The 54,853-nt window shown below is 67.3% G+C and carries 57 protein-coding genes and 1 tRNA gene (1 of these 58 running past the window's edge); 27 read left to right on the top strand and 31 right to left on the bottom strand.

The features are described from left to right. Nucleotides 1–1,059 carry the 5' portion of a Ppx/GppA phosphatase family protein gene (locus JHC99_RS01850; protein WP_292151769.1) on the bottom strand. Its footprint begins 123 nt before the window's first position, so only the first 1,059 of its 1,182 coding nucleotides appear in the window; the start codon lies at nt 1,057–1,059; the stop codon falls past the left edge of the window. A 149-nt stretch (nt 1,060–1,208) separates the two neighbouring features. Here JHC99_RS01850 and hspQ point away from each other — a divergent pair, with 149 nt between their 5' ends. Next, a complete protein-coding gene (gene hspQ, locus JHC99_RS01845) occupies nt 1,209–1,538 on the top strand; it encodes a heat shock protein HspQ (RefSeq protein ID WP_292151768.1) in 330 nt (109 codons plus the stop codon). Between the two features lie 81 nt (nt 1,539–1,619). Then, on the top strand, nt 1,620–2,495 hold the full coding sequence (gene phhA / locus JHC99_RS01840; protein WP_292151767.1) for a phenylalanine 4-monooxygenase: 876 nt from the start codon (nt 1,620–1,622) through the stop codon (nt 2,493–2,495). 151 nt (nt 2,496–2,646) lie between these two features. On the opposite strand, the gene JHC99_RS01835 is transcribed toward phhA, so the two are convergent. From JHC99_RS01835 to JHC99_RS01810, 6 genes are all read right to left on the bottom strand, one after another. Next, complete coding sequence (locus tag JHC99_RS01835) at nt 2,647–3,921, bottom strand: MFS transporter (RefSeq protein ID WP_292151772.1); 1,275 nt, start codon at nt 3,919–3,921, stop codon at nt 2,647–2,649. A 593-nt stretch (nt 3,922–4,514) separates the two neighbouring features. Beyond that, entirely contained in the window at nt 4,515–4,949 is a 435-nt protein-coding gene (locus JHC99_RS01830) for a hypothetical protein (protein WP_292151766.1), read from the bottom strand. A gap of 4 nt (nt 4,950–4,953) precedes the next feature. Beyond that, nucleotides 4,954–6,285: an N-succinylarginine dihydrolase gene (gene astB / locus JHC99_RS01825; RefSeq protein WP_292151765.1), complete on the bottom strand. Its 1,332-nt coding sequence runs from the start codon at nt 6,283–6,285 to the stop codon at nt 4,954–4,956. Beyond that, a complete protein-coding gene (gene astD / locus JHC99_RS01820) occupies nt 6,282–7,697 on the bottom strand; it encodes a succinylglutamate-semialdehyde dehydrogenase (protein ID WP_292151764.1) in 1,416 nt (471 codons plus the stop codon). Before astD ends, astB begins: the two co-directional genes overlap by 4 nt. A 199-nt stretch (nt 7,698–7,896) precedes the next feature. Next, nucleotides 7,897–8,904 (bottom strand): arginine N-succinyltransferase, encoded by a 1,008-nt coding sequence (locus JHC99_RS01815; RefSeq protein WP_292151763.1) that lies wholly within the window; start codon nt 8,902–8,904, stop codon nt 7,897–7,899. Continuing rightward, entirely contained in the window at nt 8,905–10,155 is a 1,251-nt protein-coding gene (locus JHC99_RS01810) for a hydrolase (RefSeq protein WP_292151762.1), read from the bottom strand. A 119-nt stretch (nt 10,156–10,274) separates the two neighbouring features. Here JHC99_RS01810 and JHC99_RS01805 point away from each other — a divergent pair, with 119 nt between their 5' ends. Further along, nucleotides 10,275–10,781 carry a hypothetical protein gene (locus JHC99_RS01805; RefSeq protein ID WP_292151761.1) on the top strand — a complete coding sequence of 169 codons (507 nt, stop codon included), beginning with the start codon at nt 10,275–10,277 and terminating at the stop codon, nt 10,779–10,781. A 2-nt stretch (nt 10,782–10,783) separates the two neighbouring features. Further along, complete coding sequence (locus tag JHC99_RS01800) at nt 10,784–11,125, top strand: ArsC/Spx/MgsR family protein (protein ID WP_292151760.1); 342 nt, start codon at nt 10,784–10,786, stop codon at nt 11,123–11,125. 209 nt (nt 11,126–11,334) lie between these two features. On the opposite strand, the gene JHC99_RS01795 is transcribed toward JHC99_RS01800, so the two are convergent. The 3 genes from JHC99_RS01795 to JHC99_RS01785 all read right to left on the bottom strand — a co-directional run bounded on the left by JHC99_RS01795 (nt 11,335) and on the right by JHC99_RS01785 (nt 17,752). Beyond that, nucleotides 11,335–15,549, bottom strand: a complete 4,215-nt coding sequence (locus JHC99_RS01795) for a translocation/assembly module TamB domain-containing protein (RefSeq protein WP_292151759.1) — start codon at nt 15,547–15,549, stop codon at nt 11,335–11,337. Then, nucleotides 15,546–17,417 carry an autotransporter assembly complex family protein gene (locus JHC99_RS01790; RefSeq protein WP_366927697.1) on the bottom strand — a complete coding sequence of 624 codons (1,872 nt, stop codon included), beginning with the start codon at nt 17,415–17,417 and terminating at the stop codon, nt 15,546–15,548. The genes JHC99_RS01795 and JHC99_RS01790 overlap by 4 nt, the downstream gene beginning before the upstream one ends. A gap of 92 nt (nt 17,418–17,509) precedes the next feature. Further along, nucleotides 17,510–17,752 (bottom strand): hypothetical protein, encoded by a 243-nt coding sequence (locus JHC99_RS01785; protein WP_292151758.1) that lies wholly within the window; start codon nt 17,750–17,752, stop codon nt 17,510–17,512. Nucleotides 17,753–17,880: 128 nt separating this feature from the next. On the opposite strand from JHC99_RS01785, the gene JHC99_RS01780 reads away from it, so the two are divergent. Together JHC99_RS01780 and JHC99_RS01775 are read left to right on the top strand one after the other, a co-directional pair. Next, a complete protein-coding gene (locus JHC99_RS01780) occupies nt 17,881–19,626 on the top strand; it encodes an ATP-binding protein (protein ID WP_292151757.1) in 1,746 nt (581 codons plus the stop codon). Nucleotides 19,627–19,678: 52 nt separating this feature from the next. Continuing rightward, a tRNA-Lys gene (locus tag JHC99_RS01775) sits at nt 19,679–19,755 on the top strand. On the opposite strand, the gene JHC99_RS01770 is transcribed toward JHC99_RS01775, so the two are convergent. Beyond that, nucleotides 19,718–20,953, bottom strand: a complete 1,236-nt coding sequence (locus JHC99_RS01770; protein WP_292151756.1) for an NAD(P)/FAD-dependent oxidoreductase — start codon at nt 20,951–20,953, stop codon at nt 19,718–19,720. The two genes, JHC99_RS01775 and JHC99_RS01770, sit on opposite strands and share 38 nt — an antisense overlap. A 379-nt stretch (nt 20,954–21,332) precedes the next feature. On the opposite strand from JHC99_RS01770, the gene JHC99_RS01765 reads away from it, so the two are divergent. Both JHC99_RS01765 and JHC99_RS01760 read left to right on the top strand, forming a co-directional pair. After that, on the top strand, nt 21,333–21,677 hold the full coding sequence (locus JHC99_RS01765; protein WP_292151755.1) for a TetR-like C-terminal domain-containing protein: 345 nt from the start codon (nt 21,333–21,335) through the stop codon (nt 21,675–21,677). Nucleotides 21,678–21,784: 107 nt separating this feature from the next. Beyond that, nucleotides 21,785–22,930, top strand: a complete 1,146-nt coding sequence (locus tag JHC99_RS01760) for an iron-containing alcohol dehydrogenase (protein ID WP_292151754.1) — start codon at nt 21,785–21,787, stop codon at nt 22,928–22,930. A gap of 3 nt (nt 22,931–22,933) precedes the next feature. Here JHC99_RS01760 and JHC99_RS01755 read toward each other — a convergent pair whose 3' ends face one another. From JHC99_RS01755 to queA, 4 genes are all read right to left on the bottom strand, one after another. Next, nucleotides 22,934–25,303, bottom strand: coding sequence for a TonB-dependent receptor (locus JHC99_RS01755; RefSeq protein ID WP_292151753.1), 2,370 nt, complete (start codon nt 25,301–25,303; stop codon nt 22,934–22,936). A 112-nt stretch (nt 25,304–25,415) separates the two neighbouring features. Continuing rightward, entirely contained in the window at nt 25,416–25,889 is a 474-nt protein-coding gene (locus JHC99_RS01750; RefSeq protein WP_292151752.1) for a nuclear transport factor 2 family protein, read from the bottom strand. A gap of 8 nt (nt 25,890–25,897) precedes the next feature. Beyond that, nucleotides 25,898–27,007 carry a tRNA guanosine(34) transglycosylase Tgt gene (gene tgt / locus JHC99_RS01745; protein WP_292151751.1) on the bottom strand — a complete coding sequence of 370 codons (1,110 nt, stop codon included), beginning with the start codon at nt 27,005–27,007 and terminating at the stop codon, nt 25,898–25,900. A gap of 44 nt (nt 27,008–27,051) precedes the next feature. Then, nucleotides 27,052–28,107: a tRNA preQ1(34) S-adenosylmethionine ribosyltransferase-isomerase QueA gene (gene queA / locus JHC99_RS01740; protein WP_292151750.1), complete on the bottom strand. Its 1,056-nt coding sequence runs from the start codon at nt 28,105–28,107 to the stop codon at nt 27,052–27,054. Nucleotides 28,108–28,207: 100 nt separating this feature from the next. On the opposite strand from queA, the gene JHC99_RS01735 reads away from it, so the two are divergent. Beyond that, complete coding sequence (locus tag JHC99_RS01735; RefSeq protein WP_292151749.1) at nt 28,208–28,708, top strand: hypothetical protein; 501 nt, start codon at nt 28,208–28,210, stop codon at nt 28,706–28,708. Here the strand turns inward: JHC99_RS01735 and JHC99_RS01730 are convergent. After that, nucleotides 28,705–29,895 carry an acyltransferase gene (locus tag JHC99_RS01730; protein WP_292151748.1) on the bottom strand — a complete coding sequence of 397 codons (1,191 nt, stop codon included), beginning with the start codon at nt 29,893–29,895 and terminating at the stop codon, nt 28,705–28,707. The genes JHC99_RS01735 and JHC99_RS01730 overlap by 4 nt on opposite strands. A gap of 90 nt (nt 29,896–29,985) precedes the next feature. Here JHC99_RS01730 and JHC99_RS01725 point away from each other — a divergent pair, with 90 nt between their 5' ends. Continuing rightward, the gene (locus tag JHC99_RS01725) at nt 29,986–31,662 is read left to right on the top strand and encodes a lysine--tRNA ligase (protein WP_292151747.1); all 1,677 of its coding nucleotides are present in this window, start codon (nt 29,986–29,988) and stop codon (nt 31,660–31,662) included. Nucleotides 31,663–31,782: 120 nt separating this feature from the next. Continuing rightward, nucleotides 31,783–32,253, top strand: coding sequence for an SH3 domain-containing protein (locus JHC99_RS01720; protein WP_292151746.1), 471 nt, complete (start codon nt 31,783–31,785; stop codon nt 32,251–32,253). 60 nt (nt 32,254–32,313) lie between these two features. Here the strand turns inward: JHC99_RS01720 and JHC99_RS01715 are convergent, their stop codons facing one another. The 6 genes from JHC99_RS01715 to JHC99_RS01690 all read right to left on the bottom strand — a co-directional run bounded on the left by JHC99_RS01715 (nt 32,314) and on the right by JHC99_RS01690 (nt 35,288). Next, nucleotides 32,314–32,946 carry a helix-turn-helix transcriptional regulator gene (locus JHC99_RS01715; RefSeq protein WP_292151745.1) on the bottom strand — a complete coding sequence of 211 codons (633 nt, stop codon included), beginning with the start codon at nt 32,944–32,946 and terminating at the stop codon, nt 32,314–32,316. A 71-nt stretch (nt 32,947–33,017) separates the two neighbouring features. Next, nucleotides 33,018–33,446 (bottom strand): hypothetical protein, encoded by a 429-nt coding sequence (locus tag JHC99_RS01710; protein WP_292151744.1) that lies wholly within the window; start codon nt 33,444–33,446, stop codon nt 33,018–33,020. Nucleotides 33,447–33,535: 89 nt separating this feature from the next. Next, on the bottom strand, nt 33,536–33,904 hold the full coding sequence (locus JHC99_RS01705; protein WP_292151743.1) for a hypothetical protein: 369 nt from the start codon (nt 33,902–33,904) through the stop codon (nt 33,536–33,538). Nucleotides 33,905–33,941: 37 nt separating this feature from the next. Continuing rightward, nucleotides 33,942–34,322 (bottom strand): hypothetical protein, encoded by a 381-nt coding sequence (locus JHC99_RS01700; RefSeq protein WP_292151742.1) that lies wholly within the window; start codon nt 34,320–34,322, stop codon nt 33,942–33,944. Nucleotides 34,323–34,389: 67 nt separating this feature from the next. Further along, nucleotides 34,390–34,785, bottom strand: a complete 396-nt coding sequence (locus JHC99_RS01695) for a PaaI family thioesterase (protein ID WP_292151741.1) — start codon at nt 34,783–34,785, stop codon at nt 34,390–34,392. Then, nucleotides 34,782–35,288 carry a PaaI family thioesterase gene (locus JHC99_RS01690; RefSeq protein WP_292151740.1) on the bottom strand — a complete coding sequence of 169 codons (507 nt, stop codon included), beginning with the start codon at nt 35,286–35,288 and terminating at the stop codon, nt 34,782–34,784. The genes JHC99_RS01695 and JHC99_RS01690 overlap by 4 nt, the downstream gene beginning before the upstream one ends. Nucleotides 35,289–35,348: 60 nt before the next feature. Here JHC99_RS01690 and JHC99_RS01685 point away from each other — a divergent pair, with 60 nt between their 5' ends. Further along, the gene (locus JHC99_RS01685) at nt 35,349–36,380 is read left to right on the top strand and encodes a ligase-associated DNA damage response exonuclease (protein WP_292151739.1); all 1,032 of its coding nucleotides are present in this window, start codon (nt 35,349–35,351) and stop codon (nt 36,378–36,380) included. Between the two features lie 434 nt (nt 36,381–36,814). Here JHC99_RS01685 and JHC99_RS01680 read toward each other — a convergent pair whose 3' ends face one another. After that, nucleotides 36,815–38,437, bottom strand: a complete 1,623-nt coding sequence (locus JHC99_RS01680) for a response regulator (protein WP_292151738.1) — start codon at nt 38,435–38,437, stop codon at nt 36,815–36,817. Nucleotides 38,438–38,651: 214 nt separating this feature from the next. Here JHC99_RS01680 and queC point away from each other — a divergent pair, with 214 nt between their 5' ends. From queC to JHC99_RS01655, 5 genes are all read left to right on the top strand, one after another. Continuing rightward, on the top strand, nt 38,652–39,383 hold the full coding sequence (gene queC / locus JHC99_RS01675; RefSeq protein WP_292151737.1) for a 7-cyano-7-deazaguanine synthase QueC: 732 nt from the start codon (nt 38,652–38,654) through the stop codon (nt 39,381–39,383). Continuing rightward, nucleotides 39,380–40,015 carry a 7-carboxy-7-deazaguanine synthase gene (gene queE / locus JHC99_RS01670; RefSeq protein ID WP_292151736.1) on the top strand — a complete coding sequence of 212 codons (636 nt, stop codon included), beginning with the start codon at nt 39,380–39,382 and terminating at the stop codon, nt 40,013–40,015. The genes queC and queE overlap by 4 nt, the downstream gene beginning before the upstream one ends. Beyond that, nucleotides 40,015–40,398 carry a 6-carboxytetrahydropterin synthase gene (locus JHC99_RS01665; protein ID WP_292151735.1) on the top strand — a complete coding sequence of 128 codons (384 nt, stop codon included), beginning with the start codon at nt 40,015–40,017 and terminating at the stop codon, nt 40,396–40,398. Before queE ends, JHC99_RS01665 begins: the two co-directional genes overlap by 1 nt. 96 nt (nt 40,399–40,494) lie before the next feature. After that, the gene (locus JHC99_RS01660) at nt 40,495–40,698 is read left to right on the top strand and encodes a hypothetical protein (protein ID WP_292151734.1); all 204 of its coding nucleotides are present in this window, start codon (nt 40,495–40,497) and stop codon (nt 40,696–40,698) included. Further along, a complete protein-coding gene (locus JHC99_RS01655; protein WP_292151733.1) occupies nt 40,688–41,047 on the top strand; it encodes a type II toxin-antitoxin system PemK/MazF family toxin in 360 nt (119 codons plus the stop codon). Before JHC99_RS01660 ends, JHC99_RS01655 begins: the two co-directional genes overlap by 11 nt. 75 nt (nt 41,048–41,122) lie before the next feature. On the opposite strand, the gene JHC99_RS01650 is transcribed toward JHC99_RS01655, so the two are convergent. Beyond that, a complete protein-coding gene (locus JHC99_RS01650) occupies nt 41,123–41,392 on the bottom strand; it encodes a hypothetical protein (protein WP_292151732.1) in 270 nt (89 codons plus the stop codon). Nucleotides 41,393–41,519: 127 nt separating this feature from the next. Continuing rightward, nucleotides 41,520–43,157 (bottom strand): long-chain-fatty-acid--CoA ligase, encoded by a 1,638-nt coding sequence (locus JHC99_RS01645; RefSeq protein WP_292151731.1) that lies wholly within the window; start codon nt 43,155–43,157, stop codon nt 41,520–41,522. A gap of 263 nt (nt 43,158–43,420) precedes the next feature. On the opposite strand from JHC99_RS01645, the gene udk reads away from it, so the two are divergent. Further along, entirely contained in the window at nt 43,421–44,068 is a 648-nt protein-coding gene (gene udk, locus JHC99_RS01640; RefSeq protein ID WP_292151730.1) for a uridine kinase, read from the top strand. Nucleotides 44,069–44,139: 71 nt separating this feature from the next. After that, on the top strand, nt 44,140–44,775 hold the full coding sequence (locus tag JHC99_RS01635) for a TetR/AcrR family transcriptional regulator (protein WP_292151729.1): 636 nt from the start codon (nt 44,140–44,142) through the stop codon (nt 44,773–44,775). Here the strand turns inward: JHC99_RS01635 and rffA are convergent. Together rffA and JHC99_RS01625 are read right to left on the bottom strand one after the other, a co-directional pair. Then, nucleotides 44,772–45,974: a dTDP-4-amino-4,6-dideoxygalactose transaminase gene (gene rffA, locus JHC99_RS01630; RefSeq protein ID WP_292151728.1), complete on the bottom strand. Its 1,203-nt coding sequence runs from the start codon at nt 45,972–45,974 to the stop codon at nt 44,772–44,774. The genes JHC99_RS01635 and rffA overlap by 4 nt on opposite strands. Before the next feature lie 3 nt (nt 45,975–45,977). Beyond that, on the bottom strand, nt 45,978–47,039 hold the full coding sequence (locus JHC99_RS01625) for a class I SAM-dependent methyltransferase (protein ID WP_292151727.1): 1,062 nt from the start codon (nt 47,037–47,039) through the stop codon (nt 45,978–45,980). Here JHC99_RS01625 and JHC99_RS01620 point away from each other — a divergent pair. After that, on the top strand, nt 46,998–48,020 hold the full coding sequence (locus JHC99_RS01620) for a glycosyltransferase family 61 protein (RefSeq protein WP_292151726.1): 1,023 nt from the start codon (nt 46,998–47,000) through the stop codon (nt 48,018–48,020). The genes JHC99_RS01625 and JHC99_RS01620 overlap by 42 nt on opposite strands. A gap of 12 nt (nt 48,021–48,032) precedes the next feature. Here the strand turns inward: JHC99_RS01620 and pdxH are convergent, their stop codons facing one another. Next, the gene (pdxH, locus tag JHC99_RS01615) at nt 48,033–48,707 is read right to left on the bottom strand and encodes a pyridoxamine 5'-phosphate oxidase (RefSeq protein ID WP_292151725.1); all 675 of its coding nucleotides are present in this window, start codon (nt 48,705–48,707) and stop codon (nt 48,033–48,035) included. Between the two features lie 93 nt (nt 48,708–48,800). On the opposite strand from pdxH, the gene JHC99_RS01610 reads away from it, so the two are divergent. From JHC99_RS01610 to JHC99_RS01590, 5 genes are read left to right on the top strand one after another with little or no spacing between them, the layout of a single operon-like run. Continuing rightward, entirely contained in the window at nt 48,801–49,514 is a 714-nt protein-coding gene (locus JHC99_RS01610) for a DnaJ C-terminal domain-containing protein (RefSeq protein WP_292151724.1), read from the top strand. Between the two features lie 59 nt (nt 49,515–49,573). Continuing rightward, nucleotides 49,574–49,780, top strand: coding sequence for a type II toxin-antitoxin system VapB family antitoxin (locus JHC99_RS01605; protein ID WP_292151723.1), 207 nt, complete (start codon nt 49,574–49,576; stop codon nt 49,778–49,780). Beyond that, nucleotides 49,777–50,154 (top strand): PIN domain-containing protein, encoded by a 378-nt coding sequence (locus tag JHC99_RS01600; protein WP_292151722.1) that lies wholly within the window; start codon nt 49,777–49,779, stop codon nt 50,152–50,154. The genes JHC99_RS01605 and JHC99_RS01600 overlap by 4 nt, the downstream gene beginning before the upstream one ends. Nucleotides 50,155–50,161: 7 nt before the next feature. Beyond that, entirely contained in the window at nt 50,162–51,247 is a 1,086-nt protein-coding gene (gene aroC / locus JHC99_RS01595; RefSeq protein ID WP_292151721.1) for a chorismate synthase, read from the top strand. Nucleotides 51,248–51,281: 34 nt separating this feature from the next. Further along, nucleotides 51,282–52,031 (top strand): hypothetical protein, encoded by a 750-nt coding sequence (locus tag JHC99_RS01590; RefSeq protein WP_292151720.1) that lies wholly within the window; start codon nt 51,282–51,284, stop codon nt 52,029–52,031. Here JHC99_RS01590 and JHC99_RS01585 read toward each other — a convergent pair. Next, nucleotides 52,016–52,918: an MBL fold metallo-hydrolase gene (locus tag JHC99_RS01585; RefSeq protein WP_292151719.1), complete on the bottom strand. Its 903-nt coding sequence runs from the start codon at nt 52,916–52,918 to the stop codon at nt 52,016–52,018. The two genes, JHC99_RS01590 and JHC99_RS01585, sit on opposite strands and share 16 nt — an antisense overlap. 69 nt (nt 52,919–52,987) lie before the next feature. Here JHC99_RS01585 and JHC99_RS01580 point away from each other — a divergent pair, with 69 nt between their 5' ends. After that, nucleotides 52,988–53,134 carry a hypothetical protein gene (locus JHC99_RS01580; protein ID WP_271144761.1) on the top strand — a complete coding sequence of 49 codons (147 nt, stop codon included), beginning with the start codon at nt 52,988–52,990 and terminating at the stop codon, nt 53,132–53,134. Here the strand turns inward: JHC99_RS01580 and JHC99_RS01575 are convergent. Continuing rightward, nucleotides 53,131–53,532 (bottom strand): TIGR01244 family sulfur transferase, encoded by a 402-nt coding sequence (locus JHC99_RS01575; protein WP_271144760.1) that lies wholly within the window; start codon nt 53,530–53,532, stop codon nt 53,131–53,133. The genes JHC99_RS01580 and JHC99_RS01575 overlap by 4 nt on opposite strands. After that, entirely contained in the window at nt 53,532–54,062 is a 531-nt protein-coding gene (locus JHC99_RS01570) for a hypothetical protein (protein WP_292151718.1), read from the bottom strand. The genes JHC99_RS01575 and JHC99_RS01570 overlap by 1 nt, the downstream gene beginning before the upstream one ends. Before the next feature lie 283 nt (nt 54,063–54,345). Between JHC99_RS01570 and JHC99_RS01565 the strand changes: the two genes are divergently transcribed. Next, nucleotides 54,346–54,853: TonB-dependent receptor plug domain-containing protein (locus JHC99_RS01565; protein WP_292151717.1), on the top strand; the 508-nt coding region annotated here is incomplete at its 3' end.

Here is a 54,853-nt window from a genome sequence, read left to right as displayed (position 1 = left end):
CAACAAACCCTCGCGCAGGCCCCGGTCGGCGACCCGCACCCGCTCACAGGGCCAGGCCCGCTGCACGGCCTCCAGGATCGCCGCACCCGCCAGCACCAGATCGGCCCGGTCCGGCCCGATACAGGCCTCTGCTGCCCGTCCGATCGGCCCAAGGGCCTGAAGTCGCGCCGTCGCCGCATCGCACTGGCCCCGCGTCATCCACAGGCCGTCGATCCGGTCGCGCTGATAGCGGCGCAGGTTCAGATGGATGCCGGCCAGGCTGGTGATCGCCCCCGACGTCCCGACAATATGCCCACGCCCGGCGGCGAACAGCCTGGTGATCTCCGGGTCCGCGAAGCCGCCTGCTGCCAGCGCGGTCTCGACGTCCGCGACCATGGCCTCGTACCAGTCGGCGCCCGATCCGATCGGCTCGGGGTGACGTTCGGCCAGGGTGACAACCCCGATCGGGGCCGACATCCAGCCCACGGTCTCCATCTCGCGCCCGACCTTCTTGAGCCAGGACAGCTCGGTCGAACCGCCGCCGACGTCGATCACCAGCACCGCCTCGGCCCGGGGATCGAACAGGTTCAGACAGCCTCGCACCGACAGCCGGGCTTCCTCGGCCGGGTCGATGATCCGCAGGCGCAGGCCGGTGCCCAGCCGGACCCGCTCGATGAAGGCCTCGCCGTTCTCGGCCTGGCGACAGGCCTGGGTGGCCACGGCGGTCAGGCGGTGCGAGTCCAGTCCCTTGCGCACCACTCGCTCGGCGCAGGCGGCCAGGGCGTCATAGGCCCGGTCCATGGCGGCGGGTTCCAGCCTGCCGGATTGCGACAGGCCCTCGCCCAGCCTCACGATTCGGCTGAAGCTGTCGACGACCCGAAAGCCGTCGCGCATCGGCCGCGCGATCAGCAGCCGGCAATTATTGGTCCCCAGGTCGAGCGCGCCATAGAGGGGCGCGTCGCGACCGGAGCCGCCGAAGCCTGTCGCCACGCCGCCGGGCTCTGCCGGAGGCGCGTTTCGAGGCCGTCGGCGCGGGGACCGATCGCCACGCCCCCGGGGCGCGTCGTCGGATTCCGGCATGGGCCGAGCTTTCAAGTGGGCGCAACCGTTGAGGGCACCCGTCCCGCGCAACCTAGACCCGGCCTGCCTCTCGTCACAAGCCGATATGACAGCCAGATGAACAGGGAGGCGGGCATCCCGCTCAGGCTGGGTCACGTAGTTTTCCCGTCATGACCCAGTCCTCCACAGAGATGACCCGTACCGCCCGGTTCGGCCTCGGCCAGATCGTCCGCCACAAGGAGGCGGTTTTCAGGGGCGTGATCGTCGACGTCGACGCCGTCTATGGCGGTCCCGACGGCCAACCCGGCCCCGACCTGCGCGACCAGCCCTTCTACCGGGTGCTGGCCATGGGCGAGGACGCGGGCTTCCTCGTCTATGCCGCCGAGGACGTGCTGGAGCACGAGACCGAACTGGCCGAACTGTCGCCGGCGGATCAGGCCAAATGGTTCACCCTGGACGATCAGGGCCATCGCGCGCCCCGGATGCAGCCCATTCACTGAACAGGGCGCTGAAGTCGAACTGACGCTCTGGCGAGGCGTTCGCGCTGGGCCTAGATTGACCGGCCAAGGAGCGTGATCCCCATGTCCGATTTCGAGCACGTCTTCGCCGAACCCCCGCCGGGTGCCGCCGCTGACTGGACCATCAGCCAGAACTGGTGCGCCTATACCCAGGTCGAGCACGACACCTGGGACACCCTGTACGCCCGCCAGATGAAGATCCTGCCGGGGCGGGCGTCCGACGCCTTCCTGAACGGACTCAGGGCGCTGGATCTGAACACCGGCGGCATCCCCGACTTCGCGGTGATCAACCCCAAGCTCGAGGCCCTGACCGGGTGGACCGTGCATTGCGTGCCGGGCCTAGTGCCGGACGACGTCTTCTTCGATCACCTGGCCAACAGGCGATTCGTATCCGGTCAGTTCATCCGCAAGCCCGACCAGCTGGACTACCTCCAGGAGCCGGACATCTTCCACGACGTCTTCGGCCATGTGCCGATGCTGACAGACCCCGATTTCGCTGACTACATGCAGGCTTACGGCCTCGGTGGTCAGAGGGCGGCCGGTCTGGGCGTGCTGGACCAGTTGGCGCGGCTGTACTGGTACACGGTCGAGTTCGGCCTGATGGAAAGCCCTGATGGCCTGCGCATCTATGGTGCCGGCATCGTGTCGTCGGCGACCGAAAGCGTGTTCGCGCTGGAAGATGGCTCGCCGAACCGGATCGCGTTCGACCTGGAGCGGGTGATGCGGACGCTCTATCGGATCGACGACTTCCAGCAGGTCTATTTCGTCGTACCCTCCATCGAGGCGCTGAAGGCGGCGACCCTCCAGGACTTCGCGCCGATCTATGACCGGTTGCGGGGGGCACCGGAGATCGCCGTGGACGCCGTGCTGCCGGGCGACCGGGTGCTGACGCGGGGCACGCAGAGTTATGCGGCGCGGGGCGGGCGGTTCGCGGCGTGAACAAGGTTGCCGTCACCCTCGGGCTTGACCCGAGGGTCGGACGTTGACCAGGCCGAACAGCGATAGGGCGCACAACCTCGCAACGCATCATCGCACCGCCTGCCGAGGGTCCGGCCCTCGGGTCGAGCCCGAGGGTGACGGAGTGTGAGGTTCACTCATGTACGATCTCGCTGCGAAGTTTCGTGTCCCGCATGAAGACGAACACCAGCAATGACACCCCGATCATCGCCGTGACGTACCAGAAATAGGCGCTCTCGATGCCCTCCAGCTTGAACTTCAGGGCGACGTATTCGGCCGTACCGCCGAACACCGCATTGGCGATGGCATAGGGCAGGGCGACGCCCAGGGCGCGGATGTGGGCGGGGAACAGCTCGGCCTTCACCACGGCGTTGATGGCCGTATAGCCCGAGACGATGACCAGGGCCGCCAGCGATAGCGCAAAGGCCGTGAGCGGGTTGGTCGTGGTGGCGAGCGTTGTCATGATCGGAACGGTGCACAGCACCCCCAGCACCCCGAAGGCGATCATCACCGGCTTCCTGCCGATCCGGTCCGACAGGGCGCCGACGGCGGGCTGGATCAGCATGAAGACGAACAGGGCGGCGGCGCTGATCTCGGTCGCCGTGGCCTTGGGGAAGCCGGCCGTATTGGTCAGGAATTTCTGCAGGTAGGTCGTGTAGGTGTAGAAGGCCAGCGTCCCCCCGGCGGTCAAGCCCATGACCAGCAGGGCTTCCTTCGGGTGTTTCACGAACAGCAGCAGGGCGCTGGAACGCAGGGCGTTCTGGGTGTCCTCTGCCACGAATGCCGAGGTCTCGTCGAGGCGACGCCGCAGCCAGAAGACCACGACGGCCAAGCCGGCACCGACGAAGAAGGGCACGCGCCAGCCCCAGCTCGACAACTGGGCCTCGGTCAGGGTGTTCTGGAGCAGGATCAACAGGGCGAGCGACAAAAGTTGGCCCGAGATCAGGGTGACGTACTGGAAACTGGACCAGAAGCCGCGATGCCTGGCAGTCGCCATCTCGGACAGATAGGTGGCCGACGACCCGTACTCGCCGCCGACGCTGAGCCCCTGAAGCATCCGCGCCAGCAGCAGCAGGCCGGGCGCGAATATGCCGATAGTGGCATAGGTCGGGGTGCAGGCGATGATCAGCGAACCGGTACACATCAGGGTCACCGACAGGGTCAGCCCGGCCTTGCGCCCCTTGCGGTCGGCATAGACCCCCATGATCCAGGCCCCGACCGGGCGCATCAGGAAGCCCACGGCGAAGACGGCGGCGGCCTGGAGCAGTTCGGCCGTGTCGCTGGCCGCCGGGAAGAACAGCGGTGCGAAATACAGGGTGAAGGCCGCATAGGCGTACCAGTCGAACCACTCGACCAGATTGCCGGCCGACCCGCCGACGATGTTGCGCAGGCGACGGGCGGGGGTCATGGGCTCAGCAGTCGATGCGGACGTGGACAAGGGACGCCTCCGGGTTTCGGTTCAGCATAGTCGATTCCAGACGCGCGTCTGCGCCGTCTGCTTTCGCGACGGTGATGGAAGGGCCGGCGGAGCGTCCGGGCCTCCGCCCGGAATAGGGGTAGTGATTACCGTTTCGGCGAAAGACAGACGCTCCGCGTGCGCGGTTTTCCGGGAGCTGTACGGCTCGGTCTCCCGAACCAGCGGGGGTGTTAACCCCTTGCCGCTACCGCGCCCCCGGCGGGAAGGTGACGCCCTTGCGACGTCATCCCCTGAACGATCCGACTCTCTGCGCCAGACCCTTTGACGGTCCGGGGCGACGCAGCTCTCGAAAGAACTGCGCCGGCATCCCCCGGTCCGATCCCGCTCCACACACCCCCGCCGCAACAAGATCGCAAGGCCTTGCGCCCTTCCCCGCGACGGGACAGGCAGCAGTATAGCGGGGCTGGATACCTGGGCGCGTTCGAGAGGCCGAGAAACCTGCAATCGCTTATGCGGCAAGGGAGTGGTGGCTCGAAGTTTGCAACTTCGAGGCGTCGGACGAGCCGAACCTTAACCCGCAGAGGTCATCGCGTGGACAGTCCCGGCCAGGCGATCCAGGTCCCGACGGCATAGGCGAGGCCATAGGCCAGCACGATCAGCGAGCTCCACAGGACGAAGGGCTGTACGCCGCCCTGATTCATGAACAGCGCAGGAATCAACAGCAGGCCGCGCACCAGATAGATGGCCGAAATGACCACCAGCCCCGTCCTGAGCAGGGGCAGGCGGGCGATCAGACCCGCACCGGAAAAGGCGTAGGCGGCCCAGAGCGCCAGTACGCCCGCGATGCCGACGGTGATGGCGGCGGCTCTCCAGTCGCCGCGCTCGGCCATCCGCGCCATGCCTTCGCCCGCGCCGAAGAACCGGTACCAGGAAGGGCCGCCGATGATGACGGCGAGGTGCAGGACCGAGGCTGCGGCGCTGAGCACACCCCCGGTGATGAGGATCGGGTTGGACGCCATCGGGTCAGGTCCGCTGGAACGGATAGAAGGAACCGCCAAGGTCGAGGATGGCGGTCAGGCTGTCCAGTGCCGATCGCGTCTCGACCAGCAGGGCCGGGTCGGCGAGGTCGGCGGGGGCCAGGCGGTCGCGGTAATGCTCGCCGGCCCAGGCGTTCAGGACGCCGAACAGGTTGTCGTTCATCCGCATCGGATCGTAGACGGCGTCGAGCTCGGCCTCGGTCAGGACGACGCGCAGGCGCAGGCAGGCCGGGCCACCGCCATTGCGCATCGACTGGCGCACATCGACGTATTCGACCCGGCCGATCGATCCGTTGGAGGCGGCCAGCGACTGGGCGACGGCGTGGGCGCGAGGGTTCGCTTCCGTCTCGGTCGGGCAGATCAGGGTCAGGCGGTCCTCGCCGGGCAGCCGCACGAGCATGGAGTTGAACAGATAGCTGGAGATGGCGTCCGCCAGCGGCAGGTCGGCGGAGGAGACCTCGACGAAGATCGGCTCGAACCCCTGTGCAGCCGCGCAGATGGCGGCGTGGGTGGCGGCCGTGTCCTCGAAAGCGAGGTCATGGTGAAACAGGGTGTCGAGCGCGCCGACGCAGACGACGTCATTGTGGAAGGTGCCGCCCGCGATGGCGGCGCGGGACTGCTGGGCCAGCACGACACCTGACGCGCCGTGGCGACGGGCGACGGCCTCGCTGGCCTGGCGCGTCTGCCGAGCGGGGAAGGGGCCGTCCCAGGCCTCGAAGGCGTCGCGGCCCCAGACCAGCAGGTTGACGCCCGGCTCACCGTGATCGGCGCACAGGCGGACGTGATTGGCGGCGCCCTCGTCGGCCAGATGGGCGACGGACGGCAGGGCGTCGTGGACGGCGTGGTGGTCGGGGTGCTGGAACAGGGCCTGGAGCGACCGCTTCGTCTGGGCGTGTTCCAGCGACCTGTGCAGGTTGGTGACGAGGTTGGCGGGGGTGAAGTGGACGCGGCCGTCGGCGCTGTCGGCGCTGGGCGTCACCGTCGCGGCATTGGCGGCCCACATCGGCGAGGCGGAACAGGCGGCGGCGGCGAAGGCGGGGGCGTCCTTCCAGGCCTGTTCCAGCACCCGGGCGTCGGAGCCCGTGAAGCCGAGAGTGCGCAGGAAGGGTATGTCGGGGCGTTCGTGCGGCGGCAGGACGAACTGGGGCAGGCCGAGGTCGGCGAGCCGCTTCATCTTCTGCAGGCCTTGCAGGACGGCGGCGCGCGGGTTGGAGGCGTCGCCCTTGTTACGGCCGGAGGCGAGGTTGCCGGGGGACAGGCCTGCATAAGAATGGGTGGGGCCGATCAGGCCGTCGGCATTGGCTTCTACGGCGGTCACCGCAATCCCCGCATCTCGCCCTCGATGTTCTTCACCGCTCCAGCCTCGAAGCTTGCCACCGGATAGGCGCAGTAGTCGGCGGCGTACCAGGCGCTGGGGCGGTGGTTGCCGCTGTCGCCCAGGCCACCGAAGGGCATGTCCCCGGCCGCGCCCGTGGTCGGGCGGTTGAAGTTGACGACGCCCGCGCGGATGCGGCGGATGAAGCTGTCCCAGTTAACGGGGTCATCGGAGATCAGCCCGGCGGACAGGCCGTAGCGGGTGGCGTTGGCGGCCTGGATCGCCGCGTCGAAGGTCGGGACGCGGGTGATCGACAGGAAGGGGGCGAAGATTTCCTCGTCGGGGACCGGGACGCCGGTGACGTCGATGATGGCGGGAAGGACGAAGGCGCCGGACAGGCCATCAATGGGGCCGGACGGGCGGATGATTTTTGCGCCGAGGTCGATGCGCTGTTGCAGGGCGGCGAGGGCAGCGTCGGCTGCGCGTGGTGAGATCAGGGGGCCTGCGTAAGGCTCTGGTGTCGAATCCCAGGGGGCGAAGATCAGCCGCTCGACCATGGCGTTCACGGCCTCGATCACGGCGTCCCCGGCGGGGCCTTCGGGGACGATCAGACGGCGGGCGCAGCTGCAACGCTGGCCGGTGGTGACGAAGGCGGACTGGACCACGAGGCCGGCGACGGCTTCCACATCCGCAGCATCCCAGACCACCAGCGGATTGTTGCCGCCCAGTTCGAGCGCCAGGATGACGTGCGGGTTGTCGGCGAACGTCCTGCGGAAATGGGCGCCGGCCGCGCCCGAGCCGGTGAACATCAGGGCGTCGATCGGCTGGTCCAGCAGGGCGGCGCCGGTGTCGCGACCGCCCTGGATGATGTTGAACACGCCGTCGAGCAGGTCGGCTTCGGCCAGGCATTCTGCCATCAGTGCGCCGGTGTGAGGGGTCTCCTCGGACGGCTTGAACACGACGGTGTCACCCGCCAGCAGGGCAGGCACGATATGGCCGTTAGGCAGGTGGCCGGGGAAGTTGAACGGGCCCAGCACCGCCGCCACCCCGTGCGGGCGGTGACGCAGGGTGGCCGAGCCGAACGCGGTCTGGGCCGTGCGCTCGCCGGTGCGCTCGTCATAGGCGCGGATGGAGATATCGACCTTGCCCGCCATGGAGCCGAGTTCGGCGGTGGTCTCCCACAGGGCCTTGCCGGTTTCGCGGCTGATGGCCTCGGCGATCTCGGGCGCGCGGGCTTTCAGGGCGGTCTGGTAGCGCTTCATCGCGTCGATGCGGTGCTGGCGCGGGCGGTCGGCCCAGTCAGGGAAGGCGGCGCGGGCGGCCTGGACGGCGGCGGCGGTATCGGCGGGAGAGGCCGAGGCGCCTTCCCAGACGGTTTCACCGGTGGCGGGGTTGGTAGATTGGAAGTGGGTCATGCTGAAACTCCCCTTCCCCCTCTTGCGGGGGAAGGTGGCAGGCGGAGCCTGACGGATGGGGGGTGATATCGGGCGTGGAAGAGGGGGGCGAGACTGAGATCAGACAGGTGGTGGACACCCCCCATCCGTCTCGCTCCGCGAGCCACCTCGGTCGATCGCGATGCGCTCTCCCTCGACCCCCGCAAGGGGGGAAGGAACGTCACGTCTTTACCCTGATCGTGTCGCCCGCGCGGACCCTGAGGGCGTCGGCGGTTTCGGAGGACAGGGTGGCGATGTCGCCATCCAGCGATGCGCGTTGGCGGACAGCACGGAACGCGCCGACGCAGTCGGTGGAGATCAGCGACGGCAGTTCGGCCTCGACCTCTGGGGCGATGGCGACGGTCATGCGGCGGGCGTCGCGGACGGTGCGGATGTGGTCGCGGGGACAGGACACGGTCGGGCCGGCGTCGAAGATGTCGACCAGGCCGTTGGGGCGGAAGCCCTCGCTCTCCAGCAGGGCCATGGCCGGGACGCCTTGCGGATGGACCTTGCCGATCACAGCGCGCGCGGCCTCGGGCAACAGGTTGACATAGATGGGGTGGCGGGGGGCCAGGTCGAGGATGAACTGTTTGTCGGTGGAGCCCGTCATCATGTCGGCCTGGTCGAACTCCATCGGGAAGAATTTGTGGGCCACATGGTCCCAGAACGGGCAGGCACCGTCGGGGGTGAAGACGCCCCTTAGCTCGGCCAGGACGGTCTCGGCGAACAGCTCGGGCTCGGCGCCGATCAACATGTAGCGGGATTGGCTGAGCAGACGGCCGGCCCCGCCCTTTCGCCGGTCGGCCTTGAGGAACAGGGAGCCGACCTCGGACCAGCCGGTGCATTCGTTGACCAGGACGAGGGTCTGATGCTCGATCTTGATGTCCAGCGAGGGCGAGGACGAGGCGTTGTTGACCACCCGATAGGAGAAGAAGGGGCGTTTCAGGCCGACGGCGGCCTTGACGCTGCCTATGCCGTCGACGTCGCCGGTGTCGCTCTCCTCGAGCATCAATGTGTACCAGCGTTCCTGGGGCGGAAGGCTGCCGGTGAAGCTGTCGCGGCTCAGGTCCAGGCGATCGGTCAACTGGTCCGGGTCTTCGGGCAGGCTGGTGAAGCCGGGGCCCGACAGGATGGCGAGCTCCAGCAGATGGTCGAGGTCGGCGGGACCGGCGGGGCGGACGACGAGCATCTACATCGTCTCCAGACGCAGGCGTTTCAGTTCGTGCGCGTCGATCTCGCCGGTGGCCAGCTTGCACAGGATCAGAGCCGACAGCTGGGCCCGCTCGACGAAGCTGTCGGGCCAGGCGAACTCCTGGTCCGAATGGATGTCGCCGCCACGGACGCCGAGGGTGTCGATGTTGGGCAGGCCGGCGGCGTGAAGGTTGTTGCCCTCGCAGACGCCGCCGGACGGGGTCCAGGCGATGGGCTGGCCGAGCAAAGCACCCGTGGCTCGGACGGCCTCGAACAGGGCGGTCTGCGACGCATCCATCGGCTTGGGCGCGCGGGTCATGCCGCCGTGCAGGTCCAGCGTCAGGCCCTCGAATGGGGGCGCAGCGACGATCTCGGCGACGGCGTCGGTGATCCAGGCGGCGGATTGCGCATCGGGGACGCGGACGTTGAAGCGGACCACGGCGTTGTCGGCGACGACGTTCAGGGCCCCGCCGCCGCTGATCTTTGCGACATTGACGGTGACGCCTTCGCGGCGGCCGTTCAGGGCGTGAAGGGCGGCGGCGATGATGGCGGCACCGGCGATGGCATTGGCCCCCTCGTGGAAGGCGCGGCCGGCGTGGGCGGCACGGCCGGTGACGATCAGGTGATAGTTGCCGCTGCCTTTTCGGGCCCCCGCCATGGTGCCGTCGGCGAGCGCGGGCTCATAGGTCATGCCGACGTGGCCCGCCGCACCGAGCTCGGCCAGCAGGGGGGCGGAGGCGGGGGAGCCGATCTCTTCGTCGGGGCTGAGCAGGACGGTCCAGCCGAGGTTGGCGCGGTCGGGGTGGGTCTCGAAGGCGTCCAGCGCAGCCAGCATGACCGAGATCCCGCCCTTCATGTCGGCGACGCCGGGACCGTTCAGGGCACCGTCGGAGCGCGTGGTCACCGACTGGAAGCGGCTATCGGCCGGGAAGACGGTGTCGTAGTGGCCGGTCAGGACGACCTGGATGGGGGCGGACGCGCGGGCAGTGATCCGAAGGGCGTCTGCGTGGGCGACGGCCTGCACCGCGCCATCGTCACCGACGGTGGTGGAGCCCTGGGTCGGGATGCGGATGACCTCGGCGGGCAGGCGGCGACCCTGGGCGTCCAGGATGTCGAGCACGGCGTTCAGGCCATCGGTGTTGCGGCTGCCGGAGTTGATCTCGGCCCAGTCGATCGTGCGGCCCACGATCGTGGCTTCGGCCGCTGCGACATGGTCGAGGACGGCCTGATCGGGCTGGAGAATCCGCATCGCCGGACCCTAGCGAGATCGACGGCAAAGGTGAAGCGCAGCGCTCGGCGCGATGCAGATACGGCTTTACTCGCCATATTCGGGTGTTAAGGTCGCTTTACATTCTTGGAGAGGAAGCGATGACCCATTTGTTGCCCACGACCCCCGTGACCACCGAAGCGGAGGCCGAAAAGGCCGCCCGCGCCAGCGCGATCTCGATCATCATCGGGGTGATCGTCGGCATCATCGGGGCCGTCTGGATGGCCACCCAGCCGCATATCGCCGCCGAAGCCATTGCGGCAGCCGAGGCTCAGACCCCCGGCGCGGGTGCGATCGTGGAGGCGACGATGCAGGGGACGATCTGGTTCGGTTACGCGATGATCGTGGTTCAGGCCGTCTTCGCCTTCATCCAGTGGCGCTCACCCAAGAAATGGGTCGCCTTCCTGTTCCTGGCCCTGCTGGCGCTGGGTCTGTTGAGCGTGGTGGCTTCACCGTTCGCGGCGGCGATGAACCCGAACGCGCCAGTGACCCCGATGTGGCAGGTCGCGCTGTCGGGTGTGATCATGGTGATCCAGATCATTCTGCACGTCACCGGCCTGAAGGGCATCAAGAAGCTGGACCAGCTTCAGATGGACGCTGCGCGCTGAGCGTGACGGTCACGATCTATCACAAGCCGACGTGCAGCACGTCGCGCGCGGCCCTCGCTCTCTTGAAGGAGCGGGGGCTGTCGCCGTTGGTGGTCGACTACATGAAGGTGGGCTGGGATCGGGCGACGCTGGAGCGGCTGGGGGCCGCGACGGGTAGTGGCGTGCGTGGCCTGCTGCGGACCAAGGAGGAGGGGGCGAAGGCGCTGCTGGCCTCCGGAGCCGATGATGCGGCGATCATGGCGGCGATGATCGCCGAGCCGGTGCTGGTCGAGCGGCCGATCGTGGAGACGGCCAAGGGCGCGCGGATCGGGCGTCCCGTGGAGACGGTGCTGGAGGTGGTGTGACCTTCTCCCTCCCGCTCGGGGGAGGGTGGTCAAAGCGAAGCGGAGACCGGGTGGGAAGGGCAAGGCAAGACAGCGCCGTAGTGTATTGCCGCACCCAACCTGCCTTTGATCAGCATAGGTGGGTGCATGGAAGTCGCGGTGTCTGGCTCGCCTTGCCGTCCCCACCCGATCGCTTCGCGATCTGCCCTCCCCACAAGGGGGAGGGAGAGCTACTGCCGCGTCGCTTCCCTCGGCGGCCGGGTCGAGCGGCGCCAGCGGATGGACAGGGTCGCTTCGCCCGTGCCACCGAATTTTGAGCTGACCGTCAGGTTCCGGCGGACCTGCCATTCGAGGTTCACCGCCGCGCCGCCCTCGCCGCCACCGATGATCTCCAGATAGACATTGTTGGTGATGTAGCGGCCGCCCGCGACGGTCAGGGCCGAGGCCTCGCCGCCGAAGGACAGCCGGTCCAGCCCGGCCAGTTCGCGCAGATTGCCGATCACGTCGAAACCCCCACCGCCGGCCAGGGACGCGACCCCCGCCGCCAGCTGGGCCGCCTCGAAGGGTGACAGCTGCGAGGCCGAGCGGCCGAACAGGACCTGGGCCAGGATCTCGTCCTGGGGCAGTTGCGGCGTCGAGGTCAGGGCGATCTCGGGCGCGGCGGCGGTGCCGGTGACGCGGATGGTGGCGGTCAGGGCGGGGTCCTCGCGCACCGCCGAAAGGTTAAGGCGAATCCTGGCCGGGTCGGTCGACAGGGACACCGTGCCCCGGTCGTCGAACACGAAGCGTTTGCCGGCGAACTCATAGTCGCCGCGCACGATGCGGGCGGTCCCGCTCAGGTTGGGCTGGGCGATCGTGCCGGTAACCTGGGCGTTGACGCCGAGCACGACATTCAGGCCGCGACCGACGACCCGGACATTGCCGCCCACCGAACGCAGGCCGATGTCGAGGTTGAACTGGGGCCCGCGCTGGCGCTGGACCTGTTCGTCCTCGGTCTCGTCGCCGCCGGGCTTGTTGATCTCGATCACGTCCATGCGGACGACGCCGTTCGAGCCGGGTGGATTGGCCTCGATCCGGGCCTCGTCAATGTTCATCTGGCCGGCCAGACGGATGTTGCCGCCCTCGGAGCGGACGACGGTAATGGGGCCGGAAGCGCGGGCCTCGGCGATGTCGTTGTCGATGATGCGGAAGCGGTTGAGGTTCAGCTCGAAGCTGGAGCCCGAACCCTCGCGCAGGCCGATGCGGCCATCGCCCGAGACCGTGCCGCCCGACCCGTCGTTGGCGCTGAAGGTCTCGACCAGGGCGGTGGTGTCGTCGAACCGTCCGGCCAGTGTCATGCCGTTGAGGACGACCCTGGTGGCGTTGTCGCGGAAAGACCCCTGGGCCACGTCCATACGGCCGTTGATGCGCGGTGCCGCCATGGTGCCGGCGATGGTGGCGTCCAAGTCCACCTGACCCGCCAGCGAGCGCTCGCCGCCCAGGAACAGATCCCAGATCGGCTGGATCTGGCCGTGCAGGTCGATCTTGCCCGACATTGGCCGGGTGCGCACGATGGCGAGGCGGAACGGGGCGGCCGAGGCCTCGACCGGCAGGCTGAGGTCGGCGCTGGCGCGCACGGCGGTGTCGTCGTGCGCCTGGGCCTGGATGCGCAGGACGCTGTCGTTCAGGGTGGCGTTGACGGTGCCGTCCACCGCCAGACCGCGCGGGGCGTCGATGCTGCGGACCTGGGCCAGGGCCATGTCGGCCGAGCCGGACAGGCTGGCCCCCGCGCCGCGCAGGGCGATCTTTCCGGTGACCGAGCCGCGCAGGTCGGGGGCGATGGAGCCCAGTTCGACGGCGGACAGGTCGGCGTCCAGGACCACCGCCTCGGTCGTCTGGCGCAGTTCGCCTTGCAGCACGCCGCCGCCGATGCCGAGGTCGAACCGGGCGGCGTGACCATCGGCAGTCAGGGTGACCACGGCCGGATTGCGGGTCAGGAAGGCGACCTCTCGCACCCGTCCACCGCCGCGCAGGGTCACGGCCTGGCCCACGTCGTTGCGGGAATAGACCCCGCCGCCGTTGAACTGGACGGGGGTGGCACCACCGACATCCATGGACAGGGTGAAGGGCAGGTTCGACAGGGTGCCGCGTCCGTTCAGGTCCAGCGACCGAACCGTCCAGGTCGTGCCGGCCAGGCGGGCGTTGCGGGCCGTGACATCAAGAATTGCGGTGTCATTCCCGGCCCCTTCGGTCAGGCGGACCCGGCCCTCGGCGCTGCCCGAGGTGATGAAGGCACCGGGGCGGGCGCTGAAGGTCAGGTCGGCGCTGGAGGGGACATTGTTCGACAGGGCGATTGCCCCCTGGGCCACCACGCCGCCGGCGTTCAGGTCGACGTCGGTCAGCCGGATGGCCGGGCCGCCGAGGAAGAAATTCCCCGAGGCCGTGGCCGGGCCGTAGTTGGAACCTGCGGCGAGGGTGATCCGGCCGTCGGAGGCGTCGGCGCCCTTGCGGAAGCTCAGGATCATGTGGGTGTTCAGCAGGGTCAGGGGCCCGGCCGCGACCTTGTCGAAGTCGGCGGTCAGGTCGACGCGCGGCTCAGCGAGGGTGCCGGTCAGGGCACCCTCGCCGGTCATGGCCCCGTCGATGGCGACGGGGCCCACGCCGAACGGGCCGCGCGCGTTCCAGTCGAGCGCCAGCCGCAGCGAGCCGTCAAAACCCATCAGGCCCTTGGCATTGGCCGTGCCGGCCGCACCGGTGACGGTCGCCGAGTTCACCTCGATCCGGTTGTTCTGCATCAGGCCGGCGAACTGCAGGCGCGGGGTCGGGCCCAGCAGGCGGTCGGTCTCGGCCTGGCCCGTGACGATGCGGGTGCCGCGACCGTCGAAGGTCAGGTCCCAGGGCATACCCCGGGGCGGCGCGCGGGCGGTGACGACACCGCCGACCTGGCCTTTTGCGCCGGGCCAGATCTTGCCGAAGTCGGTGATGCGGGCGTTGCCCCGGAAACCCAGGCCGCCCAGCAGGTTGCGCGTTCCCGATCCCTCGAAGGTCAGGGCCAGACCTTGCAGGTCCAGTTTCTCGAACAGGAAGACGCCGTCCTTAAGCAGGGCGGTCTCGGCCTTGATGCGAGGGGTCGAGCCCAGCAGGGCGCCGATCAGGCCCTCAGTCACACCACCGGTGACCTGGGCGTCGGTGTCGATGTCGTAGCGACCGGCGGCGGCGCGCACGGTCAGTGGGCCTGCGATCCGGGCGGAGCGATAGCTGATGAGGTCGGTGTTCTGGAGATCGACGCGGCCGTCGAGCGCCCATGTCGAGGCGTCGCCGGTGAATACGCCGGTCCAGGCCGCCGGGCCCGCCAGGTTGAACTTGATCAATCGACTCAGCGAAGGAGTCGAGACCTCGACCTGCACGCCGTCCGGGGCGGAGCGGTCGGACAGGTCGATCAGGCCCTGGGCGCTCGAGGTCAGGTTCTCGGCCATCAGACGCCAGGCGACGCCCTGGACGTCCTTGCGGTTGGCGTCAGGGACGGCGGCGAAGCCGAAGCGGGCGGTGCGGCCGATGCGTTCGACGAAGGGTTCCAGCAGGTCCGAGCCGCTGAAGTCGGCATAGCCGCTGATCCGCGAACCGGCCTTGCCGTAGTGGCCCTTGATCGTCAGGGGGGTGAAGGTGCCGGTGCGGACCACGGCATCGACGATCTCGCCATTGACCAGGGCGGTGGCCGTGAACGGCTGGTCCGGTGAATAGCCCAGGGCTCCGGCGATCGGGCCGCCCTGCGCTTCCTGGGCGCGCAGATTCAGACGCGTGTCCTCGACCTTGGCACCTAGCGTGGCGGCGACGCGCAGGAAGTCGCCGGGCCGGTTCAGGCTGTAGGCGTTGACGGTCGCGTCCTTGGCACCCGAGCGGGGGACGTCGGCCGACCCGGTCAGGCGCCAGCGGCCGTATTCCTTCGAGAAGCCTTCCAGCAGTTCAATGTTGGCCGCGAACCGGTCGATGTCGATCGAGATGGGCATGGGCTGGGGCGGCTTGCCGTCCGGCGGATCGAGCTCGGGGCGACGGACCAGACGGATGGTGCGGGCACTGATGTCGGTGGCGTGAAAGCGGCGTGCGATCAGGGCCGGGTAGGACCAGTCGACCCGGACGTCGGCCGCTTCCAGCCAGACGCCCTTCTGGTCGGTGATGGTCAGGCGGCGGATGGTGAAGTCGTCGAACAGGTCGCCGGTGACGCCCTCGACGTTGATGCGGCCATAGCGGCTGATCTTCTTGCCGGCGATGAAGGAGGTGACGAGGCCGCGACCGGAATCGGACAGCAGATACATCCGGCCGCCCACCAGCAGCACCAGGATCAGTACGGCCAGAACCGCCGCCGTGATCCCGCCGATGAAGGCGGCGAGCTGCAGCCGGGTGCGGCGGCGCTTTTCAGCCTTAGCGGGCGTTTCGGCTTCAGGTTCTGGCGCGGTCGGGTCGGTCAAAACGCCTGACCGATGCTGATATAGACCTGGAAGGTCGGATCGCCCTCGCGCGGGCTGATGGGGAAGGCGATGTCGGCGCGAACCGGGCCGAAGGGCAGCTTGTAGCGGGCCCCGACACCGACGGCGTAGCGCATGTTCGACAGGTCCGGGGCCTCGTCAAAGCCGATCGCACCGGCATCGACGAAGGCCACGGCACCGAAGCTCTGACCGATGTCGCGGCGCACCTCCAGCGAGGTCTCGAACAGGGAGATCCCGCCGCGCGGCGTGTTGTCAGGCAGGCGCGGCCCCACGTCCTGATAGCCGTATCCACGCACCGAACCGCCACCGCCGGAGTAGAACAGGCGATCGGCCGGCACCGTCAGTTCGTCCCCGCCCAGGATGGAGCCCAGCCGGATACGCCCGGCCAGGACGGTGCGGTCCATCACGGGGCGATAGAGCGTGGCCTGTGTCTCGGTGCGCAGGAAAAGCACCGTGTCGTCGCCCGCCACGGCCGTCGGCTGGACGTTCAGGGTGAAGCGGTAGCCCGTCGTCGGGTTCAGCGGATCGTTGGAGCGATCCAGATAGGCTCCGGCGCGTCCCGTCAGGATGGCCAGCTCGCGGTTCAGGCGGATCGGTGCCTGGGTCAGTGGATCGAAGCGACTTTCGTCATATCGACCGACATCCAGGCCGACGCCATAGCTGATCCAGGAGGTCTTGCCGATGCGCTGCTGGAGGTCCGCGGACACGGTCGCGGCGAGGCGGCTGTAGGCGTCGGTGTTCTCGTTGACCAGGGCGGTGGCCAGCTTCAGCGTCTGGGCCGGCCGGCGCCAGTGCGGCAGGGACAGGTCCACGCCCAGACGGCTGTCGATCGTGGCCAGGCGCGCCTGCCAGCGCAGGGTGTCGGCGCGACCGAAGCGATTGTACCAGGTCGAGATCGCTTCGACGGCCGAGCCGCCGGTGACCGAGGTCGTGGCCCCGGTCGTCACCGTCGCCTGGGCGGTGGACAGGGTGATCCCGGCCTCGAGAACACGCCTCGGCCGATCGGCCAGGGTGACGATGACGGGGCGGTTGCCGGCCGCATTGGTCTGGTCCGCCGGGGCCAGCGCCACGCCGACGGTGTCATAGACGCCGGTGTCCAGCAGGCGCCGTTCCAGCTCGGCGACCTTTTCCGGATCGAACCGGTCACCCTCGGCCCAGGGCGCGAGGCCGGCGACCCAGTTCTGACGCGTCCCACCCTCGGTCTCGAGCCTGATCCCGTCCAGCCGGGCCAGCGGCCCGGAGGTGACGCGATAGGTGGGCTGAACGGTAAATGCGGCGTGGTCCACGACGACACGGCGGGGCTGGGTCGCCGCATCGGCATAGCCCCGACGGGTCAGGCCCGCGACGATACGGCCCTCGCCCGCGATGACATCGACGGCGCGACCGGGATCACCGGGGGTCAGGCCGACTTCGGCGGCTGCCGCTGCGGCGGCACCTCGTTCCGGCTCGGGCGCGATCCATTCGATGGCCGGCGGGCCCAGCAGGAAGCGACGACCGGGAATGACCGAGACGATGGCGACCGGGGTCTCATCGCCCTCGACCACGTCATCCAGCGTCGGCTGGTAGTAACCTTCGGATCGCAGCAGGGCCTCGGCGGCTTCGACGGCGGACCGGGCGCGTCGGCGGGCCTCGAACCTGTTGGTGGGCGCGCCGTCGGCCTCGCCCACGGCACGGACCAGCTGGGCACGCAATGTGTCGTCCAGATCGCCGCGAATCTGGGCCTTGGGGTCAGCTTGGGCTGGAGCGGCGAGCGTCAACAGCGCAAGGGTCGCGACGCCGATCGCAGTGGACTGCGGAGCGCGTGCGACAGTCGCGTTCCAGCCGGACTGCGGGGAGGGCCGTGCGATCAATCCCGAACCTTCGTCAACGCGTCACCTGGGTGACGCGTGCGGGTGAAATCACCCCGTCGTGGCACCCATAAGGCGCCGGTCTGAAGCGGCGGTCAGTAGAACAGCGTCTCGCTCTCGGGCTTGACCGTTTCTTCGGAAGCGCGCTGGTCAGCGGGCAGGCTGGAGTTGTCGGTGGTGGACGGTGGGGGCGTTGTCGGCACCGGAGGCTCGACCGGCGGTGGAACCGGAGCCTCCATCGGCGGCGGTGCAGTTTCTTCCTGAGCGGGGCGAGGCTCATCGCAGCCGGCGAGGGCGACGGCACCGAAGGCCAGAGCCAGAACGAGTCTTTTGATCATCGATGTCTTCCCCGCGTCTTCGCGGTCGTGGCTTTGGACAGAGCCGATCCATAGCGGGCATCGGCCGCTCAAGGCAACGAATCCTTGGTGTTTGGTTCGTACAACGGTGCGATGCGAAGCGAGGCCCCATGACGATATCCGGATACGCCATGGCCGCACAGGTGCGCGCCCGCGAACTCGGCTCGCGGCTGGCGCTGGCTGCGTTCATCGGTCTCGTGGCCTGGATCCTGGCGCCGTCGATCTGGCCTGTCGTCTGGGTCGCCGCCGTTCTGGTCTTCCAGGGCGCGGATTGGCTGGTCTGTCGTGAACTGCGACGAGCACCAGAGCGAGAGCCCTCGCAGGCCTACAAGATCGCCTGCTGCACGCTGGCAGCGCTGAACGTCGTCGTCTACGGCGGCATAACGGGCTACCTGTGGTTCTACGGCGGCGAAGAGGGTCGCATCTTCGCGATGATCCAGGCCGCCGGTGGGCTGCTGCACGTCAGCCTGCACATGCATCATACCCGCGCCCTGCTGCTGTCGGCGGTCATTCCCCACGCCCTTTATTTCGCCGGCCTGCCCATCGCGACAGCCATCCTGGAGCACCGCCCGGCCGAACTGCTGATCATGGTCGGCGGCCTGCTCTACATGAGCCATCTGGTCGTCGCCGTCCGCCAGAGTTCGGCGACCACTTCGGGCCTCCAGGCTGCGAATGCCGAGGCCCGCGAAGCCCGGCAAAAGGCCGATGCGGCCAGCGCCGCCAAGTCCGACTTTCTCGCGGTCGTCAGCCACGAGATCCGCACGCCGATGAATGCGGTGATCTCGGCGGCCAACCTGCTGCGGCGTACCCGGCTGGATGCCGAGCAGCGCGAGCATGTGATGATGCTGATCGACGCGGGCGACGTCCTCGTCGGCCTGCTCAACGACGTGCTCGACTTCTCCAAGATCGAGGCGGGCAAGATGCATCTCGAACAGGCCCCGATGGATGTAAGGGCGCGGCTGACGTCGCTCCAACGGTTGTGGGAACCCAAGGCCGAGGCGGGCGGCGTCGGACTGCGGTTCGACATCGCCGACGACACACCGGACGGCATCGTGACCGATGCCCTGCGCTTCCAGCAGATCCTGTTCAACCTGCTGTCCAATGCCCTGAAGTTCACGCGCGAAGGGGAGGTGACGGTAAGCGTCGCCTGGGAAGCGTCGAACGCGACCTTGATCCTGGCCGTCGCCGACACCGGCTGTGGCATCCCCGAGGATCGACTGGCCCACATCTTCGACAGTTTCGAGCAGGCCGATGTCGGCACGACGCGACGCTATGGCGGCACCGGCCTGGGTCTGGCCATCAGCCGCCGGCTCGCCGAGATGATGGGCGGTGACCTGACGGTGACCAGCGTGGTCGACCAGGGCTCGACCTTCACCGTGCGTTTGCCGGCCGAGGCCGTCGTCATGGCTCCGGCCCAGGACAAGGCCCGCCGGGTCGCCGACGCGGGAGCCCTGCGCGGCCGTCAGGTGCTGGCCGCCGACGACCATGCGGTAAACCGGCGTATCCTCAGCCTGCTGCTGGAACCGCACGGCTGCGTGCTGACCCTCGTCGAGAACGGGGCCGAGGCCGTGGCCATCTGTCAGACCCAGGTGTTCGACGCCATCCTGATGGACATGCAGATGCCGGTCATGGACGGGCTGGAGGCCTCGCGCGGCATCCGCAGTGGCGGCGTGAACCGCGACACGCCCCTGATCGCCCTGACCGCCAACGCCATGGACGTCCACCGCGCCGCCTGGGACGAGGTTGGAGCCCAGGCCTTCCTGACCAAGCCGATCGACCCCGTCGTGCTGGCCCGGACCCTGGCGGAGGCCTGCACGCCGGCTGTCGGGACCGACGAACTGGTGCAGGCCGCCTGATCTGGTCTTGACCCGGAGGCCGTGATCGAACAGAAGGCCCACCCGATAGTGCGCGTCCTTAGCTCAGTTGGTTAGAGCATCTGACTTTTAATCAGAGGGTCCTCGGTTCGAGCCCGAGAGGACGTACCATCGGCTGTCCGCTTTCCTCGATCTCAGCCAACTGGCTGAGGATCTGTGCCGGCATCTGATCGCCTACCATCCGTTGCAGGAAGGGGGTTCGGTCGAAGATCTGGTCCCTCAGGGGCCGTAAAGGTCCGGGCAGATGGTGGAACATCCGGCCGACCTTGTACGCAAGTTGCGACACATAGGCCGTATGGGGTTTGCGCCGATCCTCGTAGGCCTGCAGGGCCCCCTTGACCGCCTGGGTGTCGTGCATGTCGATTACTCCCAGTTCCCGGGCCAGAAAATAGCCGTCCTCGATCGACATGCCGGCGCCGTAGGCCGCGTAGGGTGACGTCGGGTGGGCGGCGTCGCCGACCAGGGTGGCACGGCCCCTGGACCATTGCCTGATCGGCGGGCGATCGCGGATTTCCCATCGCTGCATGTTTTCGACCGGCGTCCGGTCGATCAGTTCCCGGACGAGCGGCGAGAACTCCACGGCGCGCTTCTGGCAGAAGCCCAAGAGGTCGACCGGAACAGGGTCCCTGTCCCTGAACGCTTCCAGCACCCACCATTCAAAGCCCCACCGGCCCTCGTGGCGGATCGGAGTGTAGCTGACCTGGGTCGTGCGGTTGTGCGCGATCACACCTTCGCCCGAGGCTCCGCCCTCATCGTAGAGCCAGCCGCCAACCAGATGGAGAAACTGCCGTCGAATGGGGGTGTCGCCCCACAGCGATTTCCGGACAGATGAATTGATGCCATCCGCGCCGATCACGAGGTCGGCGACGACCGGTTCGCGACCTTCAAAAGTGAGTTTCACCGTCTCGCCGAGATCCTCCAGGCCCGTCAGGTTGTGGCTCAACCGGAGGACCCCCTCAGGCAAGGCCGCCAGCATTCGCTGGTAGAGACCCCACCGAAGCAGGCCGATGAAACCGCCTCCATACTCCTCCTCGACCTCGGCCGGCAGCCTCACGTCGGCGCGCAGCCTGCCTTTGGCGTTGGCGAAGATCGTGTGGCAGGGCGCTCCGAGGTCGGTCGTATCGACACCGATGATCTTCAGAACCTTCTGGGGAGGCGGCCACAGGTTGAGGATGTTTCCGGCCGCCTTGACCTCGGCGAACCGCTCATAGATCGAAACCTCGAACCCTTGGCGGAACAGTGCCAGGGCTGCTGCCATGCCCCCCGGCCCCGCCCCGATGACCGCAATACGCCCTCTGGATTCCGCCATTTCCATCCCCTCGCAGTTGTTAATCACTGATCAATTAATCACTGATTAAACGAGGAGGCGAGGCTTGTCACTCCCCCACTTCGCGGGCAATGACGGACCTATGGACACCGGTAGTTCCAACGCAGCGACGCAGGATTCCAGCGGCGAGGATTCAAAGCGCGATCTTTTGCGTTGCGGGCTCGACCATCTGCGAACGGCGGGCCACGCCTCGATATCGGTCAGGGCGCTGGCGATTTGCGCGAACCTGTCGCCCGGTGCGCCATACTACCATTTCGGGACGCGCCGGGGCCTGCTCTGCGCCCTTGCCCTCGAAGGCTTCAGGCAACTTAACGGTGCTGCCGCCAAGATCGTCCGTGACGGCGCTGCCGATCCGAGACGCGTGCTCGCCGACCTCGCGCGGGGCTTCATCGCCTTCAGCCTCGAGAACCCTCATCTGTTTGAGCTGATGTACGAGAGCGAGCTGACGCATCCGGTCGATCCGGCACTCAGCCCGGCTTTCCGCCAGGCGTTTGACATCGTGGTAGACGCGATCGCCGCCGCGCGTGGAGGGGCTGAGGGCGAGCAGAACGTAGTGAGGGCTGTCTCTTTCTGGACGTCGATCTTCGGCCTGGCGCGGCTGTTGCGGTTTGAACTTCTTGACCCCTTCTTTGACCGTGGCTCGCTGGATCTCCAGAGCCTGATGATCGAGGAAGCCGTCGCGGGCGTGTTGCGGGCACCTGGCTAGCGGACCCGGGGCAAGGCGACAGCGTCACAACTCCACTGCCACCTTGAGTTTGACTGACAGGGTCGTAGCCCCGACTGTCATCGGAGACGACGGACGGAACGACAGCCATGCAGGCCTTTGATTTCAACTATGGACCCCGGCTTCATCTCGGGGCGGGCGGATGCGGCCGGCTGGCCGATCTGACGCCGGAGGGGGCTGTCCTGCTCGTCACCGACGCCGGTGTTCGTCGGCTGAGGCTGTGTGATCAGGCGATCCGGGCGCTGGAAGGCGCCGGGCGTTCGGTGGTGATCTTCGATGCGGTCGAGGCCGATCCGTCGGCGGCGACGGTGCTGGCGGCGGTCGAGGCCGGGCGGTCCGCAGGCGTTGGTTCAGTGGTCGGTCTGGGTGGCGGCAGTCCGATGGATGTGGCCAAGCTGGTCGCCTATCTGATCGGCTCGGGCGATGCGCTGGAGACCATATACGGCGTCGATCAGGCCCGGGGACGACGGCTTCCGCTGGTCCTGATCCCGACGACGGCGGGGACCGGGTCCGAGGCCACCGCCGTGGCCATCGTCACGGTCGGCGGGGCGGAGAAGAAGGGGGTGGTGTCGGCCGCCCTCTATGCCGACTGGGCCATTCTGGACGCCGAACTGACGGTGGGGCTGCCGCCCCACATCACCGCGGCGACGGGTGTGGACGCCATGGTTCACGCGATCGAGGCCTTTACCTCGGTGCGCCTCAAGAACCCGATGTCCGACATGATGGCGCGACAGGCGCTGGATCTGTTGAGCCGTAACCTGCTGACCGCCGTCAGGGACGGGCAGGATCGGGACGCGCGCGGGGCGATGCTGCTGGGCGCGCATCTGGCGGGGGTGGCGTTTGCCAATGCGCCAGTGGCGGGGGTCCATGCCCTGGCCTATCCGCTGGGCGGGCATTTCCATGTGCCGCACGGCTTGTCGAACGCCCTGATGCTGCCGCACGTGCTGGGGCACAACATGGCGGCGGCGCTGGACCACTATGCGGAACTGGCCGGGATCGTCTCGCCGGCGCTGGCCGGACGTTCTCGCGAAGCCAGGGGGCAGGGGCTGATCGAGGCGCTGACGACCATGTGCGCCGAGTGCGGACTGGCCGACCGTCTGTCGATGGTTGGCGTCACGGAAGCCGATCTCGATCTGCTGGCGGCCGAGGCGATGAAGCAGCAGCGGCTGCTGGTCAACAACCCCGTGCCGATCGATCAGGATCAGGCACGGGCGCTGTACGCGGCGGCCCTGTGAGACCTAACGCGTCAGCCGCAGGGTAACGCCCACGGTGCGCGGGGCACCGAGGAAGGCACCCAGGGTTCCCGTCTGGAACGGCGCGCCGAAGGCGACCTGTGAGTAGGTTTCGTCCGACAGGTTGCGGCCCCAGAGTTCCACGGACCAGCCGGCGGCCGGGTCGCTGACAGCGAGTGAGCCGTTGCTTAGCCAGTAGGCCTGTTGCACCTTTTCGGGGGCCAGGTCCGAGCCCGTGTTGTAGGCCGACGAATATTTGGTCGCGAGGGTGGCGCGTGCCGTAAGGCCGCCGGCGATGGGGCGTTCGTACACGCCGGACAGGGTGCCGGACCACAGGGGCGCGAACGACAGTCGCGACCCGGCCAGCAGGGGTAGGCCCGCGACGGGCTGATCGCCGTATTCGGTCTGGGCATAGGCCAGGCCGCCTTGCAGGCTCAGGCCTTCGCTCGGGCGGGCGGTCCATTCGATTTCGGCACCCTTGGCGGTCACCTCGGGGATCGAGCGGACCAGGAAGGTCGTGCCGAGGAAGGTGTTGAGCTGGAAATCCTCATAGCGCTGGTGAAAGGCGCTGACGGCGACGGATACCCGGCCGTCCTGTCCCGTGGCGCGCAGGCCGGCTTCGGCAGCGTCCACGGTCTCGGGCGCGAAGGCGGTCGAGGCGTCGGGGACCAGCCCGGTCTGGGCCCGGTCCAGGTTGTAGCCCGCGCTCTTTCGACCCCGCGACCATGAGGCATAGGTCAGCACACCGTCGGCCAGTCGGTATTCGATGCGGCCCACGCCGGACCAGCCGGCGTCGGTCTGGCTCTCGGACACGACCCGCCCGTTGAAGGCCGGGTTGGCCCAGGGCAGGCACAGGGTGGCATTGGTGATGCCCCGCGCCAGAGCCGCCGCGCAGGCCGCGCCGCCGTCGGTGTTGACGTAACGGGCGTCGAGGTCCTTGCCGACGCTGGAGTATCTCAGGCCCAGGGTCAGTCCGAGGCGGTCGGTGGCCTGCCAGGTGGTCTGTCCGAACAGGGCGGCGGTGTCGGCGGTCTGGTCGTAGGTGTCCTTCTGACCCTGGCCCGCGACGAAGCTGCGCCCGACGGGCAGGCCGGTCAGGGTCGAGACGTGGCCTGCCAGCCCGACAGGGTTCGCCGCCGAACGGGTCAGGACGCGCCCGAGGTAGTCCTCGTAGGCCGTGCCGTACTGGAAGGCGTCGCGGCGGTGCAGGGTCTCGCGCGCCAGATACAGGCCCACGGTGTAGTCGATCGGGCCGCGAGCGCCGGTCAGGCGGGCTTCGTGGCTGAGGGTGTCGAAGCGGTTGGACCAGCTGCCGTCGTCGGGGCGCACGGCGATGTCGGCGGAGGTGAAGTCCCAGTCCTGGCTGAGCCTTGCATCCCAGCGACGGGCCGAGGTAGTGGTCTCGACGCGGCCGAACCGGGTCTCGATCCGGTTGTGGATGGCCAGGCCCCCGTCCTCGATCCGGGTACGCGTGGCGCGGTTGGCATAGCCGACGCGGGCCTCGGGGTCGGGCGTCGTGTCGACGCCGCCGTCCGGGCTGAGCAGGGCCAGGATGCCGGCGGTCGGGCCGGTCCTCAGCTGCACCCCGATGCAGCAGTATTCGTCGCGGTGGCTGTAGTCGGCGACGAAGCGCACCTGGACCCGGTCGGCGGGGGCCCACAGCAACTGGGCGCGGGCGGTCTCATAGGCCTCGTTCTGATCGTCGGTGCGGGTGCGGGGGCCGGCCCCGGTGCGGACGCCGTAGAAGCCGTCGCGTCGCCGGGCCGAGAGGTACAGCCGTCCGGCCAGTCGATCCTCGATCAGCGGGCCGGTCAGGGACAGGGAGCCGCCGTAGGCACCGTAGTTGCCCAGCGTGGCTTCGGCCGTCGCCGACGGGGTGAAGCGGGGCAGGGCGGTGACGACATTGATCAGGCCGGCGGTGGTGTTCTGGCCGAACAGGGTCGATTGCGGGCCGCGCAGCACCTCGATCCGATCCACCTCGCCGAGGTCGCCCAGTGCCACCCCGTTGCGGGCGCGGAAGACGCCGTCCACGACAACGCCAACCGAGCTCTCCAGGCCCGGATTGTCGCCGACCGTGCCGACGCCCCGGATGCGGGCCGTGGTGAAGGTCTGGTTCGAGGTCGAGGCGACCAGCAGGCCGGGTGCCAGGATGGCCAGGTCCTTGATGTCGGTGACTCCTGCGCCAGCCAGCAGGGGTTGGGCCGCGACGGTCACGGACAGGGGGGTGCGAGCCAGGCTGCGGTCGCGCCGCTCGGCGGTGACGACGACGTCGGCGACGGCCGAGGCGGAGGGGGTCTGTGCGTCGGCAGGTGCAGCGAGCACGGCAGGCGCGGCGAGGATGGCGACCGAGGTCACGAGGCAGGAATATCTACTCATGAGTAGCTTTTGGCGATGGCGTTGCGCCACCGTCAAGCTAAATATTGCTTAAACAACGCTAAGGTCGACGATTCTACTCACGATAATCCAACTCACCGGTAGGAAACCGTTGTCACGGCGCGACTTCATAGGCCGAGACGTGGTTGAGTGCGATGACCCAGCGGCCGTCGATCTTGCGGAACAGGCGGGTGTTGATTCCCTCCATCGGACGTTCGGGCCGCTCGAGGCGATAGTGGCCGATCAGCTGGGCGGCGTCGGGGCTGAGAAACTCCACCGTCATGTCGTAGAAGGTCAGGGTGCCCCGGCTGTCGGGCGTCGGACCGTAGTTGCGGATGTAGTCGTCCAGCGCGCCCTGCCAGCCGTTCTTGATCTTGCCCCCCGAGACGAAGATCACGTCCGGGTTCTTGAAGCCCTGCATATAGCCTTCGTAGTCGCCGCGATTCCATGCGGCCTGCATGGTCGCGACCGTATCGAGGATCGTCGCGCGCTCCGCGGCTTCATCGAAGAGGGACGGTGCCGTCTGGGACGAGGCAGGCAGGGTCCAGGCTCCGAGAAACAGGACCAGGACAGCGAACAGTCGGATCATGGCGGGCCTCAGTTCGAGGTGTGGCGGGCGTGGAAGTCACGGCGGAACTGCTCGAAGCGGCCGTGCTGGATCGCCTCGCGCATCGCCGCCGTCAGGGCCTGGAAGAAGGCGATGTTGTGCCAGCTGAGCAGGGTCTTGCCGAGGATCTCGTCGGCGCGGATCAGGTGATGCAGATAGGCCTTTGAATACTGCGATGACGGCCCGTCGATGGTGGGGTCGAGCGGGTCCTGGTCCTCGGCGAAGCGCGCATTCTTGAGGTTCATGGGGCCGTCCCAGGTCCAGGCCTGGCCGTGGCGACCGGCCCGTGTGGGCAGGACGCAGTCGAACATGTCGACGCCGCGCCACACCGCCTCGACCAGGTCGATCGGCTTGCCGACCCCCATCAGATAGCGGGGGCGGTCGGACGGCAGCATGTCCGGAGCGTAGTCGAGGACCTCGCACATGGCCTGGTGGCCCTCGCCGACGGCCAGGCCGCCGATGGCGTAGCCGTCGAAGCCGATCTCCTGAAGCTGTTCGGACGACTGGCGGCGCAGATCCTCGAAGGTCGAGCCCTGCTGGATGCCGAACAGGGCCTGGGTCTCGCGGGTGCCGAAGGCGGCTTTCGAGCGGGCACCCCAGCGGACGGACAGTTCCATGGCGGCCTTGGCGGCGGGCTTCGCGGCCGGGTAGGCGACGCACTGGTCGAGCTGCATGGAGATGTCGGCACCGATGCGGTCGGCCTGGATCTCGATCGAGCGTTCGGGTGACAGGACGTGCTTCGATCCGTCGATGTGGCTGGCAAAGGTGACGGCGTCTTCCTTGACCTTGGAGATCCCGGCCAGGGACATGACCTGGAAGCCGCCGCTATCGGTCAGGATGGGTTTGTCCCAGCCCATGAATTTATGCAGGCCGCCCAGCCGTTCCATCCGCTCGGGACCGGGGCGCAGCATCAGGTGATAGGTATTGCCCAGCAGGATGTCGGCGCCGGTCGCCTTGACCTGTTCGACCGTCATCGCCTTGACGGTGGCGGCGGTGCCGACCGGCATGAAGGCGGGGGTGCGGATGTCGCCTCGCGGGGTCCTGAGGACGCCGGTGCGGGCGCGGCCCTCGGTGGCGGAGATGTCGAAGGGGAAGGGCATAGGCGAGCCCCTAACCGATCTCCTCTCCCATGGGGAGAGGGAGACTAGGCGCGAAACAGCAGCGATCCGTCGCCGTAGGAATAGAACCGGTATCCATCAGCGATAGCGTGGGCGTAGGCGGTCTTCATCGTCTCCAGACCTGCGAACGCCGAGACGAGCATGAACAGGGTCGATTTCGGCAGGTGGAAGTTCGTGATCAGCACGTCGGCGGCGCGGAACCGATAGCCGGGCGTGATGAAGATGGCGGTGTCGCCGTGGAAGGGGTGGATCACCCCGTCCGGGGTCGCGGCCGATTCCAGCAGGCGCAGCGAGGTGGTGCCGACGCAGACGATGCGGCCGCCACGTGCGCGCACGGCGTTGAGGGCGGCGGCGGTGTCGGCGGAGACCTCGCCCCATTCGGAGTGCATCCGGTGGTCGGAGGTGTCGTCGGCCTTGACCGGCAGGAAGGTGCCGGCTCCGACGTGGAGCGTGACCGCTTGGGTCGAAACGCCGGAGGCACGGACGGCCTCGAGCAGGGCGGGTGTGAAGTGCAGGCCGGCCGTGGGGGCGGCGACGGAGCCGTCGTGTTCGGCGAAGACGGTCTGATAGTCGCTCAGGTCGCGGTCGTCCTCAGGGCGTTTGGCGGCGATATAGGGGGGCAGGGGCATGACGCCGACGGAGCGGATCGCCTCGTCCAGCGCAGGTCCCGCGACGTCGAAGCGCAGAGTGACGAGGCCGTCTTCGGACTTGTCGGTGACGGTGGCGGTCAGGGTCTGGAAAACGATCCGGTCGCCCGCCTTCAGCCGCTTGCCCGGCTTCATGAAGGCGGACCATTGGTCAGGGGCGTCGCGGTGGTGAAGTGTGGCCTCGACGGCGACGGTCAGGGTTTCGCCATCCGGGCCGATACGCTCGCGGACTCCCGAAAGTCGGGCGGGGATCACCCGGGTGTCGTTGAACACCAGCGCGTCGCCGGGGCGCAGGAAGCCGGGCAGGTCGCGGATCGTGTGGTCGGAGAGGTTTCCATCCTGAACCACCAGCAGGCGGGCGGAATCGCGCGGCTCGGCGGGCCGCAGGGCAATGCGGTCCTCAGGCAGATCGAAATCGAAATCGGCGGTCTTCATCAGGCGCGGGCAATGACGACGGGTGAGCCGGCGGTCAAGGCGTTTGACGTCAGGGCTGGAGCGGCTCACGGTGACGGCGTAACGATTTGGGGATACCAGGTTGAAATCAAAGCTGTTCGTGATCTGCGCCGTTGCAAGTCTGGGCGTCGCCGCCTGCACACCCTCCGACGCCGAGAAATCGCCGGAGCCGCTGGCCGAAGCGCCGGGCACCTCTGCCCCCGGCTCGACCGCCGCGATGCCCGCCCCTTCGACGCCCGAGGAGGCCGCTGCGTCCGAGGCGCGGGTGGGCCCGATTCCCGGCACCTATACGGAGACGGATCAGCCGATCAATCATCCGAGCTGGTCCAGCTGCCTGGCGGTGAACGAGCATCTGGACGCAGCGATCGAACAGGGCCGGGCGCAGGGTGACCGCGCCGCGCTCGCCGCCGCCAAGGCGGCGTTCCAGGCCGGGCTGAAGCGGGCCCTGCCGGACGAAGGGGCGGCCGAGCAGATGATGGCTTCGACCCTGCCCTTCTTCGATGAGCTGACGCCGGACCAGCTCAAGGCATCCGTCGCCCTGTGCAACGCGTCCAGGGCCACGATCGCCGCCGACGAAGCCTAGCGGGCCGGGGTCGTCAGGCCGGGGGAAAGGTCCTCGGGCAGGGTGCGTCGCGTCTGCCTGCCAAACCGCTTGCGGATCCAGCGACGGCCGGGGGTCTCGACCGCGAGGTGCATCGCGACGGCGACGATCAGGGCGGTGGCGAACACGCCGGCCAGTTCGGGCAGGGTGACGACGAAGCCGCTGTCGATGCCGCGGAGCTCCGACGTCAGGCTCTTCCAGGCGATGAGAACCGGCATATGGACGATATAGAGGGCAAACGACGCCTCGCCCGCGAACACCAGGGGGCGCGACGCGAGCACGCCCTCGCACCCGGCCTTGGCCAGCAGCGACCAGGCCAGGATGACCGGGGCGGCCAGACCCACGATGATCCGGTCGTCCAGGCTGAGGTGCATGGCTGCCAGCAGGACGACGGTCGAGACGATGGAGGCGGTGATCGCCAGCGCCCGCGTCGCGCGGATGCGGCTGCCGATGCCGTACAGGGCCATGCCGATCAGGAACTCCGGTGCGACGCGGGCGATGCCCATGACGTCCTCCGCGCGCGGCAGGACCTTGCCGAACTGATGACGATACACGGCGTCCAGCAGCAGAAAGCCCGCGACGCCGACCAGCAGCAACACAAACGGTCGCTGGCGAAGTTTCAGCGCGATCGCGGCAAACAGCGGAAAGGTCAGATAGGCGAACCACTCCGCCGACAGCGACCAGGTCGGGCCGTTCCAGTTGATGCCGACGTCGGTCGGGAACCAGGCGTGAACGAGGAAGACCGCTTCGACAAAGCCCTGGGCCGAATAGGTCCGGGCCTCATAGGCGACGCCCAGCACGGTGGCGACGACGACCATGACCAGGGTGGCCCCCAGAACGACGAGATGCAGCGGATACAGCCGGGCGATCCGGGCGACGATGAACTGGCGGTAGCTGAAGGTTCCGGCTGCGAAGGCCGCGCCGTAGACATGGGCCATGATGAAGCCGGACAGCATGAAGAAGGCGTCCACGGCCAGACGGCTGCGCTCTACGATGGCGCTGTAGCCCAGGGCGTGATCGGTCTGGAGCTGGAAATGGAACAGCACGACCCCGACCGCCAGGAAGATGCGCAGGCTGGTCAGGGCCCTGAGGTCCGGGGGATAGGCTGGAGAGGACTCACGGGGGTCGGGCACGGTGTTCACTTTCGGGACGCCGGGGGGAGTCGGCATCGGTTCCCTGCAAGGACGCTGCCGGATCCGTGGCTCATTTCCCGCCCGCCGGTCATTGACGCTTGCGCGGGGGGGCTGCAAACCGCCGCCATGTTGCAGAACCTCGAAACCCTGGCGCGCGACGCCAAGTCCTGGCCGTTTGAACAGGCCCGTAATCTGCTGGCCCATGTGCTGAAGAAGCGGCTGGCGGCGGAGGATGTGGCGGCGGCCCGGGCGCTGATCGACGACGGCAAGGCGGACGAGGCGTTGGCGACGTTTCCTGCCCTGCAACGGCCGGTGGTTCTGGAGACCGGATATGGCCCGTCGGGCCTGCCGCATATGGGCACTTTCGGCGAGGTGGCGCGGACGACGATGGTGCGCAATGCGTTCCGGGCGCTGACCGGGGATCACTGGCCGACGCGTCTGGTGGCATTCAGCGACGACATGGACGGGTTGAGGAAGGTGCCGGAGGGTATCCCGAACCCCGAGATGCTGGCCGAGGATCTGCACAAGCCGTTGACGGTGGTGCGCGATCCGTTCGGGACGCACGACAGTTTCGGAGCCCACAACAATGCGCGTCTGAGGGCGTTCCTCGACGGGTTCGGCTTCGACTACGAGTTCCTGTCGTCGACCGAGCAGTATCGGTCGGGGCGGTTCGACGGGGTGCTGCTGACCCTGCTTGCGCGGTTCGATGCGGTGCAGGCGATCATGCTTCCGACCCTGGGCGAGGAACGCCGGGCGACCTATTCACCCTTCCTGCCGGTCAGTCCGGCGACGGGGCATGTGTTGCAGGTGCCGACGCTGAGCCGCGACGTCGAGGCCGGGACGATCACCTTCGACGACCCGGTGTCGGGGGAGACGACGGTTCCCGTCACCGGCGGCCATGTGAAGCTGCAGTGGAAGCCGGACTGGGCCATGCGCTGGGTCGCGCTGGACGTCGATTACGAGATGTCGGGCAAGGACCTGATCGAGAGTGTGCGGGAATCGTCGAAGGTCTGTCGGGCGCTGGGTGGGACGCCGCCGGAGGGCTTCAACTACGAACTGTTCCTGGACGTCGAAGGCAAGAAGATCTCCAAGTCCAAGGGCAATGGCCTGACCATGGAGCAGTGGCTGAGGTACGGCACGCCCGAGAGCCTGTCGTGGTACATGTTCCAGTCGCCCAAGTCGGCCAAGAGCCTGCATTTCAACGTCATCCCGCGCGCGATCGACGATTATCTGACCGCGATCGAGGCCTACAAGACCCAGGAGCCGGCCAAGCGGATCGACAACGCCGTCTGGTCGATCCATGCGGGTGCGCCTCCGACCCACACCTCGCCGGTGTCGTTCGCCCTGCTGCTGAACCTGGTCGGCGTGGCCAATGCCTCGTCCAAGGCGCAGCTGTGGGCCTATTTTGCGAAATACCTGCCCGAGGCGACGCCCGAGAACGAGCCGTTGCTGGACCAGTTGATGGAGCGGGCGCTGAACTACTACGAGGACTTCGTGAAGCCGTCGAAGTCCTATCGCCTGCCCGACGACAAGGAGAAGGCGGCGTTGCTGGACCTGGCGGGGCGGCTGAAGGCGCTGCCGACGGATACGACCGACGGAGAGCTGATCCAGGGCGAGGTCTATGCGGTGGGCAAGGAACACGGGTTCGAGCCGCTGCGCGGCTGGTTCGGGGCGCTGTACGAGGTGCTGCTGGGCGCGTCGCAGGGGCCCAGGTTCGGCTCGTTCGCGGCCATCTATGGCCTGTCGCAGACCGTTCAGCTGATCGAGGCCGGGGCTAACGGGGAGCTTGCCAGCCAAGCGTGACTGTGGCGGAAATGTCTGCGGCCGTACATGAACCGAAAATAACGGTGAAGCTCCGGGAGCCTTCATGTGGGGTCGGGCATTGTGCAGCCATCGACCAACCTCGATGAAATGGAGAGAGCCATGTCGAAGACATTCAAGATCACCCTGGCCACCGCTGCTGCGATGGCTTCCCTCATCACGGCCGCCCCGATGGCCGCATCCGCCCAGTCGAACGGCATCACCAGCTGTGACGCTCCCGGTGGCCGCCAGCAGGCCGGTGCCGTGATCGGCGGCGTGATCGGCGCCCTGGCCGGCAGCCGTATTTCCAGCAACGAACGCGCCCTGGGTGCCGTCGCCGGCGGTGCGGCCGGTGCAGCGGCCGGTTCCTACATCGGTTGCAACCAGCAGCGCGCCCGGGCCACCCAGGTTTCGACCGGTGGCCAGTACCGCGCGCTCTCGAACCTGAACGTCCGTTCGGGCCCGGGCACCAACTACCGGGTCGTGTCGCGCCTGTCGGCCGGCCAGCCCTTCAGCGCTGCGGGTTCGGAAGGCGAGTGGGTCCAGATCGCCGGCGGCGGTTGGGTCAACGCCCGCTACGTCGGCGCCAACTAGGCCTGACAGGCTGACTTAGATGAGAGGGCCGTTCCGAAAGGGGCGGCCCTTTTTCGTAGCCTACTGGCTGACCCAGAGTATCCGCGCCATCCAGGCGATCTGGCGGCGCGGGACGGTGCGAGGCTCATAGGCCGGATTGATCGACCCGAGCGTCACGGTGCGGGCGGTGAGGGCCAGGATTTCCTTGGCCACCGTCTCGCCGTCGGTGGTTCGGACCACGACCCGGTCGCCCTTGCGCACCGCGGTCTGGGTCGGATCGACGATGACGCGGTCGCCGGGGCGATACAGGGGGACCATCGAATCGCCCGAAATCTCCAGGCTGAACCGGCCCTCTGCGGCGCGGGGCATTTCGGTCTGTTCCCAACCGTCGCCGGTGGGCAGTCCCGCATCGTCGAAGAAGCCGTCGGCCCCGGCCTGGGCCAGCCCCAGCAGAGGCAGGGTCGCCGGAGCGGAGGCGTCCTCGGCGAGATCGGCGAAATCGCCGAGCGATATCCGCGTCGCCTCCAGCACCCGCGTCAAGCTTTCGGTCGACGGCCAGCGCGGGCGGGGGGGATCACCGGGGCCGAACCGTTTGGACGGGTTGAAGCTGGTCGAATCCAGTCCTGCGCGGATCGCCAGCCCCGACGCCGACAGCCCCTCGCGCCGCGCCAGATTGTCGACGGCTTTCCAGATCTTGGCATGGGACAGGGGCATGGGCGGACGAAGCTCGCACTGATTCGCCCACAGCATAGTCGAAGTAAGAATATAAGCCTAGTCCGGAATGGTTATTCCAGACCCGCCGCCCTGCGCTCCTGCCAGGCCCAGAAAGTGCCGATGGCCAGGGAGATGAGGACGCCGTAGCCGGCCAGGTTCAGAACGGTCAGGAAGGCCATCATCGGAGGCCGGACGTCGATCATCAGGACGACGTGGCTCATCACGATCAGAAGGTCGCATGCGGCGGCCCAGACCGGCCAGGTCTTCTTCGACTTCCAGATCAGGCCGACCAGGACCAGGAGCATGGCGGTGTCGACGGCAAAGACGCCCCACTGCACCTCGTAGAGCTCGCCGTCCGTCTGCAGCAGCATCGAGGCGAACCAGCCCAGGATATAGGCCCCGGCCGCGATCCGCTCGGGCTCGTCACCCTTCAGGAAGGCGAACACGCAGACGCCGACCACGATGATCGCGCCCACCTGGGACCATAGGGAATCAAACATAAGAACGCCCTCGTGCCGAATGACACGAGGGCGATCCTGTCGTGAATCGCTTCCAACCGAAATGACTGGAAGCGAACATTACGTCGAATTCAGACGGCGCGGAGACGACGCGTGACGGCTTCGGCCTTTTCCGGCTGAACCTTGGTCTCGTCGGGCCAGCCTTCGTCGGGCTTGTCGAGCGGGCCGATGGCGTAGGTGCCCCAGCCCATGCGACGGTGATCTTTCTGGAGTTCAGCATGGCATGCGACGATGGCGTCACGGGCGGCCGCGAGCTGGGCGATGGTTTCCATGGCCTTGGTCTGCGAACCCGCGAAGGCCACCGGCGAGATCGACAGGGCGGCGCGAGCACCGATCATCGACTGAACGAGGGTCGTCGCCTGGGTGATCGCGGCATCGACAGCACGTTCGGTAGCAGTCAGGTCACCGGCAACGCCGGCAGCGATTTCGGCACGTTCCATTACTGTATCCCTCCAAAAGCAACAGATGAACGAAAGCTTAACACGCGTCAGGTGAAAGCGGTAGGACTTTGTTTACCTTTGGCGCGAAAGCAGCCGTGATCCCGCCACCGTTCGGGGGCGTGTCTTCGGGCTTGTCCAGCGGGCCGACCGCCAGGGTTTCCAACCCCAGCTTTCGGGCGAGCGCAGCCAGGGTGTTGTGGGTGCCGACCATGTGCGAGCGGGCTTCCGTCAGGGCGACAATGGAAGCGGCGGCGCCGTCGAAGGCGCGCTGGCCCGTCACGGCAGACAGATAGGCCTCGGCCCGTGCCTGGGGGAGGAGCGCCATCAGGGAGGAACTCTCGACAAGGGCGGCGTCTATGGCCGCTTCCACGGCGTGGAGGCGGATGGACAGGGTCTCGCCGATGGTCTGGGCAGTCATGGTCGGTCTCCGGGCGACAGAAGCGTCGCTGCGGAATTCAACCATTACTCAAAATGTCGTGCAACCCTTAGTTGTCTTCTGCCAGCAGGAAGTTGGCGGTCAGACTGGCGATCGGCTGGGCGGCGTCGTCCTGCCAGGCCTCGGCCAGGACGTGGGCGACACGGCGGCCGGCGCGAGAGATGCGGGCCCGGGCCCGCACGTCCTGCGGTCGGCCAGACCGCAGGTAGGACACGGTCACGTTGATCGGGCGCGGCAGGCGCAGCCTCGGATAGATCAGGGCCACCTGGGCGATGGCCGTCATTTCCAGCAGGGCGGCGGTCGATCCGCCGTGCAGGGCCGGCAGCATGGGATCGCCGATCAAACGGTCGGCGAACGGCATGACGACCGTCAGAAGGTCCCCGTCCATCTCGCCGCGCAGGCCCAGAAAACGGGCGTAGGGCAGGGTGTCCAGCAGGGTGGTCATGCGACACCTCCGCGACCCGTCTTCAGGTTGGCCCCGATCCGGTGCGGGCTCGCCTGCGACAGGACATAGGTGGACTGGGCAGCCGCGACCGGGTCGTCCGGCGTGGTCTCGAACGCCCAGGCCCGGACGAAGGCGACGTTGGAGGTCAGGCGGTAGCAGATCGCCTCCGCGATCAGATCCTCGCGGGTGCGGGCGGCGCGCATATAGTCGACGCGCAGATCCAGGGTGGCGATCGGCTGAAAGCCACCGGCGGCGATCCAGACAGCCAACCCGCCGATATGATCCAGCAGTGCGGTGACCAGTCCGCCGGCCAGGACGCCGGTTTCGGGATCGCCGACCAGATCCTCGCGCCACGGCACACGCAGGCGCACCGTCCGGCCCTCGACGCCTTCCAGCCTGAAGCCCAGCGCCGAGGTATGCGCCGAACCACTGGCCAGCTGGGGCAGGATGTCGGTCAGGAAGGGATCGGTCGGGTTCAGGGCGGACGGGAACGGATCGGTCATCCAGCCGTCCTTATCGGGCGCGGCCTTGCGCGCAAGCCCCGGATGGCCTGAGGTCCCGCGATGACGCGTTTTGAAGACCTGCTCAGGCCGACACCGGCCGGACTGTATTGCCCGCCCGGGGATTTCTACATCGACCCGGTGAAGCCTGTTTCGAGGGCGGTGGTGACCCATGGGCATTCGGACCATGCGCGGGCCGGGCACGGCGCGGTGATGGCCACCCCCCAGACCCTGGCAATCATGGCCGAACGCTATGGCGAGGACTTCGCCGTGACCCGGCAGGCGGCCCCCTATGGGCTGAAGACGTCGATGGGCGGGGTCGATATCGAACTGGTCCCGGCGGGCCACGTGCTGGGCTCGGCCCAGGCGGTCGTGCGCTGGAAGGGGATCACCATGGTGGTCTCGGGCGACTACAAGCGCAGGCGGGATCCGACCTGCCTGCCGTTCGAGCCCGTGCCGTGCGACGTCTTCATCTCGGAGGCGACGTTCGGTCTGCCGGTCTTCGTGCATCCGCCGGACGGCGAAGAGGTGGCGCGGGTGGTCCAGTCGCTGAGCCAGTTTCCTGACCGCGCCCACCTGATCGGGGCCTATGCGCTCGGCAAGGCGCAGCGGGTGATCCGGCTGTTGCGCGAGGCAGGCTGGGAGCGGCCCATCTATGTCCACGGCGCCCTGGAGCGGCTGAACCGGCTGTACGAGCGTGAGGGCGTCGACCTGGGGCCGATCCTGCCGGCAGCCGGCTTGAAGAAGGATGCGCTCGGTGGCGAGGTGGCGATCGCGCCGCCTTCGGCGATCCAGGACCGCTGGGCCCGTCGGTTCGCCGATCCGGTGACGGCCTTCGCCTCCGGCTGGATGGGGGTTCGGGCACGGGCGCGGCAACGGGGAGTGGAATTGCCGCTGGTCATCTCGGACCACGCCGACTGGACCGAGCTGACCGACACCTTCACCGAGCTGAAGGCGCAGGAGATCTGGATCACCCACGGGCGGGAAGAAGGCCTGCTGCGCTGGTGCGAGATCCATGGCCAGACGGCGCGGGCGCTGAGGCTGGTTGGATACGATGAGGAGGATGAGGAGGTGGTGGCGGAGGAGGAGGTCTGATCATCGCTCTGCCTGTCATGTATAATCGTCGTTCCGAGGAGCCTCTCTCGCGATTGCAAGCAGCTGACGAAAATCGGCGCTACCGAGCAGAATCATCCCAATCGCCATAGGGGCCATAACGACCGGTTGTGTACCGACCAATGTCGGCGCGCTGATCGAACCGGCCAGACCAATGCCAGCGCTCCATGCCCTAAAGCGTGTGTTGTGCTGGAATGATCGCATGAGTGCTCCAGGACTTATGGGGTAAGCTCTGCTGACGGCGATCGCGATGGAATGAGGAGCCAGAAAATACATGCTCGCGAAAACCGCTGCAGCAAGAAGATAATATCGAGGATCAGCAAACATGGAGAATCCGATCGCCCGATTGCCGGCTCCAACTTCTTCCTGAGCCGGTTGGATTCGACGCTTAAGTGTCGGCCGAGCGTGCTGCTAAATCAAGCCGCGCGGACTCTCGACGGCGCGGGTTCGGCGACGGGCACCGGCTCGCCGGACAGGGCGGCGTTCATGGCCATGCGCAGGCGTTCGGGCTTGATGGGTTTTTCCACCACGGCGGCCATGCCGATAGCCAGATAGCCCCTGGCGTCGTCCGGATCGGCGTTGGCGGTCAGGGCGATGATCGGGATCAGGCTCTCGGGGCCGGACAGGGCGCGGATGGCCTGGGTGCACTGGACGCCGTCCATGCGCGGCATCTTGATGTCCATCAGGATCAGATCGAACGAACGGGACATAACGGCGTCGAGCGCCTCCAGCCCGTCCTCGGCGGTCTCGGACGAGCAGCCGAACATCTCGCACAGGGCCTGGGCCACCACGCGGTTGGTGGCGTTGTCGTCGACGATCAGGATGTGCGGCGTGGCCTGGAGCTCGAGATCATCCAGGGTCTGGACGTTGGAGGGGGCTTCGATGCGGGCCTCGCTCCGGGCGGCATCGAAGTCGAAGGCGAAGGTGGCACCGCGGCCGGCGTTGTTCTCGGCCCAGATGCGGCCGCCCATCCGGTCGACGATCTGGCGACAGATCGACAGGCCCAGGCCTGCGCCGTCAGGGCCCGAGCCGTGGACGAAGGGTTCGAAGATGGCGTCCACCTTGTCGGCGTCGACGCCGGGCCCGTCGTCGCGAACGCGGGCCTGCATGTGGATCTGGTCGCCCTCGGCCCAGGCCTTGAGGCGGGCCTCGACCATTCCGTTGCGGGCGAACTTCAACGCATTGCCGATCAGGTTGTTGAACACCTGTTTCAGCCGCATCGGATCGATCTCGGCGCCCAGCTCGGTGTCGCCTTCATAGCCGATCATCAGGGTGACGCCGTCCTGGGACGCGCGGGGTGCCCAAAGCTGTTCGACGTCGTCCATCAGGGCGCGCAGAGGGGTCGCGACCGGTGTCAGTTCCAGCTCGCCGGCCTCGGCGCGCGACAGATCCAAGGCGTCCTGAAGGATGCGGATCAGGGTCTCCGAGGAATCGACGATGGTCTGGACGTGGGCCTGGGCGGCCGCATTCAGCGGCTGGCGGCGTAGCAGTTCGGCGACGGCGAGGACGCCGTTCATCGGGGTGCGCAGCTCGTGGCTCATGATGCCGAGGAACTGGCTCTTGGCGCGGGCCGAGGCCAGGGCCTGGGTCTTGGAATCCGTCAGGGCGAGCGCCTGGGCTTCCAGTTCGGCGTTCTGGATCCGCTGCTGGTCATTGACGGCCTGGAGCAGGGACACCGCTGTGCCGACGCCGCTGTAGCGACCGTCGCGGGTGACGATGAATCCGCGCATCAGGGCACCCGCACCGCCTTTCAGCATGATGTCGCAGAAGGAGTCGATGCGCACGCCCGCCTCCACCACGGCGGGCTCTGGATCCATGACATGGACGACAGAACGGCTGGAATAAAGGGCGTGGCCGAAGGGGCCGGCGATCTTGAGCAGGAAGGTGTTGCGTTCGATCAGGCCGATAGGACGGCCGTCCTCGACTACCGGAATGACCAGGGTGTCGGGCTCGTCTCGGAACCGCACGAAGACATCGCTCGCCATTGTGGTGGGCGCGATGGGGTCCATGCGTTCTGTCAGGACTTCAATCGTCGGCATACTGGCCGCAACTCCGCTTTACCTGTGGACAGTAGGGGAGAACCGTTTTCAGAAGGGTTAAGGGCGGGATCGTTGCTTGAAATCGAGGTTTTTTGGGTATCGATCGGGTGCATTTTGCGTCGGAGCCACCCTTGGTGTAGAAGCGGCGGCTCGATACGAACCTCCCCCAGCGACCCGGAATGCGCGCGGCCAGATGGCCGACCGCAGATTTGTCATGAGCGAAATCCAGCCAGTCTCTTCATCTTCGGCCCTGGTCCTGTTCTCGGGCGGGCAGGACAGTGCGACCTGCCTGGCCTGGGCGTTGGGGCGTTATGAGCGGGTCGAGACCGTCGGGTTCGACTATGGCCAGCGGCATGCGGTGGAGATGGCGGCGCGGCTGACCGTGCGGGATGGCATGGGGCCGGCCCTGCCGGAGTTGGCGGGGCGGCTGGGACCGGACCACGTGATCGACCTGACCGGGTTCGGAGCGATCGGCGAGACGGCCCTGACCAGTGAGCGGGCCATCGAGATCGATGCGCGGGGTCTGCCGACCACCTTCGTGCCCGGGCGCAACCTGGTGTTTCTCAGCGTGGCGGCGGCGCTGGCGGATCGGCGGGGCCTGGCGGTCCTGGTCGGTGGAATGTGCGAGACCGACTACTCAGGCTATCCGGATTGTCGGCGGACGACCATCGACGCCATGGCCCGGGCGCTGTTGCTGGGGCTGGACAAGCCCGTGCCGATCGAGACGCCCTTGATGGGGCTGAACAAGGCGCAGACCTGGGCCCTGGCGCACCAGATCGGCGGGCGCCGGCTGGTCGATCTGATCATCGAGGACAGCCACACCTGCTATCTGGGCGACCGCGAGCATCGCCATGTCTGGGGCTATGGCTGCGGCGAATGTCCGGCCTGCGAGCTGCGGGCCGCCGGCTACGCGGAGTGGGTCGGTCCTTCACAGGTGGGGCCATGACCTATTCGGTCAAGGAGACCTTTCTGACGGTTCAGGGGGAGGGTGGTCAGGCGGGACGTCCGGCGGTCTTCCTGCGCTTTGCGGGCTGTAACCTGTGGAACGGGCTGGAGCGCGACCGGGCGGCGGCCGTCTGTTCTTTCTGCGACACCGATTTCGTCGGAGTGGACGGCGACGGGGGCGGCAAGTTCACCGACGCCCAGGCTCTGGCCGACCATGTCTCCTCGATGTGGCGGGGCCGGGCAGGCGATCCCATGCTGGTCGTCTGCACCGGGGGCGAGCCTTTGCTGCAACTCGATGCCGCCCTGATCGCGGCGCTGAAGGCGCGCGGGTTCGACATCGCCGTGGAGACAAATGGCACGATGGTCGCGCCCGACGGCATCGACTGGATCTGCGTCAGCCCCAAGGCCGATGCGCCGGTTATGCAGACCACGGGGGCGGAGCTGAAGCTGGTCTATCCGCAGGACGCCGCCATGCCCGACCGGTTCGAGCATCTGGCGTTCGACCGGTTCTGGCTCCAGCCCATGGACGGACCGGACCAGGCCGCGAACACCGCCGCCGCCCTCGACTATTGCCTGAGCCACCCGAAATGGCGGCTCAGCGTCCAGACCCACAAATACATAGGCGTGCGTTGATGCCCACCCTTACCAAGGCTGTTTTCGAGATCACCAAACAGGCGACCTTCGACGCCGCCCACCACTTTCCCAACGAACCCGAGGGCAGCATCTATCGCCGCGTCCACGGCCATTCCTTCACGGTCGAGGCGACGGTTAGGTCCGAGACCCTGGACGCAGAGCACGGCTGGGTCGCCGACCTGGGCGCGCTGGACCGGGCGCTGAAAGCGGCGGCGGGGGCGCTGGACCACGGAATGCTGAACGACCATCCGGGGCTTGAACTGCCCAGCCTGGAGAAGCTGTGCCTGTGGTTCGTGGGTCAGTTGCAGCCGGAATGGCCGGGGCTGGCGCGGATCAAGGTGGCGCGCCCCACGATCAATGAAAGCTGCGTGCTGAGCCTTTAAGCCGGTGTCTTTCCGATGAGGTGCAATGACCGATCGGTTGGCGTAGATTGCTGATGCTGGCGATCTGCCGCCTGCGTGCCGAACCGGAGCCCTTCCGTGAATGCGATCAGTCCCAAGAGCCTGATGGACAAGATCAGTTCCTTGTCCGGCGAACGGCTGGCTGAGGTCGAGGATTTTGTTGATTTCATCGCCAGCCGCGAAGAGACGCTGGGACTGACCCGTGCCGCAGCGGCCGGTAGTGGGCCAGCGTTTGCATCCGTCTGGAACAATCCGGAAGACGACATCTACAATGACCGATGAGCCGCTGGCCTTCGGCGACATCGTTCTGGTCCCGTTTCCCTTCACCGATCTGTCCGCGAGCAAACGGAGACCAGCGGTCATCATCAGTGGCCGTGATTACAACCAGGCGCGACGCGACGTCGTCCTGATGGCGGTGACGAGCCAACTGTACGCAAAGCCGGATTTCGGCGAAGTCAGAGTATCCGATTGGCAAGGTGCGGGGTTGTTGAAGGCGTCGGCGATCAAGCCGGTAATAACGACGCTGGAGACCCGAATGATCTTGCGCAGGATGGGAAGTCTGTTGCAGGCCGACAGAACCGCCTTGCGCGAAGCCCTCGACCAGATTTTCGCGGATGCGCCAAGCGTCTGACCGACAACGCCCGCCGAACCGACTTCGGGCCACCGGGATCATGCGCCGCGGTCCAGGCCGCAGGCCGAGATACAGTCAGCAGCGTTTGCCTTGCGCCTCGCGCTGGCGGCAGCGGCGCTGTTCGCGTTCCCAGTCGCGTTGCTGGCGTTCGCGGCGGGCGCGGGTTTCCTCGTCGGAGGTGGTGACGGCGTCTATGCCTGCACCGGCGACGCCGCCGACGACCTTGGCACCCGTGCCGACCACAGCCCCGGCCGTCCCCACGACCGCGCCGACGACGCAGCCCTGAAGCATCAGGGCTCCGCCCAGGACGGCGGCGAGGGCGCTGGCCCGCGACAGGTGGATCATGGCTGGTTCTCCCGGGGAGGGGTGGCTGGTGGCTGGTGTCTAGTGGCTATCGGTTAAGGACATCGAACCCTGACCCATCCAACCGACCCGATCAATCAACAGCCATCCACCAGTCACCAGCCGTTCACTACGCCGGCACCGTCGCCGTCGGCAGGCGGTAGTCCTTCATGCGCTCGCGGATCAGCTTCTTGTCGACCTTGCCGGTTGCACCCAAGGGGATGTCGTCGACGAAGACGACGTCGTCGGGCATCCACCATTTAGCGATCTTGCCGGTCAGGAAGTCCAGGTGCTCCTGCTTGTCCTGGGCCTCGCCGGGCTTGAGCTTGACGATCAGCACCGGGCGTTCGTCCCATTTCGGATGGGCCGCGCCGATGACGGCGGCCAGTTCGACCTTGGGGTGGCCCACGGCGATGTTCTCGATGTCGATCGAGGAGATCCATTCGCCGCCGGACTTGATCACGTCCTTGGCGCGGTCGGTGATCTGCATGAAGCCCTGTTCGTCCACGGTCGAGACATCACCGGTATCGAAGAAGCCCTCGACGTCCAGAATGCTTTCGTCCGAACGGAAATAGGCACCCGCGATGGTCGGGCCCTTGATCATCAGACGCCCGTAGGTATGGCCGTCGTGGGGCAGTTCCTGGCCGGCGTAGTTCTTGAGTTTCAGCTCGACGCCCAGCGGCGGGGTGCCCTGCTTGATCCGCCACTTCATCTGCTCGTCATAGGGCAGGGCCAGAATCTCCGGCGTCATGTTGGACAGGGTGCCGATCGGCGAGGTCTCGGTCATGCCCCAGCCTTGCAGCACTTCGATGCCGAACTCGTCGTTGAAGGCGCGGATCAGGCTCTCGGGCACCGCCGAGCCCCCGATCAGCACCCGCTTGACCGTGGGGATGCGCAGGCCGTTGTCACGCAGGTGGGTCAGCAGGCCCTGCCAGACCGTCGGCACGGCGGCGGAGAAGGTGACGCCCTCGGACACGATCAGTTCATAGATCGAAGCGCCGTCCATCTTCGCGCCCGGCATGACCAGCTTCGAGCCCGCTGCGGGCCCGCCGAAGGCGATGCCCCAGGCGTTGGCGTGGAACATCGGCACGACCGGCAGGATGACCTCGCTCGGCGTGGCACCCAAAACCGTCGATTGCAGTCCGAGCAGGGTGTGGATGAAGTTCGACCGGTGCGAATACAGGACGCCCTTGGGGTTCCCGGTCGTGCCCGAGGTGTAGCACAGGCCACAGGCGGTCTTCTCGTCGAAGTCGCCCCAGACGACGTCTTCGGATGTGTCGGACAGCACGGCCTCATAGCATTCCGCCTTGGGCAGTTTGGTCGCCGGCATGGTCCATTCATCGGTCATGACGATGACCCGCTCGACCTTGGGGCAGTGCGGCAGGATGGCTTCCAGCAAAGGCACGAAGGTCAGGTCGACGAAGATCATCCGGTCTTCGGCGTGGTTGATGATGTAGATCAGCTGTTCGGGGAACAGGCGCGGGTTCAGGGTGTGGCAGACCGCCCCGATGCCCATGATGCCGTACCAGGCCTCGATATGTTTGCCGGTGTTCCAGGCCAGGGTCGCGATCCGGTCGCCAGGCTTCACGCCCCACCCCAGCAGGACGTTCGACACCCGCTTCGCCCGGCCGTGGATCTCCGCATAGGTCGTCCGGACGATCGGGCCCTCCACCGAGCGGGTCACGACCTCGCGATGGCCGTGCCAGTTCTTGGCGTGATCGAGAATCTTGTCGACCGTCAGCGGCCAGTCCTGCATCAATCCGAGCATCTGCACTTCCTCGCTTGCACCGGCTGATCGCGGCGCTTGAGACCAAGCTAATCAGGTGATCGGCGTTAAGCAACGTGACGCAAGGGCAGCCTGGATCGTGCCGTGGGCGTGATCAGTGGTTGGTGGTTCGTGGTTGTCTGTTCGTGGCTGAATGGATTTCGCTCCGACCGTGGTCCCGGGCGTGGACCTGGAGACAGCCAACCACTAACCACCAACCACGACTCACCAATCACTCCCCAACTCCTCGAGCGCAGCGAGCCCGCATGACCGTCCTGATCGCGATCACCGGAGGCTCGGGCTCGGGCAAGAGCACCCTGGCGGAAACCCTGGTCGCCGTTCTGCCCCCGGGCGCGGCCGTTCTGGTGCGCGAGGACTCCTACTATCGCGATGCGGCCAGCCTGCCGGATTTCAATGCTGCGACCTTTGACTTCGACGATGTGGCTGCGCGCGACCACGACCTGATGATCGCCGACCTGAAGCGGTTGAAGGCGGGCAAGCCGGTGACGGCGCCGGTCTATTCCTTCATCCACCATGGGCGCGAGCCGGACGGCGAGCCCATCGCAGCAGCCGAGGTGGTGATCGTGGAGGGCACCCATGTGCTGTGCACGCCCGACCTGACCGCACTGTTCGACATCCGGGTGTTTGTCGACACCCCGGCCGACATCCGCTTCATTCGCCGCCTGTTGCGCGATCAGTCCGAGCGGGGGCGCACGGCCGAGTCGGTCATCCATCAGTATCTCGCCACGGTGCGACCTGGTCACGAGCGTCTGACGGAACCGTCCAAGACCCACGCCGACTTCATCGTCGCCGATGCGACGGCGGCCGTGCGGCTGGATGACCCCCAGGCCGTGGTGAGGCTGGCTGCACCGGTGCTCGCGCACCCACTGTTGGCGACCTTGCTGGCGCGGTAGGATACTCGGTGGACCGCCGACGATAGCGATGTTTTGCAACCACGGCCAAGCTTGGAGTATCAAGCACAGCCATGACCGCCCATTCCACCATTGCCCCTGTCGCCGTCCCCGATCCGGACCCTCGCTGCCTGGTGGTGCTGAGGGCCGCGCGGCGGGCCTTCATGACCCAGGGCTACGCTGCCACCCGCATGGAGCCGATTGCGCGCGAGGCGGGCGTGTCTACGGCGACCCTGTATCTGTACTTCCCGTCAAAGGCCGATCTGTTCGCGGCCGTCATCGAGGACGCGGGCCGGGATTTCTCGCGACAGATGGAATGCGTGCGCGCATCCTCGGGGCCGGCGCGACAGCAGTTGACCCATTTCATGACGGCCTATGCCGGGTTCATGGCCGATCCGTTCGTCCGATCGGTCTTCCGGCTGGTGATGGCCGAGCGGCCCCGGTTCCGTGACACCGCCCTGGCCTTCTTCGAGCGGGGCCGCAGCGATTTCGGCGGGCCCTTGATCCGCGCCCTGAACGATCTCGACAGCGCGGGAGAGTTGAGGGTCGCCAAACCGTCCTGGGCGGCGGGCCAACTGATGGGGATGATCGAACATCCCGTCTTCTTCATGCCGCTGGTGACCGGGGACGAGATCATGGCGTCCCGGTCGATCGATGAGATCGTCAGCGACGCCGTAGAGACCTTCATGGCCCGCTACGCCGTCAACTAGGCCGGCAGCACCGTCAGCAGGGCGCGGATCACATGGTCCTGGGCGTCGCGCGAGATCGACCCGTCCATCGGCAGGCGCAGTAGGGTCCGGGACGCTCGAACGGTGACGTCGTCGGGTCCGCTCAGTCGACCGTAACGAAGGCCTGCTGGTGTCAGATGCAGAGGCTGGTAGTGGGTCGTCACCTCTACGCCGACCCGCGCCATGTCGGCCTTCAGCGCGTCACGCGCCGCCTGGTCCACGGTTCGCATATGGTAGATGTGCCCGTTGTGCGCGGCTTCTTCAGGAATCTCTGGCAGCACGAGGTGCTTGTCGACACCGGCGGCGCGCAGTTGCTGGTCGTAGTGGTTCCAGGCGGCGACCCGTCGCGCCGTCTTGGCCGGCGCGTTGCGCAGAGCGGCGTCCAGCAGGGCTGCTGTGATTTCGGACGGAAGGAACGACGACCCCACCGTCTGCCATTCATAGGCGGCAACCTCGCCGCGTCCGAAGCGAACCCGGTCGGTTCCCTTTTCCCAGAGCATCTCGGCACGGGCCATGTGAGCCGGCGATTTGACCAGCAGGGCACCGCCCTCGCCACAGCTGATGTTCTTGGAGGCGTGGAAGCTGAAGGTGCCGATGTCGCCGATGCCGCCCAGCGCCCGGCCTCGCCATGTCGCCCCCACGGCCTGGGCCGCATCTTCGACCAGGGCCAGGCCGTGCCGTTCGCACAGGGCCTGGAGAGCCTCCATGTCGCAGCCGACGCCCGCATAGTGGACGCAGAAGATTGCCCGGGTGCGGTCGGTGACAGCCTCGGCGGCCAGATCGACATTGATGTTCAGCGTGTCGGGCATCACGTCCACGAAGACGGGCACGGCACCGCGCAGCACGACCGCGTTGGCCGTCGAGGCGAAGGTCCATGAGGGCATGATGACCTCATCGCCCGGCTCCAGGTCCAGCAGCAGGGACGCCATCTCCAGCGCCCCGGTACAGGAATGGGTGGCCAGGGCGCGGGTGCCCGGGACCATGGCCTCGAGGCGTTCGTGGCAGCGCGCAGTGAAGGTGCCGTTCCCGGCATGATGGTCGCCGTGCAGGGCCTCCATCACGGCGGCTGACTCGTCAGCGCGGATATTGGATCTCGAGAACCGGATCTGGCGGTCCGGCGCCGCCGTGAAAACGGCGAGTGGCCGGGGCGGGATGACTGGAGGAACGACGAGGTGAGGCATGGCTCAGGTCTCGCCGGAAAGCTGCCGACGCAGCGCCTGGCCAGGTGCCGGATCGACGAGTTCGGCGACGATGTAGCGCCGCGCGATGTCCAGGGGGCCGTGGTCGCCGCCGTCCGGCCCCGAGACGCTCGTCAGGATGCGGAACCCCAGCCGCGTGAAGACGTCGTCAAGGAAGCTTTTGGACAGCCAGTGGAAGCGTGTGTCCGGTTGCAGGCTGAAGGCCGAATGGCGTCCGGTGTCGCGAATCATCCGGTCCCAGCCGCTCTGGGTGTCGGCGTCGCCGAAGGTCGCGGCGAACCGTCCGCCGACCCTGAGTGAATTTGCCGCACTGACCAGGTAGGCGAGGGTCGACTGGAAATCCATCATGAGGAAGACATCGACCGCGAAGAACAGGTCGACCGTGCCGACCGCGGGTCCGATCGCGCTCAGCAATCCGTCGTTCGAGGTCCAGTCGATGGGGCGCCCGTCCAGCCGGCCCGAAGCCACCGCGGTCGCGCACCGCTGGTTCATCGAGTCTAGCAGGGCGGGACTCAGCTCAAAGGCGATAAGCTTTGCCATACTGCGATCTAGTAGCATCTCGGTGTATTTTCCCGACCCCGGACCGATCTCGACGATCGAACGCCAGGGTTGTCCGGGCGGCGGTTCCAGAAGCGTCGAATAGGTGGCTTCCCGCACCTCGGCGGTGACCCATTCATCGCCCGGCCACTGAAATTTTGCGCCGTCTGCCGCGCGGCGGCCGGGGAAATCGCGCACGACATAATCGTCGAAAAAGGCGCGCATGTCCTGGACGTCTACGCTGGGCATTGGATGGATCCCCCCCCGGGAAAAAGATCGACGAACAAGGTACTTACAGCCATATCGGCTGGGATGACAGGGTTCGATATCATTGGCGATCTGGCCACGGACAATGATGTCCTGAAAGGCACGGTCGATCTCGCGCGCCGGACCACCGACCGGGTCCGCGTCGATCAACATGCGACGCGTGAAACGACCGAATTGTTGGTGGGGCACCTGCGGGACGTTTTGGTTACCAGCTACTACCTTCCGGTCCATGTCGAAAGCCACAGGCTGCTCATCAACCAGAGCTATTTCGACATCGTCCGCTGGTTTCCCGACATGCGGCCGATGGTCGATGGCGACCAGTTCCGGCTGATCGCTGACGCGCGGACTATCGAGGGTCCACATGTGGTGATCGGTGGGCCTGTAGACGGGGTCTGGTACCACTGGCTGGTCAGCTGGTGCGCGCGGCTGCTGATCCTGAAGCAGCTCAGGCGCGACATCTTCGACGACCCTTCGGTGCGGTTCCTGATCGATGTCGCGGCATCGAAGCCGCCCTTTATCGACATGGTCAGGGCCATGGGGGTAGACGACAACCGCATCACCTTCGTCAGCGAAAGCGGCGAAGACGTTCTGGTCAGGGACGCGATTCTGGTCAGCTTTCCGGACCAGCGCTTCCTCTATCCCGATCTGGTGAGAGATTTCGCGGCTGCAGTGCGTGAGTCCTTTGGCGTGGCGACCATTCAGCCGATCAAGCCGTCGTTGTTGCCGTCATGGCTGGGACAGCGCCAGGCACCGACCCTGCGTGGCGGCCGGCGGATTTTCACCAGCCGGCAAGCCTTTCCCGATCCCAAGCGGCGGGTGCACAATTTCGACGTGGTCGCCGAGGTGCTGAACCGGTTCGGCTTCGAGATCGTCAACCTGGCCGAGGTTTCGGCGAAAGATCAGGTCGAGATGTTCGCAGCGGCCGAGTTCGTCGTCGGGGTTCACGGCTCGGATCTGGCCGACCTGATGTTCTGCTCGCCCGGCGCGCAGGTGCTGGTCATCGAGAACCAGCGCAATGTCACCATGGGGATTGCAGCCTCCCTGGACATCCTTTGCCAGATCGTTTCGGCGCGATATCGCTACATGATCGTTGAAGAGGCCATCGATCCGGACGCCGACTATTCGAGCTTCACCGACGAGCACAATCGCGACGTCATCGTTCCGCCGGACACCCTGGAGCGCGAGCTGCGGGCCATGGGTTGTCTTCCGTTCGACGAACGCTGAAGACGGTCGAGTTCAGGGCTGGAGGCGGGTCCGTTCCCATCCTTCGCCGCGACGCACGAACGCCAGACGGTCGTGCAGGCGAAACGGCCGGTCGCGCCAGAATTCGATCCGGTCGGGAATGACCCGCCAGCCGGTCCAGCGGTCGGGGCGGGGCACGTCGGTGCCCTCGAACCGGGCCTCCTCGCGCGCGATGGCGGTTTCCAGCGCTCCGCGATCGGTCAACGGCCGCGACTGGTCCGAGGCCCAGGCCCCGATGCGGCTCTCGCGGGCGCGAGTGCCGAAATAGGCGTCGGCCTCGGCGGCGCTGACGGGCTCGACCATGCCGCGGACCCGGACCTGCCGCCGCAGCGACTTCCAGTGAAACAACAGCGCCGCGACGGGACGGTCAGCCAGTTGCAGGCCCTTGGCGCTCTCGGCGTTGGAATAGAAGGTCAGGCCGCGCGCATCGATGTCCTTGAGCAGCACCATCCGGCTGTCCGGCGCGCCGTCCGCATCGACGGTGGACAGCGCCATGGCGTTGGCGTCGTTGATTTCATGAGCGCGCGCATCCGCCAGCCATTCGACGAACAGGCCGATCGGCTCGGCGCGGTCGAAGATGCCCTCGTCACCGTTTGCGGCCAGGGCGGCGGCGTAGTCGCGGGCGTATTCCTCGCGATCGGGGCTGGGCGGAATGGCGGCGTGGGTCATGGTGGGGGGTATAGGCGCAGATAGCGACGGCTGCACCTGCGACGTATCGCGGTTAACCCGGTCTTGACCATGTCCGCGACAAGGATCGCCGCCATGTCCGCTGTCAATCTGAACCAGGCTTTTGCGACCCTGGGCCTTCACGGCCCCACGGGCGGTGACGCCCTGGTCCGGGCGTTCCGGGCGGCGGTCAAGGCGGCGCGGCCGGACATGCCGGGCGGCGACGCGGACCGGTTCCGCCGTGTCATTGCCGCCTATCGCCTGATCCAGCGTGAAGGCGGTGCCATGCAGGCGCTGGAACCGCCGAAGGCCGCCCCGGCCGCCTTGCCCGTCGTGGCCGTCAGCGTGCTGGAGGCGCTGCGTGGGGGTGTGGCGACCGTCCGTCTTGCAGAGCGGGTGCTTCGCGTCGCGGTCACCGCCGGGGTCCGGACGGGGGATCACCTGCGACTGCGAGGCGCAGCGGCCGACGGCGGCGATCTCTATCTTCCCGTCCTGATCAGGCCGGCTGACGGGCTGTCGGTCGTCGGGGACGACCTGCACATGAACTGGCCTGCGCCGTCGCGACTGATCGAGGACGGCGGCCGGATCGAGATCGAGACCCATGTCGGGGTGCGGGGCGTCTGGGTCACGCGAGGCCTCACCGGCACGATCCGACTGCGACTGCGCGATCTCGGCCTGCCTGCCCGGGGCGGGCGGCCGACCGGGCATCTGTTCGTGACGCTGGAGCCGTCGGAGGACGCGCCCTCGGCTGCAGACCATCTGCTGGCGCGGTTCACCCGGGTCTGGACGCCGGAGCGGCTGGCGGCGTGACTTGAAGTCTGGCATCAAATCCAGCATCATATGATGACGATTGTGATGCGGAGGTAGGTTTGCGCACGACCTTGAATCTGGACGACGAGTTGATGGAGGCTGCGGCCGAATACAGCGGTCTCGTCGAGAAGTCGGCGATCGTTCGCTTCGCCCTGCAAAACTATGTCGCTGGGGAAGCCGCCCGGAGGCTGGCAAAACTTGGTGGAACAATGCCCGACTTCGAGATCCCACCTCGAAAGCGGTACTTCGGGGTTCAGGAGGATTGACCTACGTCCTTGCCGACACCTCCGTCTGGCTAGACCATTTTCGAAACTTTGATCCGATGATGGGGCAACTTGCCGAAGCCAAGCGGCTGATGATGCATCCGTTCATCATCGGAGAGCTCAGCATGGGCAATCTCCAGAACCGTGGTTCATTTCTGCGCGACCTGAGGCGGATGAGGTCAATGGCGAAAGTCGATGATGCCGAAGTCTTTGCACTCGTCGACGCTCAGCGACTTCATGGAACCGGGATCGGATGGGTGGACGCCCACCTGCTGACCTCCGTGCTTCTGATGGATGACGCGAGGCTCTGGACGCGCGATAGACGCCTGAACGCGGCGGCCGAGCGATTGGGGCGCGCCGCCCAACTGCATCACTGAGGCGGACTTGTCCCACAACACCTTCGGCCATCTGTTTCGCGTGACGACCTGGGGCGAGAGCCATGGGCCGGCGATCGGCTGCGTGGTCGACGGGTGTCCGCCGCTCATTCCGCTGACCGAGGCCGATCTTCAGCCGTGGCTGGACCTTAGGAAGCCCGGCGGCAGCCGGTTCGTGACCCAGAGAAACGAGAGCGACACCGCGCGCATCCTGTCGGGCGTCTTCGACGACGGGGCGGGGCCAGTCACGACGGGCACGCCCATCGCCATCGAGATCCAGAACGAGGACCAGCGGTCCAAGGACTATGGCGAGATCGCCCGCGCCTATCGGCCGGGCCATGCCGATGTGACCTATCAGGCCAAATACGGCGTGCGCGACCATCGCGGCGGTGGGCGGTCCTCTGCGCGCGAGACGGCCAGCCGGGTCGCCGCGGGCGCGGTGGCCAGGAAGGTGCTGGGGCAGGGGGTCTCGATCCGCGCCGGGGTCGTGCAACTGGGTTCGCACCGGATCGAGGACGCGGCGGTGGATTTCGGCGCGACCTACGACAACCCGCTGTTCGCCGCCTCGGCCGAGGTCGGACCGGCCTGGGAGGCCTATCTGGACGGGGTGCGCAAGGCCGGTTCTTCGGTGGGCGCCGTGGTGGCGCTGGAGATCACCGGGGTTCCGGCCGGCTGGGGCGCGCCGCTGTATGCCAAGCTGGATGCCGAGCTGGCGGCGGCGATGATGTCGATCAATGCGGTCAAGGGCGTGGAGGTCGGTGACGGCTTCGGCGCGGCGGCCCTGTCGGGCGAGTCCAATGCCGACGAGATGCGGATGGGCGAGGACGGCCAGCCAGTCTTCCTGTCCAATCACGCGGGCGGCATCCTGGGCGGGATTTCGACGGGGCAGGCGATCACCCTGCGGGTGGTGTTCAAGCCGACCTCCTCCATTCTGACCCTGCGCCAGACCGTGACCCGCGACGGCACCGAGACCGACCTGCGTACCAAGGGCCGGCACGACCCCTGCGTCGCCCTGCGCGGCGTGCCGGTGGTCGAGGCCATGGCGGCCTGTGTCCTGGCCGACGCGATGCTGAGACATCGGGCCCAGGTCGGGTAGTTTCCTCAGGCCGGCGCGCGGGGTAGGGTCGGGAATGGCCAGTTCATCGACCCGGAAGACATCTCCCAAGGCTTCGCGTCTGGCCGTCGTCGGGCTGGTTCTGGCGCTGCTGCTGCCCCTGACGGTGTTTGTTGCGATTGCGGGTCTGAAATCAGGGCTGCTGCCGATAGAGACGGCCTATGATCTGCTGACGATAGCGGTTGGCTTTTACTTGGCAGGACTGGGTACGTTCGGCGCGATCCTGGCTCTGATCGGCGTGGCGCGGGCGTTTCGGAGTTCTTGGCTGATTGGATTGGCAGCGATATTGATCGCTGCCGTGTCCGTGACCCTGCTCGTGCGCGAGATTAGCGCAGGGATGGCCTATGCTCTCAACAATAAGGCTGATCCCACCTTCAACGCCAGTGCTGGTGTTTCAACGGACACGACAGATCAGATTGGCTTTTCGTCGCGCATCCTGGCCGAGCGCGAAGCTGATGGCACCGGTCCCGTTGTCCCGGCAGTCGGTGCCAACAGTTGCGAGATCGCCGCCCTCCCCACCCAGACGGCCCCCGGCGTGGCCGGCTATGCCCTGCAAGAGGCCGGTTTCGAGATTCGCGATATCGGCATCAACCGCGCCAACGGCGTCCATACCAGCGTCTGGTTCGACCGGACCTATGACGCCGCCATCCGCATCCGCCCCGGCCGCACCGACGTGCGGGTAGCGCCTCGCGACGGCGCTCGCGATCATGGCACCTCCTGCCGTCTGGCCCAGAAAATCCTGACGGCGCTTCAGCCCAGCCGGTAGAGCGCGTCCAGCGTCGGACCCGGCTCGGCGACGACCCGGCCCTCCCGAACCAGCTTGCCCAGATGCGCCAGCACCGACAGGCTGGCGGCGGGCCACAGTCGCTTGTCCACGGCGGCGTAGAGGACCGGCACCATGTCCGCGATCGTCGTGTCGCCCGCCTCGATCCGCGCCAGCACCCCCGCCTCTCTCGCCAGCCGGTGGTCCTTGTAGGCTTGCAGGAAGGGCGCGGGCTCCGTGATCGGCGCGCCGTGGGTCGGCCAAAGGGTCAAAAACCCTCGCACCATCACTGCCTGCAGGCTGGCCATATAGTCGGCCATGTCGCCGTCCGGCGGCGCGATCACCGTCGTGGACCAGCCCATGACATGGTCGCCGCAGAACAGGGCGTTCTCCTCCTCCAGCACGAAGGCCATGTGGTTCGACGCGTGACCGGGCGTGGCCATCGCCTCGATCGTCCAGCCGTCGCCGACGATACGCTCGCCGCCCTCCAGAATGACGTCCGGCCGGAACGCCTCGTCCTCCTCCTCATCCAGATGACCCGAGGCGTGGGTGACCACCTGCGGCGGCCGGGCAGCCAGGATCGGTGCGCCGGTGCGCTCGGCCAGCGGGCGGGCGAGGGGCGAGTGATCGCTGTGGGTATGGGTGACCAGGATGTGGCTGACCCGACGCACGCCGACGGCGTCCAGAATCGCCTCCAGATGTGCGGGATCGAACGGTCCCGGGTCGATCACGGCGACGCCGGCCCCTGCTTCGTCGCGCCCGACGATATAGGTGCCTGTACCGGTATAGGTGAACGGGCCGGGGTTGTTCGCCACGACCCGCTGGATCAGCGCCGACACCGGATAGCGGCGGCCGTAATCGATGTCGTGGTCGCGCACGAAGGGGATCATCCGAGGGACCCGCGCGACTGGTCCGGGCCTTGCCTTAACGAGAGGTAAATCCCCTCCGGAGCGTCCGTCGTGGCCAAAACTCTTGCCCTTGGTGTTTCAAATCGGCTCCAGCCTATCGCGGCGGCGCTACTGTGTCTCATGGCGGCGCAACTCATCACCGCCTCGTGCACGCCCGAGCCCGTCCCCTATGCGGCGCGCGCCTATCTGATCCGCTAAAGCGGCAGGCTCGACAGATCGTAGCCGGCGCCGGCCGCAGCGGCGACGATCTCGTCACGCGACTGACCCCTTTGGCTCGCGGCGAGCGCCCAGGCGACCGTCGATCGCATCCCCGACTTGCAGTGGATCAGGACCGGCGTCCCTTCGGACAGGGCCGCCCCGATCGCTGCGACGGCATCCGGTCCCGGCATTCCGCGCACCGGAGCATGAACATAGTCGAGGCCGAGCGCCCGCGCCGCATCCGCCATGGTGGCGGCGTCGGGCTGGCCGTATTCCTCGCCGTCCGGGCGGTTGGAGATGATTCGGACCACACCCAGGTCGCGCGCGGTCTGCAGATCCGCCAGGTCGATCTGGCCCGCCACCAGGACACCGGGGGCGAGCGTTCGCAGAACCGCCACTATTGCCGCCTGACGCGCACGGCGCGGCTGCGGCCCGCGGTCAGCAGATAGCTGCCCATGGCGGCGCGGCGGACGCGGACCGGTTCGCCGGCCTGGTTGCGGAAGGACACCCGTTCGGTGTCGATCTGACGCCAGACGCTGCCGTCGGCCAGGGTGAACACCCAGCGGCCCTCGCCGGACATGCCCGCGCGGGTCAGGGTCGTCTCGATCTCGCCGATCGGCTCGGCACGCTCGCCCTGCTCGAACAGGGTGATGGTGGGCAGCTGGAAACCGAACATCTGGCGCCGCGCCGCGGTGACCTGGGCCCGGTCCACGACGACGACCTCGCCCTGGCGTTCAGCCGAATCGAGCGCCTCGGTCGCCCGGTCGTAGCAGGCCAGCCGTGCCACACTGTCGCTCAGCCCCCGGCAGGACACCAGCTGGTTGAGGATTTCCGGCCGGGGCGGCGATGTCTGGGCGGCGGCCGGGACGGCCATCGCGGCAGCGGCCACCGCGACCAGCGCGACAGCGCCCAGCGCCTTAATCTGCATCTGAAAATCCAAGGTTCTCGCCGCTCCTGAGGTTCCGCTGCATCCTGCCACAGACCGCAACGTCACCGCCAGCCGACCTTCGCGGCAAACGTGGCTCGAATACGACAGTCTCAAGGCGACTTGGTTACACGTGTGTAATTGCTGTGGCGCAGCATGGGCGAAGGCGCCTAACGTACGGCAGCCGGCGGGCAAAGTTGCGTTCACCCGCCACGCGATAAAAACAAATCAAGGTCAGGCGGTCCGCGCGAACCCCGCGATTTGGACCCAATCAGGAGAACGATCCTTGCGAACCCCACAAACTCGTCAACGACTTCTTGCCACCACGATCATCACGGGCGCCGCCCTGCTCGCCTTCGCCGCTCCGGCGATGGCCCAGGACGAACCCGAGTCGGAACTGGAAGAAATCGTCGTCACCGGCTCGCGGATCCCGCAGGCCAACCTGGTCACGACCAGCCCGGTCACCCAGGTCACCGCCGAGGACATCGACGTCCAGGGCGTGACGCGGGTCGAAGACCTGATCACCCAGTTGCCGCAGGCCTTCGCCGCGCAAAACTCGACGGTCGTCAACGGCGCCTCGGGCACCGCGACGGTTTCGCTGCGCAACCTCGGTTCGTCGCGCACCCTGGTGCTGATCGACGGTCGCCGGATGGGTTACGGCTCGCCGAACGACGACGCGGCCGACCTGAACCAGATCCCCGGCCAGCTGGTCGAGCGGGTTGAAGTCCTGACCGGCGGCGCCTCGGCCGTCTACGGTTCGGACGCCGTCGCCGGCGTCGTGAACTTCATCATGA

Origin of the sequence: Brevundimonas sp., assembly GCF_016463485.1 — a bacterium.
Classification (GTDB): Bacteria; Pseudomonadota; Alphaproteobacteria; order Caulobacterales; family Caulobacteraceae; genus Brevundimonas.
Note: the sequence above shows the minus strand (reverse complement) of the source record. Positions and strands in the feature narration are given on the sequence as shown.

What these genes read in the sequence shown, in the direction of transcription:
- hspQ (WP_292151768.1), top strand. Translation starts at nt 1,209, where the DNA reads ATGACCCAGTCCTCCACAGAGATGACCCGTACCGCCCGGTTCGGCCTC.
- phhA (WP_292151767.1), top strand. Translation starts at nt 1,620, where the DNA reads ATGTCCGATTTCGAGCACGTCTTCGCCGAACCCCCGCCGGGTGCCGCC.
- JHC99_RS01835 (WP_292151772.1), bottom strand. Translation starts at nt 3,921, where the DNA reads ATGACCCCCGCCCGTCGCCTGCGCAACATCGTCGGCGGGTCGGCCGGC.
- JHC99_RS01830 (WP_292151766.1), bottom strand. Translation starts at nt 4,949, where the DNA reads ATGGCGTCCAACCCGATCCTCATCACCGGGGGTGTGCTCAGCGCCGCA.
- astD (WP_292151764.1), bottom strand. Translation starts at nt 7,697, where the DNA reads ATGACCCACTTCCAATCTACCAACCCCGCCACCGGTGAAACCGTCTGG.
- JHC99_RS01815 (WP_292151763.1), bottom strand. Translation starts at nt 8,904, where the DNA reads ATGCTCGTCGTCCGCCCCGCCGGTCCCGCCGACCTCGACCATCTGCTG.
- JHC99_RS01810 (WP_292151762.1), bottom strand. Translation starts at nt 10,155, where the DNA reads ATGCGGATTCTCCAGCCCGATCAGGCCGTCCTCGACCATGTCGCAGCG.
- JHC99_RS01805 (WP_292151761.1), top strand. Translation starts at nt 10,275, where the DNA reads ATGACCCATTTGTTGCCCACGACCCCCGTGACCACCGAAGCGGAGGCC.
- JHC99_RS01785 (WP_292151758.1), bottom strand. Translation starts at nt 17,752, where the DNA reads ATGATCAAAAGACTCGTTCTGGCTCTGGCCTTCGGTGCCGTCGCCCTC.
- JHC99_RS01780 (WP_292151757.1), top strand. Translation starts at nt 17,881, where the DNA reads ATGACGATATCCGGATACGCCATGGCCGCACAGGTGCGCGCCCGCGAA.
- JHC99_RS01770 (WP_292151756.1), bottom strand. Translation starts at nt 20,953, where the DNA reads ATGGCGGAATCCAGAGGGCGTATTGCGGTCATCGGGGCGGGGCCGGGG.
- JHC99_RS01760 (WP_292151754.1), top strand. Translation starts at nt 21,785, where the DNA reads ATGCAGGCCTTTGATTTCAACTATGGACCCCGGCTTCATCTCGGGGCG.
- JHC99_RS01755 (WP_292151753.1), bottom strand. Translation starts at nt 25,303, where the DNA reads ATGAGTAGATATTCCTGCCTCGTGACCTCGGTCGCCATCCTCGCCGCG.
- JHC99_RS01750 (WP_292151752.1), bottom strand. Translation starts at nt 25,889, where the DNA reads ATGATCCGACTGTTCGCTGTCCTGGTCCTGTTTCTCGGAGCCTGGACC.
- tgt (WP_292151751.1), bottom strand. Translation starts at nt 27,007, where the DNA reads ATGCCCTTCCCCTTCGACATCTCCGCCACCGAGGGCCGCGCCCGCACC.
- queA (WP_292151750.1), bottom strand. Translation starts at nt 28,107, where the DNA reads ATGAAGACCGCCGATTTCGATTTCGATCTGCCTGAGGACCGCATTGCC.
- JHC99_RS01730 (WP_292151748.1), bottom strand. Translation starts at nt 29,895, where the DNA reads ATGCCGACTCCCCCCGGCGTCCCGAAAGTGAACACCGTGCCCGACCCC.
- JHC99_RS01725 (WP_292151747.1), top strand. Translation starts at nt 29,986, where the DNA reads ATGTTGCAGAACCTCGAAACCCTGGCGCGCGACGCCAAGTCCTGGCCG.
- JHC99_RS01720 (WP_292151746.1), top strand. Translation starts at nt 31,783, where the DNA reads ATGTCGAAGACATTCAAGATCACCCTGGCCACCGCTGCTGCGATGGCT.
- JHC99_RS01715 (WP_292151745.1), bottom strand. Translation starts at nt 32,946, where the DNA reads ATGCCCCTGTCCCATGCCAAGATCTGGAAAGCCGTCGACAATCTGGCG.
- JHC99_RS01710 (WP_292151744.1), bottom strand. Translation starts at nt 33,446, where the DNA reads ATGTTTGATTCCCTATGGTCCCAGGTGGGCGCGATCATCGTGGTCGGC.
- JHC99_RS01705 (WP_292151743.1), bottom strand. Translation starts at nt 33,904, where the DNA reads ATGGAACGTGCCGAAATCGCTGCCGGCGTTGCCGGTGACCTGACTGCT.
- JHC99_RS01700 (WP_292151742.1), bottom strand. Translation starts at nt 34,322, where the DNA reads ATGACTGCCCAGACCATCGGCGAGACCCTGTCCATCCGCCTCCACGCC.
- JHC99_RS01695 (WP_292151741.1), bottom strand. Translation starts at nt 34,785, where the DNA reads ATGACCACCCTGCTGGACACCCTGCCCTACGCCCGTTTTCTGGGCCTG.
- JHC99_RS01690 (WP_292151740.1), bottom strand. Translation starts at nt 35,288, where the DNA reads ATGACCGATCCGTTCCCGTCCGCCCTGAACCCGACCGATCCCTTCCTG.
- JHC99_RS01685 (WP_292151739.1), top strand. Translation starts at nt 35,349, where the DNA reads ATGACGCGTTTTGAAGACCTGCTCAGGCCGACACCGGCCGGACTGTAT.
- JHC99_RS01680 (WP_292151738.1), bottom strand. Translation starts at nt 38,437, where the DNA reads ATGCCGACGATTGAAGTCCTGACAGAACGCATGGACCCCATCGCGCCC.
- queC (WP_292151737.1), top strand. Translation starts at nt 38,652, where the DNA reads ATGAGCGAAATCCAGCCAGTCTCTTCATCTTCGGCCCTGGTCCTGTTC.
- queE (WP_292151736.1), top strand. Translation starts at nt 39,380, where the DNA reads ATGACCTATTCGGTCAAGGAGACCTTTCTGACGGTTCAGGGGGAGGGT.
- JHC99_RS01665 (WP_292151735.1), top strand. Translation starts at nt 40,015, where the DNA reads ATGCCCACCCTTACCAAGGCTGTTTTCGAGATCACCAAACAGGCGACC.
- JHC99_RS01655 (WP_292151733.1), top strand. Translation starts at nt 40,688, where the DNA reads ATGACCGATGAGCCGCTGGCCTTCGGCGACATCGTTCTGGTCCCGTTT.
- JHC99_RS01650 (WP_292151732.1), bottom strand. Translation starts at nt 41,392, where the DNA reads ATGATCCACCTGTCGCGGGCCAGCGCCCTCGCCGCCGTCCTGGGCGGA.
- JHC99_RS01645 (WP_292151731.1), bottom strand. Translation starts at nt 43,157, where the DNA reads ATGCTCGGATTGATGCAGGACTGGCCGCTGACGGTCGACAAGATTCTC.
- udk (WP_292151730.1), top strand. Translation starts at nt 43,421, where the DNA reads ATGACCGTCCTGATCGCGATCACCGGAGGCTCGGGCTCGGGCAAGAGC.
- JHC99_RS01635 (WP_292151729.1), top strand. Translation starts at nt 44,140, where the DNA reads ATGACCGCCCATTCCACCATTGCCCCTGTCGCCGTCCCCGATCCGGAC.
- rffA (WP_292151728.1), bottom strand. Translation starts at nt 45,974, where the DNA reads ATGCCTCACCTCGTCGTTCCTCCAGTCATCCCGCCCCGGCCACTCGCC.
- pdxH (WP_292151725.1), bottom strand. Translation starts at nt 48,707, where the DNA reads ATGACCCACGCCGCCATTCCGCCCAGCCCCGATCGCGAGGAATACGCC.
- JHC99_RS01610 (WP_292151724.1), top strand. Translation starts at nt 48,801, where the DNA reads ATGTCCGCTGTCAATCTGAACCAGGCTTTTGCGACCCTGGGCCTTCAC.
- JHC99_RS01590 (WP_292151720.1), top strand. Translation starts at nt 51,282, where the DNA reads ATGGCCAGTTCATCGACCCGGAAGACATCTCCCAAGGCTTCGCGTCTG.
- JHC99_RS01585 (WP_292151719.1), bottom strand. Translation starts at nt 52,918, where the DNA reads ATGATCCCCTTCGTGCGCGACCACGACATCGATTACGGCCGCCGCTAT.
- JHC99_RS01570 (WP_292151718.1), bottom strand. Translation starts at nt 54,062, where the DNA reads ATGCAGATTAAGGCGCTGGGCGCTGTCGCGCTGGTCGCGGTGGCCGCT.